This window comes from Mesorhizobium sp. P2_H9 (assembly GCF_056403215.1).
The window spans coordinates 342,192-398,364 of sequence record NZ_JBFUFX010000004.1; the positions used below are offsets into that span (position 1 = coordinate 342,192).

Below are 56,173 nucleotides of genomic sequence, written 5' to 3' on the forward strand. Positions count from 1 at the left end.
GGAACCTGTTTGCGCAAGATTTCGTCCGGATGTCCGGCGACCTCCCCGGCAAAGGGTCTGAAAAGTCTATCGGAGAATAAAGCCGCCGACGGCCAGGATCACGGCGAACAGGATGGTCGCCGAGAAGAAGCCGCCCGCAAAGAAGCCGAAAGCCATCGCCAGGAGCAGGGCGCCGCAAAACAACGAGCCGTATTTGGCGAGCGCGATGAAGCCCGCATAGGTGCGGTCGTGCTCGGCATAGTCCATCTTCGCGCCCAGTTCGACAGGACCGGTCGGCGTGTGATCAGCCATAGGAATTCCCCTTCGAAGACATCTTTGAGGCACATAGCGAAAAGCCGCGCCGAGGGCAATGGCGCTATTGCCGCATCGCCGGAGACAACAGCCTCAAATGAAAGTTGAAAGCCGCCAATGAGGCAGGCGCGCCGCGAGCCGTGGGGAGACGGACCTGGCCCGCGGCGCCTCAGCCGGCGAGGTGCGGGAACAACCCGAGCAAGCCGACGACGATGAGGTAAAGCGCGACGATGTAGTTGAGCAGCCGCGGCATCACCAGGATGAGCACGCCGGCGATGAGCGAAATCAGCGGGGTGAGCGCGAGCTGGGAAATGTGCATGTCAGGTTCCTTTTGACAAATCCGTCGAAGACGCGGAGCGTCAACGCGCCGCCGCCATCAGAACGCGGATCCGGCCCGAAAGCTCCAGGCATTTCGCAGAAATCGGCGCCTCAGGCGGCGTCGCGGTAATATTTCGCTGTTGGCAGGATGGACAGGGGCTGCAGACGGTTGATGGCCGGATTGGCAAACATCATCCTCTGCTCCAACGGCGTCGACCTGAAAAACGGGAAGCGTTCGAGTGTCAGGCGCAGGTTTTCGCCGCAGGGGATTTCGAACAAGGCGATCGGGGCAAGAACGCCCGGGAATACCTTTGCCTCGGTCCTCTGCTTGGCATTGAAGATGCGGGCATAAAAAGCGGAATGCTCGATCTTGACCGGCGTAAGCACCGCGGTCTGGCCAAAGTAGCTGGATGCGACCATGCCAAGCCTGAGTGTCAGGAACGGCAGCACGCCGGGTGCCGGTGCGCTGTCGGGGTCGGTTGCGAACCGGGTTCCATCGATGAAGGTCTCGCCGCTGGCAAGCCGCTCGGCCAATATTTCCGGATAGGCATCGACGGAGGGCGAATACGGGTGCTCGCGAGAGATGTAGTGGATGCGCAGCGTGCTGACCAAATGGCCATCGAAATAGACGCCGAACCGGTAGGAATTGGGCAGATTGTCCCAGCGGTCCTCGAACATCCCGCTGGCGATCGGGCCGGACATGCCCGAGCGAAAGTAGGATTGATAGCGAAGACGATAGATTGCCTCCAGATCCTCGCCCCCCGTAATGAGACGGTACTCGACATGCTCCAGCAGTTGCATCATCGAGCGATTCAGCACCGATCCGCCGCTCGTGCGAATCCCAGCAGAAGCATCCTGCGTTGCAATATCCATTATCTGTCCTCGAAATTCCGCCTGCTGATAGGCTATTCGAGTTGAAATGGGACACAAGCTGAAAGTTAGATACTGTTGATTTACCTTTCGTTAACCTTAACAGCCACGGAAGGTCCTTTCAGCGTGCAAAGGCAAAATCAGGTGGGGCAACATCCCGATTCTGAAATTCGCATGAGTTCGATATCAAGGTCGGAGCGAATTTAAATCTCGAAAGATACTGGAAATCTGTTTCAGGTGAACTTCGAGATCACGACACCAGCTGGCTGCCCCGTTTGGCGGGGAGACGCAGGTCCGCGGCGAATGGCCAGGTGACGGTCGACATCGTCTCGATGCCCGACGCACTGAGCGCGGCACCGAAGAGGAAGCCCTGGACAAGGTCCGGCTTCACCGAATGCACCAGGACCTTGAGCTGCTCGAAGGTCTCGACCCCTTCGACGGTGACAGTCAGGCCCAGCACCCGGGTGAGATCGACGATGCCCTTCAACAGGTCCAGCGAGCGCTGGTTCTGGGTTACGTCCATCAGGAACGAGCGGTCGATCTTGATCTTGTCGAGCGGCAGCTTGTGGAGATAGCTCAGGCTCGAATATCCGGTGCCGAAATCGTCGAGCGCAATGCGCACGCCAAGCTGTTTCAATTCCTCGATGTATTGGCGCGTCAGTGACTTGTCGTCGAGCAGCGCGGTCTCGGTGACTTCGATCTCCAGGCGGCCGGCAGCGAGCCCGGAGCTGACCAGCGCATCACGGACCTTCTGGATGACGTCGCGACTGCGGAAATCCCTGGCGGAGAGGTTGACCGAGACGCTGGTCTGGTCGGGCCATTTCGCGCATTCGGTGCATGCGGCCTGCAGGACGAAGGTGCTGATCTCGGAAATGATGCCCATTTCCTCGGCCAGCGGAATGAAGATGCTGGGCGAGATCGGCCCAAGATCGGGATGGTCCCAACGGCACAGCGCCTCGCAACTGGCGATGCGCATCGTGTTCATTGCCACGATCGGCTGATAGACGACACGCAGCGCCTTGGCTTCGACGGCGTTGCGCAGGTCGGCCTTCATCAGCTGACGGCTGCGGAAAGCCGCATCCATCGACGCCTCGAACAGCCGCCAGTTGTTCTTGCCGAGTTCCTTGGCCTTGTAGAGCGCCAGGTCGGCCTTGACGATCATCGCGTCGACATCGGTGTCCTCGACCTTGGACAGCACCGTGCCGGCGCTGGCCTGGATGCGCAGCCCATGGCCGGCGACATCGACTTCGCCCTGCAATTCGCCGAAAATCTGGTCGAGCAGGCCGGTCAGATGGCTTTCGTCCTCGACGCTATCGAAGAAGATCATGAATTCATCGCCGCCGAAACGGCTGACGGTGATGCTCGGCCCGGCGATGGCGGCCAGCCGCTCGGCGACGGCGTAGATCAGCCCGTCGCCGACAGGATGGCCAAGCGTGTCGTTGACGCTCTTGAAATCGTCAAGATCGAGCACGGCGAGCCCACACAGACGATCGCGGCCGCCGGACGCCATCGCCTCGCCGACCAGTTCGTGGAAATAGGCGCGGTTGGGCAGGCCGGTGAGGTTGTCGTAGCGCGCCATGAAGCGGATTTTCTCTTCAGACTCGACGCGAGCGGTGACATCCTCAAACGTGATAACGCCCAGATCCTGGCTGCCTTCGCGGGCCGAAAACTCGTAATGCTGGCCCGTGGAAAAGGAGACCAGAACCTTGCGGTCGCGGCCCTCGCGCAGCGCGCGCGTCAGCTGCGCCTCGACGTAACGGCAATCCTTCGGCGCCAGCATGCCGCCGGCAACACCGCGCATCAGCAGGCTGTGAATCGACCGCCCAAGCAGCGCGTCGGGCGATTTGAGCGCCATCAGATGCGCGGCTTCGGCGTTGGCGACAATGACCTTGCCGTCGGGGCCAAGCATGACCAGGCCATGCGACATGGTGTTGAGCGCGCGATCGAACCGGTGCGCGAGCTTCCTGGCCTGCTGGTGGCCGATGACCGCAGAGAAAAGCACGTTGCGGACGTGGTCAGCGCTGTTGATGGTGATGAACGTCATCGGGATGATCATCAAGCCGAGGACGACCGAGGGAGCATCCATGCGCAGCAAGAGTGCAAGTGCTGCCGGACCAATGAAGGTCACGGAGAAAATCCGCACCATGCGCGGCGATCCGTAGTTTCGGCCGACAACCGTAACCAGGGTCGCCAAAGTCAGCGACATCGCGGCCAGTTCGGCAAACGGATCGGGATAGACATAGATCGATATGAAGCACAGTGAGCCCAACCCTAGGCCCTGCAAGGAGCCCTTGAGGATATAGTTGCGCTCCCACTGCTGTGCCTCTTCGACCGTGGCTATGGTGCCGCCCGCCTTGCGGAAGCTGCGAATGCCGAAGTAACGGAAAAGGCTGACGGACAGCAGAACGAAAGAAAAGCCAATAAACAGTGGATTGTGCGTGCGCAGGTAGATCATGAATCCGAGGATCCAATAGCACGCGCCGCCAATCACCAGCATGTGCGCGTTGTCGAACAACGACCGCACAAACTGGATATAAACATCCGCTGGGATGTTTTCGGTCTTTGTTTTGCCCATACCGTCGGCCCAAAGCTGCGCCTTGTCATGCCACACTCGCCTTAAGAAAGGCTTAGAACAGCGGCTTGGGCTCGGTTGACCAGGGCGCGAAAGGCAAGACAGACCGGAAAATCAGGCTTCCGGCAATCCGTTGGTGCGTTGGCGCGGTCACTCCGCTGCGTGAAGTGCCGGCTCCGGCAAGGCCTGGCTCAGCCGGTTGAGAAGCCTGGCGCGCTCGCCCGCCGCCTTTTCGGCACTGGCTTGCCTGACATGGCCATAGCCGCGAATGAGCGCCGGCACCGAGGCGAGCGCGACCGCGGCCTCAATCTTGCCCGGCGCCAGTGCCGCGCCAACAAGCTCCAGATCGGCCTCATACTGGGCCAGAAGCTGCCGCTCCATGCGCCGCTCGGCGCTGTAGCCGAACAGGTCGAAAGCGGTGCCGCGCAGGCCCTTGATCGCGGCCAGCAGGCGAAATCCCTGCATCATCCACGGGCCAACGCTCGATTTCCGCGGTTTGCCGTCATTGCCGCGCCTGCCCATGATCGGCGGCGCGAGATGGAATTCGAGTTTTTCGTAGCTCTGGAACTGTTTTCCAAGCTCAGCGGCGAAGGAGCCATCCGTGTAAAGCCGCGCCACCTCGTATTCGTCCTTGATCGCCATCAGCTTGAACAGGTTTCTTGCCGCCGCCTCGGTGACCGCGGACGAGCCAGGCACGGCCCTGGCTTCGGCCTGGCGCAGCGCGGCCAATCTGTCGGCATAGCGCTTGCCATAGGCGGCGTTCTGATAGGCGGTCAGGAAGGCGACGCGGCGGGCAATGATGTCGTCCAGAGTCTCGGCAAGGGCGGCAGTCTGCGGGGTCTGGCCCGGCTGGGCGATGAGGCCGCGCACGAAATCCGGCTGGTGGGCAGCGCGGCGGCCCCAGCGGAACGCAGCGACATTCATCGCCACCGCTTCGCCGTTGAGCTCGATCGCCTTTTCGACCGCCTCTGCCGACAGCGGCAGCCCGCCATGCTGGAAGGCGAAGCCGAGCATGAACATGTTGGCGCCGAGCGAATTGCCGAACAGCGCGGTGGCGGTGCGGGTGGCGTCGAAGAAATGCGCCTTGTCGTCGCCGGCGGCAGTGCGGATCGCTTTTTTCAGCCGCTCGACCGGCAGCGAGAAATCGGCTGAACGGGTGAAATCGCCGGGCATGATCTCGGCGGTGTTGGCGAGAAAGATGGTGTGGCCTTCGCGCACCGCGGCCAGCACCTTCTTGGCGCCCGACACGACGAGGTCGCAGCCCAGCACCAGATCGGCCTTGCCCGCCGATACGCGGATGGCGTGGATATCGTCGGGCGTGCGGGCGATGCGGACATGGGTGAACACCGAACCGCCCTTCTGGGCGAGGCCGGCCATGTCGATCATGCCGCAGCCCTTGTCTTCGAGATGGGCCGCCATGCCGAGCACAGCACCTATGGTGACGACGCCGGTGCCGCCGACGCCGTCGATGATCGCCGCCCAGCCTTGCTCGCCGAGCGGGAATTCGGCGGGAACCGGTACGCCGTCGAGCGGATCGGTGCTGCCGGCGATGCCCTCGGCCTTCCTGATCTTGGCGCCATGGACAGTGACGAAGGACGGGCAGAAGCCGTTGACGCAGGAAAAATCCTTGTTGCAGCTCGACTGATCGATCTTGCGCTTGCGGCCGAATTCGGTCTCGACCGGCTGGATTGAGACGCAGTTGGACTGCACGCCGCAATCGCCGCAGCCTTCGCAGACGAGTTCGTTGATGAAGACGCGCTTGTCGGGATCGGGGAAGGTGCCGCGCTTGCGGCGGCGGCGCTTTTCGGCAGCGCAAGTCTGGTCGTAGAGCAGCACCGATATGCCTTTGACGTCACGCAACTGGCGCTGGACGAGGTCGAGGTCGTCGCGGTGATGGATGCTGGCGCCGGTGGGGAATTCGGCCTTCCCGGCATATTTATCCGGCTCGTCGGTGACGATGGCGATGCGCTCGACACCTTCGGCGCGCACCTGTCTGGCGATCATGTCGACGGTCAGGCCACCATCATGCGGCTGGCCGCCGGTCATGGCGACGGCGTCGTTGTAGAGGATCTTGTAGGTGATGTTGGCATCGGTCGAAAGCGCGAAGCGGATCGCCAGCGCGCCGGAGTGATTGTAGGTGCCGTCACCGAGATTCTGGAAGATGTGCTCTCGCTTGGAGAACGGCGCCTGGCCGACCCATTGTGCGCCCTCGCCGCCCATGGCGGTGAAGCCGACAGTGTTGCGGTCCATCCACAGCGCCATGAAGTGGCAGCCAATGCCGGCGGCGGCAAGCGAGCCGTCCGGCACCTTGGTCGACGAATTGTGCGGGCAGCCGGAGCAGAAGAAGGGCGTGCGCGTGGCGATGTCGGCTGTGTCGGCAAGCATTGCCTGGAACTGGCGCAGTTTTGCCACCCGCGCGGCGATCTCTTCCGACGGGCCAATCGTCCTCAGGATCCGTTCGCCGAGCGCGATGGCGATGTCGTTGGGGTCGAGCGCGCCCTTGGCCGGGAACAGCCAGTCGCCGCGCTCGTCCTTCTTGCCGACGATGGCCGGCTGGGTGGCGGTGCCATAAAGGCTTTCGCGCAACTGCACTTCGATCAGCGAGCGCTTTTCCTCGACGACGACGATGGTGTCGAGGCCGCGGGCAAAGTCAGTGATATGCTGCAGGTCGAGCGGCCACGGACAGCCTACCTTGAACAGCCGGATGCCGATGCGGTTGGCCGCCGCTTCGTCGACGCCGATGTCTTCCAGCGCCTGGCGAACATCGAGATAGCTCTTGCCCAGCGTGATGATGCCGAGCTTGGGGCTGCGGCCGCCCGAATAGACGATCCGGTTCAGGCCATTGGCGTGGATAAAGGCGGAAGCCGCGGCGCGCTTGTACTCATGCAGCCGCTCCTCCTGGCCGAGCATGTCGATCTCATGGCGGATGTTGAGGCCGCCGGGCGGCATGTCGAAGTCGGGCACGACAATGTTCAGCCGTTCGAGCGAGGCATCGACGGAAGCCGTCGATTCGACATTGTCCTTGACGCATTTGATCGCCGCCCAGGTGCCGGCAAAGCGCGACATGGCAAAGCCGTAGAGCCCGTAGTCGATGATCTCTTGGACCCCGGCCGGGTTGAGGATCGGCACCATGGTGTCGACGAACAGGAATTCGGTGGCATGCGCATTGGTCGAGGATTCAGCCATGTGGTCGTCGCCCATCAGGGCAAGGACGCCGCCATGTTTTGACGAGCCGGCAAGGTTGGCATGGCGGAACACGTCGCCGGAGCGGTCGACGCCCGGGCCCTTGCCGTACCAGACGGAAAACACGCCGTCATGGGTGCCTTCGCCCAGCAATTCGGTCTGCTGCGAACCCCAGCACGCCGTCGCGGCGAGCTCTTCGTTGAGGCCGGGCTGAAAGACGATCTCCGACTGGGCCAGCTGCTTCTTGGCCTTCCACAGCTGCATGTCGAGGCCGCCAAGCGGCGAGCCGCGATAGCCGGAGACGAAGCCGGCGGTGTTCAGGCCAGCGCGGCGATCGCGCTCGCGCTGCATCAAAAGCATGCGGATGACCGCCTGCGCGCCGGACAGGAAGATGCGCTCCTTGCCAAGATCGAACTTGTCGTCGAGCGCGACATCATGCAGCGTCATCAGGCATTTCCTCTGCGGAGGCCACGCCAAGGCGTGCAACCAACGTCGGAGTCGGACGCCACAGTGTTTCTCCCCTTGCCGGGGAGGTCAAATAAAATCGAAGATACCAGGCAATGCGCAACGAACGATCCGGTGCGCATCGGCCGGCGTATGAAAATTACGCGACAACAGGCTTCGCGGTGCAGGAAGTTCCGGCCGCGGCAGGCCAGAGCAATTCCAGGAAAAGTGTGAACGGTTTTCCTGGGGAAAGCGCGGAGCGCTTTCCCCAGGGAATTGCGCAAAAACAAAGAGATAGAGGCCGCGTCAGGCGGCCTTCGAACAATCCGGCTTGGGCTCGCCCGGCAGCTTGCCGTCGGCGTGGCCGACCATGTCCTTGTTGAGTTCGTAGACCGGCCCCACTACAAGCGGCCGATCGGGCAGGATCGACTGATCGAGCGAGGATGTCAGCGTCGTCTCGAAGCTCTGCAGCAAGGTGCCGCTGGCATCCTCGATGCGGATCGACACCGCATAGGGCTTGTCCTTGACCACGCAGGTGAGCGGCGGGCTGGTGAGCGTTATGTGCGCGAGTTTCGGCCATATCTTCTGGTTGACGATAATCGGATCGCCACCGGCCGGGTTCTGGAAGCTGACCACCGCGACCTGCCCCTCGCCCATCGGCCGCAGCGGATTGAGGGTGATGACATAGGTGGCGATGCCCAGGCGGTAGTTGAATTCGAACAGCTTGCCGGAGATGGCAAACAACTGATCCTCGCCGGAGTCGCGGCAGGCGCCAAGGGCGGCGGCCGCAAACAAGGCGGCAGCCAGAACCATCGAACGCGAATATTTTCTAGGCATCGGAGACCTCCCTGGCCGCCGTCCGGCGGCGATAATGTCGACTTGCCTTCTGACGGTTGCCGCACACCGCCATGTCGCACCAAAGCCGGCTGGAATTGCGGCTTCGGTCGACGAACAGCCAGCTGCAGTTGGGACAGATCCTGAGCCTTGCCACGGTGTCGTCGCGCAGCAGCGACAACGCCGAGACGGCAAGTGCCGCCTCGAAGGCGATCGGCGTCGCCGGATCGCCGAACGGCCGCCCAGGCGCGCCGATTTCGGTGCGGCTGCGCGCAAGACCGTCGGCGCAGGCCTCCAGGAAGCCGGGCAGATCGCCGGTGGCAACAACGCCTTTGGCCACCGCGCCGCGAAACAGCCGGTCGGTCGTCTCGCGAATCGACAGCACGACCGGTGCGATCTTGTCCGGCAACGGCGCTTCCAGCCGCCTGCCGCCAAGCTCGGCGGCACGAAAGCCGCTTGCGGCATCGGCAAAACGAGCGATTTCCGCCGGGTTGTCGAAACGGTCGAAGGTTTTCTGGGGGTCGTCACGCAGCACGACGGTGTTCGCCGTGTCGAGCGCAAGAATGCCGCCGGTGAAGCGGTGCGGGGTCCAGGATACCGTCATGGCACAAATCTAACCGATAAATCGCGTTTGACAAGTTAGATTCTACAATGCAAACCTTGGCTGGGTGCCTTTGTGGCGACCTTTTGTCGAGCATGTCGTCGTCCCAAAACCGCCTCGCACTTTTGGGCGACATGCTCTGAGGACTGTGCATGCTCTATTTCTTCCAGCAGGTTCTGAACGGGCTGCATTCGGGCGCGCTCTATGCGCTGCTCGCCTTCGGCTATGTGCTGACCAACGGCATCCTGCACCGCACCAACCTCGCCTATGGCGCGGTGTTCGCCTTTTGCGGGCAGACGATGATCCTGACCGCGGCTTTTGGCTACCAGACCCTGTGGCTGACGCTGTTCGCATCGGTCGCGCTCGGCGTCGTCTCGGCGTTGCTGTATGCGGCGCTGATCAGCCATGTCCTGTCGCGCAGCGTCTTCGAACCGCTGGCCGACCGTACGCCCAACGCCATCGTGGTGACGACGCTCGGCATCTTGCTGGTGCTGTCGGAAGCAAGCCGCATCGCCGCCGACACGCATGATCTGTGGCTGCCGCCAATGCTGGCCCAACCCATCATTTTCGCGCAAAGTCCCACATTCACGGCGACACTGACGCTCATCCAGGTGCTCGACTGCGCATTCGTGCTGGCAATCATTGCGTTCGCCGCCTGGGCATTCGCCCGGTCGAGCTTCGGCCGGCGCTGGCGCGCCGTATCCGACGATCCCAAAGCAGCCGCCATGTGCGGGGTCGACGTGCGCGCGGTGTTCCGCGGCGCGGTGCTCGCGGGCAGTTTCTGCGCGGCACTGGCCGGCATGCTGGCCGGTCTCTATTACGGCAATATCAGCTTCGGCACCGGTCTGGTGTACGGGCTGAAGATTCTGTTCGTGACCGCGGTCGGCGGCTACCTCTCGCCGCCGCGGGCCGCCCTTGGCGCCGCTTGCTTCGGCATGGGCGAATCGCTGTGGGCCGGCTATTTCCCGCTCGAATGGCGCGATGCCTGGATGTATCTGTTCCTCGTCGCCATGCTGTTGCTGATCGGCGCCGGCCGCGACCAGCAGAAGATCGTCTGAACCGTATCAGACTTTGGTTGCATGCCGCGCGGCCAGGCAGCAGGTTTGGCCTGACAACAGCGTTTACCCGCTCTCTCCATGTTGACCCGCCGAACCACGCACGGCATACCGTTGGGCCACAGCAGCGTGGCGGAAAAGCGGGGGGATCGGCACGCCTCTGACATAAGGGAGGAATGCATGGCAGGGCTTCTCGCTCTATCCAGAACGATCGACCGTATGAACGAGTTCATCGGCAAATGGGTGTCGTGGCTGATCCTGCTGGCAATTCTGGTCAGCGCCGCCAACGCAATCATCCGCAAAGTTTTTGACATCTCGTCGAACGCCTGGCTGGAGCTGCAGTGGTATCTGTTCGGCGCCGCCTTCATGCTGGCCGCCGCCTACACGCTGAAGCAGAACGACCATATCCGCATCGACATCGTCTACGGCATGTTCTCGCGTCGGGTGCAGCACTGGATCGACCTTCTCGGCCACCTCTTCTTCCTGATGCCGTTCGTGACGCTGATGGTGATCTATTTCGTTCCCTATGTGTCGCTGTCGTTCCGTAGCGGCGAGATGTCGAACAATTCCGGCGGGCTGATCATCTGGCCGGCCAAGGCCATCCTTTTGGTCGGCTTCTTCCTGCTGGCGCTGCAGGGCATTTCCGAGATCATCAAGAAGATCGCCATCATGCGTGGCGACATGGACGATCCAAACCCGTTCATATCCGCGCATGAGCAGGCCGAACTTGAGGCCAAGGCGCTCGCCGAAGAAGCCAAGGCACTCGCCGGGCAGGTGCGCTCATGATGGAGTTCATCGCCCAGAACATGGCGCCGATCATGTTCGCCTCGCTGATCATCTTCCTGCTGATCGGCTACCCCGTCGCCTTTTCGCTGGCCGCCAACGGCCTGATGTTCTTCTTCATCGGCGTACTCCTGTCGCCCTACTCGGGCGGATCGATCAACCTCGCCTGGCCGCTGCTGCATGCGCTGCCGGATAATTTCTACGGCAGCCGGGTGATGTCGAACGACACGCTGCTGGCCATTCCGTTCTTCACCTTCATGGGCATCGTGCTCGAACGCTCCGGCATGGCCGAGGACCTGCTCGACACGATCGGCCAGCTGTTCGGACCGATCCGCGGCGGCCTCGCCTATGCCGTGATCTTCGTCGGCGCGCTGCTGGCCGCGACCACCGGCGTCGTGGCGGCTTCCGTCATCGCCATGGGACTGATCTCATTGCCGATCATGCTGCGCTACGGTTATGACCGCAGTGTCGCTGCCGGTGTCATCGCGGCGTCGGGCACGCTCGCCCAGATCATCCCGCCATCGCTGGTGCTGATCGTGCTTGCCGACCAGCTCGGCCGCTCGGTCGGCGACATGTATGCGGGCGCGTTGATCCCCGGCCTGGTGCTGACCGGCCTCTATGCGCTGTACATCCTGATCATGTCGATCGTCCGGCCAAAGTCGATGCCGGCCTTGCCGCTGGAAGCCCGCACGCTGGGTCACGGTGTGCTTTCGCTGCTGGCGGCGCTGCTGGCGGCGGTGGTGATTTCTTATGCGGCGTATCGCTATCTGGTGCCGGCGCATGGCGACAATGCCGACATCCTCGGCGCCAGCGTCGGCGTGATCTTCATCTACATCGTGGCCATCGCCGACAAGCGCCTGAACATCAACATGATGTCCAGGCTGGCGCAGCAGGTGATCATCGTGCTGATCCCGCCGCTGGCGCTGATCTTCCTGGTGCTTGGCACCATCTTCCTCGGCATCGCCACGCCGACCGAAGGCGGCGCCATGGGCTCCGTCGGCGCGCTGATCATGGCCGCGGTAAAGGGGCGGCTGTCGCTGGATGTGATCAAACAGGCACTGACCTCGACGACGCGGCTGTCGTCCTTCGTGCTGTTCATCCTGATCGGCGCGCGGGTGTTTTCGCTCACCTTCTACGGCGTCAACGGCCACATCTGGGTCGAGCATCTGTTGATCTCGCTGCCGGGCGGTGAAGTCGGCTTCCTGATCGGGGTCAACATCCTGGTCTTCTTCCTCGCCTTCTTCCTCGACTTCTTCGAGCTTGCCTTCATCATCGTGCCGCTCTTGGCGCCGGCCGCCGACAAGCTCGGCATCGACCTGATCTGGTTCGGCGTGCTGCTGGGCGTCAACATGCAGACCTCTTTCATGCACCCGCCCTTCGGCTTCGCGCTGTTCTACCTGCGCTCGGTCGCTGCCCGCGTGCCCTATCTCGATCGCCTCACCGGCAAGCAGATCGCACCGGTCACCACCGGTCAGATCTATTGGGGGGCGGTGCCCTTCGTCTGCATCCAGGTCATCATGATCGGACTGACCATCGCCTTCCCGCAGATGGTGATGCGCTACAAGGGCGCGGCGGTCGATCCCGGCACGATCGAAATTCAGCTGCCGGACATGCCAGGTCTGTCGCCGCTCGGCACGGCGCCGGCGGATGGCGGCGCCCCGGCCAATGGCGGCGCTGCACCGGCAGCTCCGACCAACGACCTGTCGCAGCCACCGAACTTCGGCGATGCGCCGCCCGCCAAGCCGGCGGCGCCGGCAACCGACCTCTCCCAGCCGCCGAACTTCAACTGATGCGGATGGGTGAGCAGTCATGAAAGCGGTGCGTCTGGAGGCGATTGGCAGCATCGCGCTGCGCGAGGTCGACAAACCGTCTGCCGGCCCTGGCGATCTTCTGGTGCGGATCGAGGCCTGCGGTGTCTGCGGCACCGACCGGCATCTTCTCCATGGCGAATTCCCCTGCACGCCACCGGTCACGCTGGGACATGAATTCTCCGGCATCGTCGAGACGGTCGGAAGTTCGGTATCCGGCTTTGCCCTTGGCGACCGGGTCACCGGCAATCCCAACATCGCCTGCGGGCGATGCACGCATTGTCATGCCGGGCGGGTCAATCTGTGCAAGAATCTGCGCGCCATCGGCATCCATCGCGATGGCGGCTTTGCCGAGTATGTCGTCATGCCGCAGACGCAGGCCTTCATTCTGCCGAGCGATCTCAAGCCGACGCATGGCGCGTTCTGCGAGCCGCTTGGGTGCTGCCTGCATGGCGTCGACCTGGCTGAGATCAGGCCCGGCGCCTCGGTTGTCGTGCTTGGCGGCGGCGTGATCGGCCTGCTAACCGTGCAACTGGCCAGGCTGGCAGGGGCGACGACCATCATTCTGTCGACGCGCCAGGCCTCGCGGCGCGCCCTTGCCGAGGAATTGGGCGCGACGGCGACGGTGGACCCCAACGTTTCCGATGTGATCAACGCGATCGCCGGACCATCCGGACTGGTGCCGGGCGGTGTCGATGTGGTGTTCGAATGCGCCGGCGTCAGGGAGACCGTCGAGCAGTCGCTGCGGCTGGCCAGGGCCGGCGGCACAATCGTCATCGTCGGGGTAATGCCACAAGGCATGAAGGCGGAGTTCGAGCCTTTCGATCTGTTGTTTCGGGAATTGAAGGTTCAGGGCTCTTTCGTAAACCCGTTCACCCATCGCCGGGCGGCCGATCTCATCGCCTCGGGCGCGATCGAGATCGACAGGTTGATCTCCAGGCAGGTGACGCTGGAAGAGGCGGTAGCGGTGATCGCCAATCCGGCTGCGCCCGGCGAAGTCAAGGTGCTGGTGGTGCCGAGCCTGAGCTGACGCTTGCCGGCGGTTCGCTGATCGGCTATTCAACCGGCGCCGAAAAAGACATGACCGGTTCGGTAGTCCGGTTTCTTCCGTTTTTGAACGGAGGCCTGTTCGCCGCTTGATTTGCGGGAGAACCCGCGGCCGGCAAGCGAGGCGAAGCCCGCGAGCCGGTTGGGTCATGTCTGGATTTCCTGATGTCACAGCCCCGCCGGTTTCACGGTCTGCAGCCACGCCTGTCCGCATCTCAAACCGGAACAGGAACGACCATGAGACTGAACCACGCAAATCTCGTTACATCAGAAGTTGCCGCCCTTGCCGGCTTCTTCACCAGCCATTTCGGCTTCGAACTTGTCGCCATGCGCGGCAAGGATGCCTTCGCGGTTCTACAGGGGACCGACGGCTTTGCCCTCAACCTGATGAAACCCGGCAAGGGAGAGGCAGCATCCTATCCCGACGGGTTTCATGTCGGCTTCTTCGTCGGCAAAGCAGATGGCGTGCACACCAAGCATGCCGAACTTGCCGATGCCGGCCTGCAGCCTGGCGAGGTCCAGGAGCTGACGCGCGGCGGCATCAAGTCGACGACCTTTTATTGTCATGCGCCGGGCGGCCTCCTCATTGAGGTCAGCGCTTCCTAAAGCGCGTCGCCTTGAAGCGGATACAGGCAACGCGCTTTAAATCTTTGTTTTGATGCATGTCGTTGTCCCAAAACCGCTGCGCACTTTTGGGCGACATGCATTAAGCCTGACAAAAAAAGACCCCGGGCCGACAAGCCCGGGGTCGTTTTCAGCAAAGCCCAAAACCTACAGCTTGCCGTTGCGCTGCTGGACCATCATGAAGGTGTCGTAATTGTATTCGGCCACCTGCGCCCACAGATAGTGCTCCTTGCGGAAGCCCTTGATCGAGTCCCAGATCTTCTTGAAGGGTGCATTCGTGGCTTCCATTTCGGCATAGACCTCGTTGGCCTTTTCGAAGCAGGCAGCCATGATCTCCTGGGTGAACGGGCGCAATTTCGCGCCGCCGGCCACCAGCCGCTTCACCGCCGCCGGATTGAGGAAGTCGTATTTCTGCAGCATGTTGGCGTCGGTCGCCTGGGCGGCGGTGCGCACCAAGGACTTGTAGGCCGGCGAGAGCTCTTCGTATTTCGCCTTGTTGAACATCAGATGCACGGTCGGGCCACCTTCCCACCAGCCGGGATAGTAGTAATAGGGCGCGACCTTGTAGAAGCCGAGCTTCTCGTCGTCATAGGGGCCAACCCATTCGGCGGCATCGATGGTGCCTTTTTCCAGCGCCGGATAGATGTCGCCACCGGCGATCTGCTGCGGCACGACGCCGAGCTTCGAGACAACTTTGCCGGCAAAGCCGCCGATGCGCATCTTGAGACCGGAGAGGTCGGCGACCGTGTTGATCTCCTTGCGGAACCAGCCGCCCATCTGCACGCCGGTGTTGCCACCGGGCAGGCCGAAGAGCCCCTGCGTGGCGAGAAACTCGTTGAACAGGTCGATGCCACCGCCGTGATAGTGCCAGGCATTCATGCCGCGCGCGTTGAGCGAGAACGGCACCGCCGCGCCCAGCGCCCATGTCGGGTCCTTGCCCCAGTAATAATATGCCACCGTGTGGCAGGCCTCGACGGTGCCGGCCGTGGTCGCGTCCGCGGCCTGCAGGCCGGGCACGAGCTCGCCCGCGGCAAAGACCTGGACCTGGAAGTTGCCGTCGGTCGCATCCGACAGCATCTTGGAGAAGACCTCGGCGCCGCCATAGATTGTGTCGAGCGATTTCGGGAACGACGACGCAAGGCGCCACGTCACTTTGGGATTGGATTGAGCGATGGCTGGCGCGGCGAGCGTCGCGGCCGCCGCCGCTGCCCCCACGCCGGTTGTGCCGGCCTTGCGGATGAATGAACGACGATCCATGAAGTTCCTCCCGTTTGGATCAAACAGACCGGCATTCGGGCAAATCCTCGATAGCCCAGCTCGGCCTGGGGCGAAACAATACACGGGCAAGAGGTCGAGTCCAGCACGGCGTCCGGATTTGACGGCAACGTTTCGGGAATAATCGCAGCGCACACGCAGAGCCTGCAACTATAGTCTAATGCACGATTTCGTGGCCCATGCGACAGCGCGAAACTTGTCATGGAAAAGCGCCTTCAGATCGCCTATTTTGCAGGCAGAAGTGTTGTTCGCACCAAATGGAACCCGGATCTAAAATGCATCAGCCGCTCGTCGCCATATCGACCGACGTCCGCCAGTTCGACAATTACACATGGCATGCCGCGCCGCAGCAATATCTCGAGGCAGCGCTGTCAGGCGCCGGCGTGTTCCCGCTCTTGGTGCCATCCTTCGGCGACCGGCTCGATTTCGATGAACTGCTGTCGTCGGTCGACGGCGTCATGGTCACCGGTTCGAAATCCAATGTGCATCCATCGCTCTATGGCGGTGATGCCAGCGATGCCAACGGCCCCTACGATCCCGCCCGCGATGCCACGACGCTGCCGCTGATTCGCAGGGCGATCGAGCGCGGTGTACCGCTGCTCGCCATCTGCCGTGGCATCCAGGAACTGAACGTGGCGCTGGGCGGCACGCTGGGCACCGAGATCCAGGAGCGCGAGGGCTCGCACGACCATCGCGCGCCGGTGAGCGACAATCAGGACGAACGCTTCGCCATCCACCAGACCATTTCGATCAAGCCCGGGAGCTGCCTCGCCGGCGTCTTCGGCGCCACTGACATCAAGGTCAATTCGTTGCACCGCCAGGCGATCGACCGGCTCGGCCCGAAGCTGCAGGTCGAGGCGGTGGCGACGGACGGCACGATCGAAGCGGTCTCTGTGAGGGACGCCCGCGCCTTCGCCGTCGGCGTCCAGTGGCACCCCGAATACTGGGTCAAGTCGGACAGCGTCTCGACAAAGATATTCCGTGCCTTCGGCGACGCGGTCCGCTTGCACGCGGCGGCGAAATCCGGCGCGCGCGCAGCCGCCGAATAGGTCGGCCTTCCGAAATCAATTGTCCGTGGCAGCCAGCGACAGCAGCGGCAAAGCCGGCGCGTAGGATTCATAGCCATCGGCGTCGGCGACGCCGAAGGTGACGATCGGATCGACGCCATTGACGCTGAAGGCAACCGTGCCGTCATTCTGTTCGCGCCAGAATTTCGCATGCTCGATGCCCGGCAGCAGACGGCGGCAATTCGAGGCGACCGTCAACAAGGACAAGCCGCCCGAAACTTCGGCGCCACGCGAGATGGCGCAAGCCGCTTCGTCGCCATTGGCGACCAGCCTGTAGTTGCTGGTCGGCCTTGCTTCATTGGCGGCACTTTCACTGCTGCCGCCATGAAACAGCTGAACGCCGGCGAACAAGGCCGCGGCCGCAATCAATGCCGGAATCCTCATCTTTCACTCCACGCCCCCCGGCGCAGGATACAGAATGATTTCAAAGCGTTAAGCCGACGTTAATAAATGTGGCAGACCGCCGCTCAGCCTCGTGCCTTGACCTGAGCCGTCTCCGGCACCGGCGTCACCGGCCGGCGCTCGCTGAACCAGGACACCAGATTGTCGACGCACAGATCGGCCATGGCGCGGCGCGTGTGGTGCGAGGCCGAACCGACATGCGGCAGCAGCGAGGTGTTGGGCGCTTCGAGCAACGCCTTGGGCACGTTCGGTTCGTCGGCAAAGACATCGAGCCCGGCGGCGGCAATGGTGCCGTTGGCAAGGGCGACGGCAAGGGCTGCCTCGTCCACGGTGCTGCCACGGCCGATGTTGACGAAGACGCCGTCGGCGCCGAGCGCCGACAGGATTTCGGCATTGACCGCCTTTTCCGTCGAAGCGCCGCCGGGCGCCACGGAAATCAGCGTGTCGACCGCTTCGGCGAGGCCCTTCAACGTCGGGTGGTAGGCGTAGGCCAAGCCTTCGACCTGGCGCCGGTTGTGATAGGCGACCGGTAAGCCAAAGGCTTCCAGCCGCCGGGCAATGGCTTGCCCGATGCGGCCCATGCCGAAGATGCCGACCTTGCGACCACGCAAGGTCAACCGGCTCAGCGGATAGTTGCCGTTGCGCACCCAGCTGCCATCGCGCAGCCAGGTTTCGGCGCGCGGCAGGTCGCGAATGGTGTTGATCAGCAGTCCGATCGCGGTGTCGGCAACCTCCTCGGTCAGCACATCGGGCGTGTTGGTGACCATGATGTTTTTCGCGGCCGCATGACCGACATCGACCGAATCATAGCCGACACCGAACGAGGCGATGAGTTCGAGATTGGGCAATGCATCCATCATCGCGGCATCGATGCCAGCGAAGGAGGCGATGCCGCGCACCTTGCTGCGCATCTCGTCGGTGACCAGCGCCGGATCGGCGCGCTCGATCCTGATCCGATTGAAGGTGCGGTCTATGCGCTCAACGGCATGGTCGTTGAAATGCCCCGGCACCAGGATGGCGACGGTCTGCAATTGGTCGGCCTTTGTCATGCACGCTCCACCGGCTTGCCGGTTGACTGACGCACATGCAGTTCCGGCTTGATGAGTTCCTGCGACGGCCGCACCGTCTGCCCGTTGAGCTTGTCGAGCAGCGCACTGGCGGCGCGACGGCCGACCTCACGCTGGCCGTTCCAGACCGTGGTCAGTGCGGGCGTTGCGATCGCAGCCTCCTCGAGATCGTCATAGCCGGTGACGGAGATATCGACACCCGGCACCAGGCCAGCGCGGGCGATGCCATTCATCAGGCCGATGGCGACGAGATCATTCCAGCAGCAGGCCGCGGTCGGTTTGTCTTTCAGCGCCAAAAACTGTCCAGCCGCCTCGAAACCGGCCTGCTTGGTGCGCGGGCCGGCAATGCGCCAGGACGGCCTGACTTCGAGCCCTGCCGCCTCCATGGCGTTGACATAGCCCTGGTAGCGGTCGCGGCCGGTCGAGGTCTGATCGGTGCCGCCGATCATGGCGATGCGCTTGTGGCCGAGCGAGATCAGGTGATTGGTGGCAAGCCCGGTGCCATAGGAATCGTCGCCGCGAAACACCGGCACGTCCGCGCCTTCGACCGTGCGCGCGATCAACACCGCCGGCAAGCCGTTTTCCTCGGCCATGACGATGTCGGAAGCCGGCGTGCCGATGGCCGGCGACATGATGACGCCGTCGGCGCCGAGCTGCAGAAGCGTGTCGATGAAGGTGCGCTGCTTTTCGAGCTGGTCGTAGTGGTTGGACAGGATGAAGGTCTGCCGGCTGCGGTCGAGCTCGCTTTCGATCGAACGCAGGATCTCGGCAAAGAACGGGTTCATGATGTCGTGGACGACGACGCCAACGATGCCCGAGCGCGAGGTGCGCAGGCTGGCGGCACGGCGGTTGTAGATATAGCCGATGGCCCGCGCATGCTCCTTGATGCGATCGCGCGTGGTGCCGGCGACCAGCGGGCTGTCGCGCAGCGCTAGCGAGACGGTGGCCGTGGACACGCCAAGCGCGTCCGCGATCGTCGAAAGCTTGATTTTTTGTGCCAGCGCCTTGCGCTCCCCGAACGACCTGAATTTCAGACCTAAACTGTTTAAAGGCGGCGTTATGCCATCGATCGGGGGCAAATCAAAGTTTTTTTGCCAGCGCTTCCATCTCGACGTCGAGCGCGGCGCGATTGCGCACGCGCAGCCGATGCTCGCGATGGACGATGTAAAGACCGCTGGCGACGATGATTGCAGCGCCCAGAAGCGTCCAGCGGTCGGGGAACTGGTTGAAGAAGAACCAGCCGGAAACGATCATCCACACCATTTGCGAATAGGGATAAGGCGCGAGCGCGGTGGTGGTGGCGATGCGATAGGCCTGCACCAGCAGCCAATGGCCGATGGCGCCAAACACGCCAAGCATCAAAAGGACGACCCAGTGCCAGCCGTCCTGCGGCAGCGACAGCGAAAACGGCAGCAGCGGCAACAGCAACACGGCGGGCGCCAGCGCCGAAAACAGGATGAGGCTCTCGGAGGTTTCGCTCGCCGACATGCGGCGCGTCATGATGACGTAAAAGCAGTTCGACAGCATCGAACAGAGCGCGAAGAGGTGGCCGATGCCGAAAACGCCGACGCCGGGCCGGGTGATGATGAGGACCCCGACAAAGCCGGTCAGGATGGCCAGCCAGCGCCGCCAGCCAGCCCATTCGCCCAGAAGCGGACCGGCAAGGGCGGTGATCACCATCGGCGCGAAGAAGAAGATCGAGGTGGTTTCGGCCAGCTGCAGTGTCCGCAGCGCCAGCACGTTGAATATGGTGGAGCCGAACAGGAACAGGCCGCGCAGTATATGCGCCGGCAGATTGTTGGCGCGAAAGCGCGACGGATCGCGCCAGCCGCGCAGAAAGACCCCGACGATCAGCACATGCACAGTGAAGCGCGCCCAAGCGACGATCAGCGCCGAGACGCCGGCGAGCACAAGATATTTGCTGCTGGTGTCGAGAAAGGTGAAACACACATAGACCGAAAGCATGCAGACGATCGCCGCCAGGGGCGTCGCGCTTTCGTCTTGTTTTTGGGGAGCACTCAAAATCGGGCCGAATGGAAGGTAAGGCGGAAACCCACCTTTGCGGCAATTGCCGCCAGCCGGCAAGTCAAAAGCGGCTGGTCCAACAAGACGCGCCGACAGGCCCGAGAGGGATCAGGCATGCATGCGGGCGCCTTTGGTGATCTTGTCGACAAGTTTCTTGTCGGCACGCAGCGCGATTCCGACCACCTTGGCGTCTTCGGGCGTGAATTGCGCAAAGACGGCGCGGTTGGCGACGTCGTGGCCCGTCGAAAACATTTCGTCGACGTAGAGCGAGGTTGTTACACCGCGCTCCAGAGCCCGCCGATGGATCGCGCTTAGTGTCGGGCGATCGGCTGAAAGGACGATGATCGGTTGGATCGACAGCGGGTTGTAGATGTTGCCGGCGCGGTCGCGGTAGGGCTCGCCGATGATATCGGGACACTGCGCGACGATGCCGCTGGTCAGGAAGGCAGTGACGTTGAGCTTCTGCCAGACCGGCAGATCGTCGTGCAGCACGATTGCGAACTTCGTATCGAACATGAGAGACTTGACCCATTCGAGTTGTGAAATGAGGCGATGCCGCACGATCTAGACAGGCAGGCCCTGCAAGGTCTTGGACGTTTGTGCGTGGGTGCGCGCGAAAGCTGCATCGTCGCGGCCCCTGGTCATGCCGGCATGGAACGTATCGAGGCGCGGTTCCACGGCAACGCCTTCGATCTCCATCGCCACGACACCTATGCGATCGGCGTGACACTGCATGGCGTGCAGAGTTTTCGCTATCGCGGCACGACCCATCACAGCCTGCCTGGCCAGATCATCGTGCTGCATCCCGACGAACTGCACGATGGCGGCGCCGGCACCGAAGACGGCCTGCGCTACCGGATACTCTATCTGGAGCCGTCGCTCATTCTGGACTGCCTCGGCGGCGCTTCGCTGCCGTTCGTGAGGGATGCCGTGGTGAGCGACCGCGATTTCTGCGCGACGTTGCTTTCGGCGCTGGGGCCGCTGGACCAGGAACTGGACGAGCTGTTCGTCACCGATTTCATCGCGCAGTTGACGCAAAGCCTGGCACGGCATGCCGGCCAGCCGGCAAAGCCGATCTTGAGAACGGCATGGCGTGCCGCCAACCTGGCGCGCGACTATCTCGAGGAAAATGCGGAGCGAAGCGTGCGCTCGGAAGAGCTGGAATCAATCACCGGGCTCGACCGCTACGCGCTGTCGCGGCATTTCCGCGCCGCCTTCTCGACCAGCCCGCACCGCTTTCTGCTGATGCGCCGGCTGCAACGGGCGCGCCGGATGATCGAGGCCAACGAGCCACTGGCGCAGATCGCCATTGCGGCCGGCTTCAGCGACCAGAGCCATTTCAACAGGCATTTCAAGAAGGCGTTCGGCGTTACGCCGGGACGTTGGTCGGCACTGATCCACGGGCCGGCGAACGCGGCCGCCTGATAATCAACCGAGATCAGTCGTCGATGTCGGCGTCCTCGTCGATGAGCACCATTTCCTCGTTGGAAAGGTTCGCCTCGATGCGGGCCAGCAGCTTGAACAGCGCCTTCTGGTCCTTCTTGTCGAGGCCTTTCAGCGCCTGCTTTTCGGTCTTCTTCACCGATTTCTCGATGGCATGGATGATGTCGCGGCCGGTCTCGGTGAGGAAGATATGGGCCTGTCGGGCATCGGCCGAGGAGGCACGCTTTTCCAGAAAACCCTGCGCCTGCAGCCGGTTGATGGTCTTGGTGATGGTCGGCGGGCGCACGCCGAGGCGGCCGGCGAGATTGCCGGGCGTCTGGCCGTCCTCGCGGTCGAGCGCCAGCATGATCTGGTCCTGCCCGGCATAGAAACCGTGCGCCAGCAGCCGTGCGGCGAGCGCCGTACGCGCCAGCCGCGCCGCCGAATGCAGCCGGCTCATTGTCGCAGTCTTGTCCGCCTTGGCCATGGTCATCCCTCTTCGGCCGAACCGGTGCGGGCAGCATAGACCCAGCCGCCGGGTTGGCAATCGACGATCAAAAAGATTCCGGCTTTGCAAAACAGCTTTGCCGGCAAGCATTGCGGTGTCCGCCGTGGTCAATGCCAGATGTTTATTTCAGTTAGATGACAAACGACTTTTCGGCGCGAGGACTCTTTCAACGGAGTGCCAAATGCACGGAACGAGGCGCTCAACCGGCCTTCACCGCGATGACCAAAAGCGCCTGATAGGCGTCCGCCACTTCGCGCAATGCAGCCTGCGACAGCGGCCCGGCCTGCCGCGCAATGCCGTCGCCTGCGTTAGACGTGTCGCGCTTGCCGGGACGGTCATTGTAGGGGGCGACCGTGGTGAAGATCTGCTCGCTGAGACTGTCAGGAAAGAACAGCTGGCCGGTCATCACCGAATTGTCGTTTGGGAAGACCTTGAAATGAATGTGGGTGGTGCGGCCGTGATACCAGCCGGGATAAATGGTGGCGAAGGAAACGATGCCGCTGTCATCCGTCTTCTGCCAGCCGCGCAGAAAGCTCTGGCCGGAGGTGTCGACATCCTGGCCATCACCTTGCCCGGGATAGCCGGAATAGGCGCCTTGCGCATCACAATGCCAGATGTCGACACGCGCGCCGGCAAGCGGCCGACAGCTGGCGTCGACGATTTGCAGCCGGACATTGAGGCTGACACCCTTCTTGCCTTCGGTAACATCGGTGCGTTCTAGCTTCGGGTCGAAGTAGAACGGCCCCTCGGTCACCTCGGGCGTGATCGCGCAGACCCCGGCACCGCCGTCGAACAGAGCGAGCCCGGCATAGGGCGAAGCCTGCGCCACCCTGGCCGCAGCCGGCAGAAAGACCCCGCCACCGGCAGTGACGGCGATGAGGCCGAGCGCCCGGCGCCGGCTTAGCGGGAAGGAGGATGGCCTGGCGGTCATTGGGCACCTCTTCAACTCAGTTCGAGCAGCCTCCCGCACCCGTATCTAAGCGGCATGGCCAGACGGTGCCAATGGAAATTCGGCAATGTCGGCAGGCTCATTGGCCCATTGGTTTGCCACGTGCAAAACCGGCAGGAGCATCCTATATGGAGCCAACAATCCTTTTCGGCCCGGATTTGTCGCGGCCCAGTCACTTCGAGGCATGACATGAGCGATGCACAGACGCAGATTCCCGTAACCGTTCTCACCGGCTATCTCGGCGCTGGCAAGACGACGCTGCTCAATCGCATCCTGTCGGAAAACCACGGCAAGCGCTACGCCGTCATCGTCAATGAATTCGGCGAGATCGGCATCGATAACGAGCTGATCGTGGAATCCGACGAGGAAATCTACGAGATGAACAATGGCTGCGTCTGTTGCACGGTGCGCGGCGACCTGATCCGTGTGGTCGAAGGCCTGATGCGCCGTCCCGGCCGCTTCGACGCCATCCTCGTCGAGACCACCGGGCTCGCCGATCCGGTGCCGGTGGCGCAGACCTTCTTCATGGACGACGACGTGCGATCCAAGACCAGGCTCGACGCGGTGGTGGCATTGGTCGACGCCAAGCACCTGCCGCTGCGTTTGAAGGATTCGCGCGAAGCCGAAGACCAGATCGCCTTTGCCGACGTCATCGTGCTCAACAAGACCGATCTGGTGACACCGGAAGAGCTCACCAAGGTCGAGGCGACGATCCGCGCCATCAACCCGGCGGCGAGGATCCATCGCACCACCCGCGCCGGCGTTGCATTGTCCGAAGTGCTTGACCGCGGCGCCTTCGACCTTTCCAGGGCGCTGGAGAACGATCCGCATTTCCTCGAAGGGCATGACGAGCACGATCACGACCACCATGATCATGACCATGACCACGATCATCACCACCATGATCATGACGGACACGACCATCATCATCACGATCATGCCCATCCTTCCGACATTCATGACGTGACGGTGCAGTCGGTGTCGCTGCGCGGCGGCGAGATGGACCCGAAGAAGTTCTTCCCCTGGATCGAGAAGATCACCCAGATGGAAGGCCCCAACATCCTGCGGCTGAAGGGTATCATCGCGCTCAAGGGCGACGATGAGCGCTACGTCATCCAGGGCGTCCATATGATCATCGAGGGCGACCATCAGCGCGCCTGGAAAGACGGCGAGAAGCACGAGAGCCGGCTGGTGTTCATAGGCCGCGAGCTCGATGGCGAGCGACTGAAGAAGAGCTTTGACGCCTGCCAGACGGCTTGACCGCAATCGATGCCGCGCCTGCTCGACCTCGCCGAGGATTTTCTGATCATCGGCGACGTCATCCGGCTCTCCGACAATTATGATCTCGGACCAGGCTCCGGCCCAGTCGATCTGCTGATCTTCGATCCCCGTGAAGACGAGGCCGGGCTCGGTCTCATAGTGACATCCGGCTACAAGGCGGGTCTGGTCTTTGCGGTGCTACCCGAGGAAAGCCGGTTCGAGAAAAAACCCGGACTTTCAAAAGACTGGCTCATCGAAAACTGGGACAAATGGTTCGTCTTCACCTATCAAGGCGGCCCGGTTCCAATAGAGGGAACCGTCATCCTGCGCTGGAATGAACGAATGACTGTTGAAATCGACCATGCCGACCGTCGCCCCGCTTGATCTCGAAGGACACTGTATCGCCGCCGTCTTCCTCGGCGACGTGCCGCATTTTGCGCTGGCTGACGGCGCCGTGCATAGGCTCGACCATGGCCACAAGACGGTACAAGCCAATGACGGGCTGCTCGCCGCTTTCCATGACGCGGCCAACGACCGGCTGATAACCGGCGGCGAGGATGGCAAGATCTTTTCAGTCACCACCGGCGGCAGCGCTGTCGAACTGGCGACTGCAGGCAAAAAGTGGATCACCAGCGTCGCCGCCGGGCCGCAGGGCGCCATCGCCTATTCCTCGGGCAAGACGGCTTTCGTGCGCTTTGCCGACGGCAAGACCAGGGAGTTCTTGCATCCGCGCTCGGTCGAGGGGTTGGCATTTTCGCCGAAGGGCATGCGTTTTGGCGTCGCCCGATACAATGGCGCGACGCTGCATTTCCCGGCTGCCGAGGGCAAGCCGATCGAGCTCGAATGGGCCGGCGCCCATACCGGCATCAGCTTTTCACCGGATGGGGCATTCGTCGTCACCACCATGCAGGAAAATGCACTGCATGGCTGGAAACTCGCCGACGGCAAGCACATGCGCATGACCGGCTATCCCGGCAAGGTGAAAAGCCTGTCGTGGAGCGCCAAGGGCAAATGGCTGGCGAGTTCCGGCGCGCCGGCGGCGATCGTCTGGCCGTTTTCGGGCAAGGACGGGCCGATGGGCAAGGCGCCGCTGGAACTCGGCACGCGCGGCAACGCCATGGTGACCGCTGTCGCCTGCCATCCGAGCCAGGATGTCGTCGCCGTCGGCTATGACGACGGCATGGTGATGGCGGTGCGTTTTGCCGACGCCAAGGAGGTGCTTTTGCGCCGGCCGGGCAAGGGCGCCATCACCTCGATGATGTGGGACAAGGAAGAGCGCCGCGTCGCCTTCGGCAGCGCTGCCGGCGACTGCGGCGTCGTCGATATTTCGGCATAAGCGTAACTTATTCGGCCCCGCAGGATACTTTGCCGGTGACTTCAACCGGCTTGCCGTCCTGGTCCGTATCCGCCGCGGCGTCGTAGATGGCGAGCGTATACTGCCCGTCATAGACGCCTTCGTCACTGGTCTTGGTCAGGATCGTCAGTTCGACTGAGTTGATGCGTTGCGCGACCTCGTGCTCGTGGTAGATGTTCAGCCGCAATTCCTTGTCGTCGAGCCAGTACTGGGTCAGGTTGGAATCCTCGAACACGGTCTTGCGCAGATCGTCGCCGACCGGCCTGCCCAGAATTTCGAGATCGCCGCGAAAGTTGAAGGTCGGCCCGCCCATGCCCCTGGTGACGCCGGCCTCGACCGTGAATATCGCCGCTGCATCCTCGACGGAACACCAGATGCCGCCGGACGCGAAAGCCGTGCCAGCCGACAGAAACAACGTCGCTACGCAGATGATCGTCCGCATTCTTCTCCCCCCAAAGCCCCCAAGCTCGGCCACATTGATGCCAGTCCGAGCCTCGAGGTCAAGCGCCACCAGCGTCTACCGCGGCCGCTGAACCAATGCAGAGCAGCCAGTCGGCCAATTGCGGTTGCGGACCGCTGACGTCTACAGTGCCGGGCGAGAGGGTCCTTCATGCATTTATTCGACCATTCAACGGCCTCCATTGGCGGCATCGGGCCCGCCCGCATCGCCGCATTGCGCGAGGCGGAAGCCGCCATCTTCCGCAAGGCACGGCCGAAATCGCAAGCCAAGGCCGGCAACGGTCTGCCCGGCTTCTTCGGCGGCGTGCCGATGCACTGGATGAACGACTGGCCGACGCCGTTTCCGATCCTGGTCGACAGCGCCAGGGGCGCCACCATCACCGACATCGACGGTATAAGGCTCGACGATTTCTGCCTTGGCGACACCGGCTCGATGTTCGGCCATTCGCCGCCGCCGGTGGCGCGGGCCATCCGCCGCCAGGCCGGGCGCGGCCTGACCTATATGCTGCCTTCCGAAGATGCGCTGGCCATCGGCCCGTTGTTGCGGCAGCGTTTCGGCCTGCCCTTCTGGCAGATCGCGACGACGGCGACCGACGCCAACCGTTTCGCGCTGCGGGTCGCCCGCGCCGTCACCTCCAGGGAGAAAATCCTGGTGTTCAATGGCTGCTATCACGGCTCGGTCGATGAGACGATGGTGCGGCTGGTCGACGGTAAAGCTGTCAACCGGCCGGGACTGGCTGGCGAGTTTCGCGACCTGACGCGGGCAACCAAGGTGATCGAGTTCAACGATGTCTCGGCGCTGGAGGCCGCACTGAGGGAGAAGGACGTGGCCTGCGTCATCACCGAGCCGGTGCTGACCAATTCCTGCATGGTGCTGCCCGATCCCGGTTTTCACGATGCGCTGCGCAGACTGACGCGCGCGGCCGGCACACTTCTTTTGATCGACGAGACGCATACGATCTCGACCGGCCCCGGCGGCTACACCAGAACATACGGACTGGAACCGGACATTTTCGTGCTGGGCAAGCCGATCGCCGGCGGTGTCCCGGCCAGCGTGTGGGGCATGAGCGACGACATCGCAACACGCTATGCCGCCTACAACAGGACCAAGCAGCCGGGCTATTCCGGCATGGGTACGACGCTGTCGGCCAACCCGCTGCAATTCGCGGCGATGCGCGCCACGCTCGAGGAGGTGATGACGCAAGAGAATTATGACCGGATGGACCATCTGGCGCGGCGGCTCGACGCCGGGCTGACCGGTGTCATCGACCGCTACCGCTTGCCCTGGCATGTTTCCCGCGTCGGCGCCCGCGTCGAGTTCATCTGCGCCCCAGGCCCGCTCAGGAATGGCGGCGAGGCGGAAGCCGCGCACGCGCCCGAACTCGAAGCCGCGATCCATGTCGCGCTGGTCAATCAGGGCGTGTTGATCGCGCCCTTCCACAACATGATGCTGATCTCGCCGGCAACCACCGGCGCCCAGGTCAACCGGTTGATCACCGCTTTCGCAGCGGTTGCGGCAAGGCTTGCGGCATGAGACAAGCGCGCATGCCAACCCCAACAGCCACAGCGACCTCGCCTTCGGGCTCGACGCCCGGTGAAGCCAAAGCTTTCCTCGCCGCGCATCCCGAAATCGAGGCTTTCGACATCGTGCTGACCGACGCCAATGGCGTCGGCCGCGGCAAGATAGTGCGCCGGCACGAATTGATGAGCATTTTCGAGGGCGGCCGCCATATGCCGATCTCGATCCTCGGCCTCGACATCACCGGCGAGGATGTGCACGAGACCGGCTTGATCTGGACCACCGGCGACGGTGATCTCAGGGCATGGCCGATCCCCGGCACGCTGGTGCCGCTGTTTGGTACGCAGCCGCCGCGCGGCCAGCTGCTGATGGCGATGTACATGCTCGACGGCCGGCCGATGTCTTCCGACCCGCGGCTGGCGCTGGCCCGCCAGGTGGACATATTGGCGGCCAAGGGCCTCTATCCCGCCGGCGCTTTCGAGCTCGAATTCTTTCTCCTTGCCAACGAACGTGATGCCGATGGCAAGGTGAAGCCGGCGGACGCCGTGCTCGACGGCCGCATCTCGGGCAAGACCGAAGTCTATTCCGTCGACCATCTGCACGGCATGGAACCGCTGTTTTCCGACATCTATGCCGCCGCCAAGGCGCAAGGCATTCCGGCGGAAACCGTCATTTCCGAATATGCGCCCGGCCAGTACGAGCTGACGCTGAACTACCGCAAGGACGTGATGCGGGCGGCCGACGACCTTGTCATGCTGAAGCGGCTGGTGCGGGCGCAAGCGCGCCGCCATGGCGTCACCGCTTGCTTCATGGCCAAGCCGATCGAGAAGTATGCGGGATCAGGCATGCATTTCCATGTTTCGCTGCAGGACAAGGCCGGCAGGAACGTTTTTGCCGAAGCCGGCGGCGAAAGCTGGTCTTTGCCGCTGCTGCAGGGACTTGGCGGCCTGATCCAGACCATGGCCGAATCCATGCTGGTGTTTGCGCCGCATGCCAATTCGTGGCGGCGCTTCGTTTCGCAGTCCTACGCGCCGGTGGCGCCGACCTGGGGCGTCAACAACCGTTCGGTGGCGCTGCGCGTGCCCGCGGGCGACGCCAAGAACCGGCGCATCGAGCACCGGCCGTCGGGCGTCGACGCCAACCCCTATCTGATCGCGGCGACGGTGCTGGCCGCCATCGTCAAAGGTCTCGATGAGGGGCTCGACCCCGGGCCGGAAACCACCGGCAATGGCTACGAATCGGCAATCACGCGCACGACGATGCCGGTGGACTGGCGTGCCGCGATCGAGGCGGCAAGGGCGTCGACCTTCCTCAAAGGCGCGCTCGGCGAAGACCTGCACCGGACGTTCGTGGCGATCAAGCAATCCGAATATCTGCGCGTCGCGCGCACCGTCAGCGAGCTGGACTACCACCTCTATCTGCACGAGGTGTGAGAGCTGCGCGACTTCAGCGGATCAGGATCGCCCGGAGATCGTTCACATTCGTGCCCGTAGGGCCGGGCACGAAAAGATCGCCGACGGCATTGAACGCCGTCCAGGCATTGTTGCCGGCGAGCATGGCCTTGGCGTCCACATCCGCAGCGCGCATCCGCGATACGGTCGAGCCATCGGCGAAGGCGCCGGCATTGTCTTCCGAACCATCGACGCCGTCAGTGTCGGCGGCCAAGGCGTGGATGCCTTCAACGCCATTGATGCCTATAGCGAAGGCAAGCAGGAATTCCGAGTTGCGGCCGCCCTTGCCCTTGGCGCGAAGCGTCACCGTGGTCTCGCCGCCCGACAAGATCAGCACCGGCTTTTGAAATGGCCGGTTGCGCGTCGCCACTTCGCGCGCGATGGCTGCATGGACGCCGCCAACCTCGCGCGCTTCGCCCTCGATGGAATCGGAGAGGATGACCGCTTCAACGCCCTGGCGCCTGGCTTCCGCCGCTGCCGCTTCCAACGAAACGCCGGCCGAAGCGATCAGATGCACTTCGTTGCGGCCGAAGACTGGATCGTTCGGGCTTGGCGCATCGGCGGCCGGCGAGTTGATATGCGCCATGACGGCGTCCGGCAATTTCATGCCATAGGCAGCGATCGAGGCCAGCGCGACCTCGCGGCTACCAGTGTCGGGAACGGTCGGGCCGGAAGCAACCAGCGCCGGATTGTCGCCGGGAATATCGGAGACGACCAGCGAGACCACCCTGGCCGGATACGCAGCCGCAGCTAGCCTCCCGCCCTTGATGGTCGAGAGATGCTTGCGGATAGTGTTCATCGCCGCGATCGGCGCGCCGGAGGCGAGCAGCGCCTCGTTGACGGCAATCTCGTCGGCCAGCGTCAGGCCGCCGGCAGGCGACGGCAGCAGCGCCGAGCCGCCGCCGGAAATCAGCGCCACGACCAGGTCGTCCGCAGTCAGCCCTTGCACCTTGGCGAGCAGCCGCCGCGACGCTTCGAGACCGGCGGCATCCGGCACGGGGTGTGCTGCCTCGATGATCTCAATACGCTCGCATTTCGCGCCATAGCCGTAGCGGGTGACGACCAGCCCTTCGATCGGCCCGTCCCACACCTTCTCGAATGCCGCCGCCATCTGCGCCGAGCCCTTGCCGGCACCGATGACGATGGTGCGACCCCTGGGCTTTGCCGGCAAATGATCCCGGATCGTCCGCTCGGGATCGGCGGCGGCGACGGCGGCATTGAAAATCGAAATGAGGAAGGGCTTGGGCTCGGTCATTTGGCTTCCGGCGGCAGTGCCAGTTCGGCAGAGTCAAGGCGCAGGTAGTTGCAAATCGCATCGACGACGACACCATGGTCGTCACGCTCCGGCAGGCCGGAGACCGTGATCGCGCCGATGACGCCGGCGCCCTTGACATTTATGGGAAAACCGCCACCGGCCAGCACATAGTCTGATATATCCAGTCCCTCGCCGACCTTGAAGGTGCGGTCCGAGCGTTGCTGCTCCAGCACCATGCGATAGGTGCTTTTGAGAAACCGCTTCACCACGTTGATCTTGCGTCGCGCCCAGTCGGGATTGGAGGCGTTCGATCCCGGCATCGCCGCATAGAACAGCGGCCGGTCGAAGGTCCTGATATCGACGATGATGGGGAAGTTCTCAGTCAGCGCGCGGTCGCGGATGGCCGAGCCGATCTCGAAGGCGACAGCCTCGTTAAAGGCGGGGAAGACGAGTGTCTCTTCCTGTTTCTGGATCAGAGCGATGTCGTCCGCAGCGGCCATTTTCTTTCTCCGAAAATCGTCACACGTCGTTTGTACGACAAGCTCCGCCCGGTCAAGCTCCCGTCGCGGCGGCCATCTTGCCCCGCCAGGGTCGACCCCACTCCATCGAGTTGCGGTCCTCTCCCCTGGGCGGCGGGTCTTACCCCGCAATCATGTCGCCCTTGGCAGCCCGTCCGGCGACATAGACCTCGCGCACGGCGCGGTCGTCGCCCAGCGTCTGCAGCAGGAACAGCTCCTGCGCCAGCGTCTCCACCGTCTCCATCCTGAGCCGCATGGCCGGCGTGGCGCGGGCGTCGAGCACGACGATGTCGGCATCGGTGCCCGGGTCCAGCGTGCCGACCTTTTCCGCCACCGACAGCGCCTCGGCATTGCCGCGGGTGAGCTGCCAGAAGGACTGGAAGGGATTCAACTTCTCGCCGTTCAGCGCGATGACCTTGTAGCCTTCGTCCATGGTTCGCAGCATCGAATAGTTGGTGCCACCGCCGACATCAGTGGCGGCCGCGATCCGGAGAGCTTTGTCACGCCTGCGGTAGCGCTGATAATCGAACAGACCTGAGCCGAGGAACAGGTTCGAGGTCGGGCAGAACACCGCCACCGAACCCGTATCCGAGAGAGCATCCGCCTCGCGCTCCGACAGATGGATGCAATGGCCGAACAGGCTCTTTTTGCCCAACAGCCCATAGTGTTCGTAGACATCGGTGTAGTCGCGCGACCACGGATAGAGGCTTTGGGTGAAAGCGATCTCGGCGTGGTTTTCCGACAGATGCGTCTGCATGTGCAGGTCGGGGTGTTCGCGGCAGAGCGTGCCGGCCATGTCCAGCTGCTCCGGCGATGAGGTGATGGCGAAGCGCGGCGTGATGGCGTAGTGCTGCCGCCCCTTGCCGTGCCATTGCGCGATCAGCGCCTTCGAGTCGTCATAGCCCGACTGCGGCGTGTCGAGCACGCCGTCGGGCGCATTGCGGTCCATCATCACCTTGCCGGCGATGTTGAGCATGCCGCGGTCATGCGACTCGGCAAAGAACGCTTCGGCGGACGCCTTGTGCACCGAGCAATAGGCGGCGACCGTCGTGGTGCCATGCCGCACCATCTCGTCGAGGAACAGCCTGGCAATGCGGCGGCCATGCTGGGCGTTGGCGAACTTCGTCTCTTCCGGAAAAGTGTAGGTGTTCAGCCAATCGAGCAGTTCGGCGCCGTAGGACGCAATGACTTGCATCTGAGGGAAATGCACATGGGCGTCGATGAAGCCGGGCAGCAGCAGATGTGGCCGATGGTCGATCCGTTTGGCGCTCTCGCCGGCCTGTTTCTCGACTTGTGCGTAGGCCCCGGCGGCAACGATCCTGCCGTCGCTGATCAGCAGGCCGCCATCCTCCTCGTAGCGCCAGGCGGCATGGTCGTCGATGCTTTCGGGCCAGCGCAGGAAGGACAGCGTGCGGCCGCGCAGAAGTGTTGATGTCATGCTTATTTCCCGGCCTCTTCGAACCATGCCACCAGCAATGCCCGCTCCTTGTCGGTAATCTGGCTGACATTGGCGGGCGGCATGGCGTGGCTGCGGCCGGCCTGCAAATAGATCTCGCGAGCGTGCTCGGCGATGGCCGCGTCGCTATCCAGCATCACGCCCTTGGGTGCGTGGTAGATGCCCTCATAGCCCGGCTCCTGCGCATGGCACATGGAGCAGCGGCCGAGCACGGTGTCGCGCACGGCTGGGAAATGCGCCGAGGCGATGTAGACCTCGGCCGCGGTGGACGCTTTGGGTTCGCCGGTTAGTATTTTCGGCGCCGTGGACAGCCAGATGATGATCACGAACAGCACGGCGGCCGCCATCCAGGTCCAGTGCGGGTTGCCGGCACGCTTATGCACTGTGTTGAAATAATGCCGGATCAGCACGCCGATGATGAACACCAGCGAGGCGATGACCCAGTTGAACTCGGTCGCAAACGCCAGCGGATAGTGGTTCGACAGCATCAGGAACAGAACGGGCAGCGTCAGGTAGTTGTTGTGCAGCGAGCGCTGCTTGGCGATCTTGCCGTATTTCGGGTCGGGCTTGCGCCCGGCGATCAGGTCGGCGACGACGATCTTCTGGTTGGGGATGATGACCATGAAGACGTTGGCCGACATGATCGTGGCGGTGATGGCGCCAAGATGCAGGAAGGCGGCGCGACCGGTGAACAGATGCGTCAGCCCCCAGGCGATGAACACCAGCACGCCGTAAAGCACCAGCATCAGGCCGGTGTCGCTTTTGCCCAGCGGCGAACGGCACAGCAGATCGTAGACCACCCAGCCGACGCCGATCGTGGCCATCGACAACAGAATGCCTGTCGGCACCGACATCTGAAGCACATTGGGATCGATCAGGAACAGGTCGGCGCCGGCATAATAGACCACGCACAGCATGGCGAAACCCGACAGCCAGGTGGCGTAGGATTCCCATTTGAACCAGGTCAGGTGCTCGGGCATTTCGGCCGGCGCCACCAGATATTTCTGGATGTGGTAGAAGCCGCCGCCATGCACCTGCCATTCCTCGCCGAAAGCTCCGACCGGCATGCCCGGACGCTGGCGGAGCCCGAGATCGAGCGCGACGAAATAGAAGGAGGAACCGATCCAGGCGATGCCGGTGACGACATGCAGCCAGCGCACGGCGAAACTCAGCCATTCCCAGAAAATCGCGAAATCCATCATTGAAGTCGTCCCTGCCGATCGGGTGACTTTACGGACTGGAGCGCAAACGGAAAGGGGCGAGGTGCACGATGACTTTCAAAAAAAAATGGAAAATACTAGGTTGATCGCTGCAAACCGGCGAAGGTGCTCCGCATGGCCTATCTCGACAACATCGCCGTCTTCGTCCGCGTCGTCGAACTCGGAAATCTGTCGGCGGCGGGCCGCGACATGCGCATTTCGCCGGCTGTTGCCTCCAACCGCATCAAGGAACTGGAAAAACACCTGGGTGTCAGGCTGTTCAACCGCACGACGCGGCAATTGATGCCGACCGAGCACGGCACGGTGTTTTATTCCGGCGCCAAGCAGGTGCTGGAAGCGATCACCGAGGCGGAAGCCGCGGTCTCAGCGCTTTCCGGCCAGCCGCGCGGCACGATCAAGGTGACGGCGCCGCTTGGGCTCGGCCGCCGGCTGGTGGCATCGGGCATTCCCGATTTCCACGACAAATACCCCGACATCGAGGTGCGGCTGCGGCTCTCGGACCACAATGTCGATATCATGAAGGAAGGCATCGACGTTGCCTTCCGGCTCGGCATCATCGAGGATTCCAGCCTCAGGATGCGCGGCATCATGGAATGTGAGCGGGTGCTGGTGGCGGCACCGAAATATCTTGAGGCACGCGGCGAGCCCACCGAGCCTCAGGAACTGATCGGCAAGAAGCATGACTGCCTGATGCTGCGCTATTCCGGCGCGCGCGAATATGTGTGGACGCTACAGACGCCGAGCGGCCCGCAGAAATTCGAAGTGCATGGGCCCTACGATACCGACGATGGCGACGTGCTGACCGGCTGGGCGCTCTCGGGCCGCGGCATCATCAACAAGCCGCGCTTCGAGGTCGAGCCGTTCATCCGCGACCAGCGGCTGAAGGTGATCCTCGCCAACACGCCGCCGACACCGGTGCAGTTCGCCGCCGTCTACCCGCACAAGAAGCTGCAGGACCCGAAAGTGCGGCTGCTGCTCGACTTCATGGCCGAGCGCTGCCAGCGGCTGATCAAGGATTTGCTGGCCGGCAAGTGAGCGACAGTTGGCCCAGCGCCGGCGGTTGCCATCGAGGCATGTGGCGAACATAGTTCCCGCTTGCCTTACCGCAGGAACCATTCATGACCGACGGCACCATGATGCATCTTGCCGTTTCGCCGATGCTTGACGCTTCGCTGCAAAGCGTACCGGATTTCCGCAGCCTTGCCAGCTTCGCGCAGAAGGCCGAAGCCGCCGGGCTGGACATGGTGCTGCTCGCCGACTCAGCACCGGCCGCCGACGCGGATACGCCCAACCGGCAGATGCCGTTCGAAGCGACCACCTTGCTCGCTGCGCTGGCGACGGTGACGAGCCGGATCGGCCTTGTTGCCGAGGCTTCCACCGTCACCCACCAGCCCTACAATCTGGCGCGCCGTTTCGCTTCCCTCGACATCATCAGCCATGGCCGCGCCGGCTGGCACGCAACCATGGCGCAGGCGGCACGCGAGGCGGCCAATTTCAGCCGGCCGGAAGGGTTTTCCGACGACGATTTTCGTCGCCGTGCCGAAGAGTACGTCGGCATCGTTCAAGGCTTGTGGCAGGGCTGGGATGCGGATGCGCTGCTGTTCGACAAAAGCAGCGGCCGCTTTCACGACCCGGAAAAGATGCATCTGCTCGACCACAAGGGCGAGTTCTTTTCCGTGCGCGGACCGCTGAACGTCGCGCGCTCGCCGCAGGATATGCCAGTACTGGTCCTGTCCGGCCTGTCGGGGCACGACTTCGATCTTGCCGCCCGCACTGCCGATTTGGTCCTGCTGGATGAGGCTCAGGACGGCAAGGCACGCTACGACGACCTCAAGCGCCGCGTCGCCGCATGCGGGCGCGATCCTGATGCCTTGAGGACGCTTGTGAACGTCAGCGCCAATGGACCGGATATCAGTCCCGATAAGTTGGAAGAGCTGTTCCGCGCGAAAAGCTGCGACGGGTTCAACGTCGCGATGCCGCCCTCGGCGCTGGACGGTTTCGTCGAGCCGGTGCTGGCGGAATTGCGTCGTCGTGGCCTCGTTCGCCAGGATTACCGCGGGACGACATTGCGCGGGCATTTCGGACTTGCCGGAGGCGACCAATGACCCGCCAGATGAAACTCGGCGCCTTTCTGTGGGCGACAGGCCACCATATTGCCGCCTGGCGCCACCCCAAGGCGCATGTCACGGCGGGTATCGACATCGATCACTACATCCAGCTGGCGCGAACGGCGGAGGCGGCGAAGTTCGACATGATCTTTTGCGAGGACGCTGCTGGCCTGCGCGAGGCCAATGTCGGCATCGCCAGCCAGACCTCGCGCTCGATCGGCTTTGAGCCGATCAGCCTGCTTTCGGCGCTGGCGATCCAGACCAGCCGCATCGGCCTCGTCTCCACGGCGTCGACGAGCTACAACGAACCTTACGGGCTGGCACGGACCTTCCTGTCGCTCGATCATCTGAGCGGAGGTCGCGCCGGCTGGAACCTGGTGACGTCAGCCAGTCCCATCGAAGCTGCCAATTTCGGCTCCACGGGTCTCAGGCCGCATGCCGACCGCTACGAGCGCGCGCGTGAATTCGCCGAAGTCGTCACCGGCCTTTGGCACGGCAAGCTCGACGGCGGTCACGACGGCCAGAGCTTTTCGGTGCGCGATCCGCTCGACCTGCCGCGCTCGCCGCAAGGCGCGCCGGTGATGGTTCAGGCCGGCGCATCGGACGTCGGCCGCGACCTTGCCGCCCGCAGCGCCGATGTCGTGTTCACGGCGGCGCAGACTTTCGAGGAAGCCAAGGCCTTTTACGACGATCTGAAGGGGCGCATGGCGGCCTATGGGCGCGAGCCTGACGACATCAAGATCATGCCGGGCGTGGCGCCCGTCGTGGCGGAAACGGAAGCCGAAGCCCGCGAGAAATACGAGGAGTTGCAGGAGCTGATCCCCGACGACGTCGGCGTAGCGCTGCTGTCCAGTTATCTCAGCATCTCCGATCTCTGGCGCTATCCGATCGACGGGCCGCTGCCGGAATTGCCGGAGAGCGAGGGGATGAAAAGCCGGCAAGCGCTGGTCATCGAACAATCGCGCCGCGACGGCCTTTCCATCCGCCAGCTTGCCCGTCATTTCGCCGGCGCGCGCGGTCATTGGCGCATCGTCGGTACAGCGGCGCGGGTCGCCGACGAGCTGCAGGCGCGGTTCGAGGGTGGTGCGGCCGACGGCTTCAACGTCATGCCATCTTATTTTCCCGGCGAGCTCGATGCCTTTGCCATGCTCGTCGTGCCAGAGCTGCAGCGGCGCGGCCTGTTCCGCAAGGAGTATGAAGGCCACACGCTGCGCGACCATCTCGGCTTGAAACGGCCGGCGTGAGATTGCGTTGAGAGGCCACCTACGTTTTGTGCATCATCCGGGCGGTTCCCGAGACCCTGATCGAACTGCCCGGCGTGGACGGAATATCGGCATGCAGGCGCGAACGCATGCCCATGTCCTCGCCCTGGACGATATCGATCGCACCGCTATGCGGCCAACCGAGGTCGCGCAGATAGCCGGCGAATGCGGCCGTCGATGCCCCTGTCGCCGGATCCTCGTAGACGCCGCCTGAGGCGAACGGATTTCGCGTGTGGAACAGGCGCGGCGTTTCGGCGTAGGCGAGCAGAATGGTGACCAGTCCTTCGCGCCGCATCAGGGTCTGTCCGGCTTTCAATTCATAGGCCATGGCGGCAAGCGCCTGGCGCGACTTCAACGCCAGTACAAGATGGTCGGCACCGCCATGGATCAGCGCCGGTGGAATGGCCGGATCGAGATCGCTGGAGGAATAGCCGAAAAGCGCCAGCGCCTCCGCGACCGGCTTCTGCGGAGCAGGCTTGCTGCGCGTCGGCGGCGACTGCAACGCAGCGGCGATATTCGCACCATCGCGAAAACCCTCGACGGTGATCGAGGCCTGGTTGAGGATCAGCGCGAAGACGCCATCACCAAACTGCCGAACCAGCGCTGCACCCAAGGCGATCGTCGCATGGCCGCAAAACGGAACTTCGGATTCCGGCGAGAAATAGCGGACCCGCCAGTTGTCGCCGTCGGGTGCGGCAAAGGCGGTTTCGGAGAATCCGACTTCAGCCGCGACGCTCTGCATTTTGGCAGCATCGGGCAAGACATCGGCAATCAACACCCCGGCAGGATTGCCGCCGGTATCGCCATCGGAAAAGGCCGCGATCCTCAATACGTCCATTTGTCTCTGCCTCATGCTGCAAAGGAGGCAGGAAACACCTTCTCAGCTCATTTGAGAACCTGGGATAGCGAGGAGCAGCTGTGACTTTTGCTCACAGCCCGCAAACCGCCTCAGCTGGCCATCGCCTTGTCGCGAGACGCCGGGTACGGAGCGACTGATGCAGCCGTGTGGGCGACCAGGGCCGTCATGATCTCGGCGGCGGCAAGCGCAGCAATCACCTGCGGCCGCTTGTCCTTGACCGTATCGCCGCCGATCGGCGAGACGAGCCGGGCAAACTCGGCCTCGCTGCCGTCGGCCGACTTCAGGAACCAGTTCCTGAATGTCGCCTTCTTGGTCTTCGAGCCGATCATGCCGACATAGGCAGCATCGTCGCGTTTCAGTGCTTCGGCGACAATCAGGAAATCCAGCGCGTGGTCGTGGGTGAGGATGGCGAAGGCGGTTCCGGCAGGGGCTTTGCGCACCATCGCTTCGGGCATCGGCGTCAGGCTGGTTTCGACGGCTTCCGGCATGCCTTCCAGCGCCTCGGCCCGTGTCTCGATAACCACGACATGCACCGGCAGCAAGGCCACCGCCGCGGCCAACGCCTGGCCGACATGGCCGCCGCCGAAGATGTAGACATGCGGCAGATGCTCCTCTTCGGCTTCCGCCCCCGCGACCAACTCTTGCGCCAGCGTCGCATCGACCAATCGGATCAGCACCTCGACCCTGCCGCCGCAGCACTGGCCGATTTCCGGCCCGAGCGGCACGTCGAGCGTGGCGCAGACTTCGTCAACCTCGATGCGGGCTTCTTTACCCACCATCTGCCGGGCCTTGTCGATCGCCATATATTCGAGTTGGCCGCCGCCGATCGTGCCTGATATCGCCGCGCCCGAGACGAGCATGAAGGCGCCCTTCTCGCGCGGCGTCGAACCTTTTGTGCCGGCCACTTCGACCAAAGCAACGCGGCCTTGACCGGCAAGGAAGTCTTTCAGGCTTTGCACTTTCGAGTTCATGTTTCGCATTCCCGTGCGGGAAACATAGGCTTTTTCGGCCGGATTTGCACCCGTTGCCAACCCTGGGCCGGACTCAGGCCTTGGCCTTCAGCCGCTCGATCGCCATCAGCACGCGTTCCGGCGTTGCCGGGGCGTCGAGGCGCGGACAGATCTTGTGGTCGGCGACGCTTGCCACCGCATCCGATAGCGCATGCAGCACCGACATGCCGAGCGGGAACGGCGGCTCGCCGACCGCCTTGGAGCGGTGGATCGTCGGCTCGCCGGCTTCCGGCCAGTCGGCCAGCGTCACATTGAATATCTTTGGCCGGTCGGAGGCGAGCGGGATCTTGTAGGTCGACGGCGCATGGGTGCGCAGCCGGCCCTTGGCATCCCACCAAAGTTCCTCAGTCGTCAGCCAGCCCATGCCCTGGATGAAGCCGCCCTCGACCTGGCCAAGATCGATGGCGCGGTTCAGCGAACGGCCGGTCTCGTGCAGGATGTCGGTGCGCTCGACCATGTATTCGCCGGTCAGCGTGTCGACCGAAACCTCCGAACACGAAGCGCCATAGGCGAAGTAGTAGAACGGACGGCCCTCGCCCTTGTCGCGGTTCCAGTGGATTTTCGGCGTCTTGTAGAAACCTGCCGCCGACAGCTGGATGCGGGCCATATAGGCCTGCTTGACCAAATCGGCAAAAGGGATCTCCTGGTTGCCGATGCGCACCCGATTGGGCAGGAACAGCACCTGGTCGCGCGGCACCTGGTACTTTTCGGCGGCGAAATTGGTCAACCGGTCCTTGATCTGCCGCGCGCCGTTCTGCGCCGCCATGCCGTTGAGGTCGGTGCCGGACGACGCTGCCGTGGCTGAAGTGTTCGGCACCTTGCCGGTGGTCGTCGCGGTGATCTTCACCTGGTCGAGGTCGATCTGGAACTCTTCGGCCACCACTTGCGCCACCTTGACGTAGAGGCCTTGCCCCATCTCGGTGCCGCCATGGTTCAGATGCACCGAACCRTCGGTGTAGACATGCACCAGCGCGCCGGCCTGGTTGTAGTGGGTGGCGGTGAACGAGATACCGAACTTTACCGGCGTCAGCGCCAGTCCACGCTTAATGAAGCGGCTGTTGGCGTTGAACGCCTGGATGACCCGGCGGCGCCTTGCATAATCCGCGCTCGCCTCCAGCTCGGCGACGATGCGCTGGATGATGTTGTCCTCGACCGTCTGGTGGTAGGGCGTGATGTTGCGATCGCTGGTGCCGTAAAAGTTCTTTTTGCGGATTTCGAGCGGATCCTTGCCGACGGCAAAGGCGACCTCGTCGATGACGCGTTCTGCGCCGACCATGCCTTGCGGGCCGCCGAAGCCGCGGAAGGCGGTGTTCGACACGGTGTTGGTGTAGAGCGGCGCCGACTGCGCATGCACAGCCGGCCAGAAATAGGTGTTGTCGCAATGGAACAGCGCGCGGTCGGTGACCGGGCCGGACAAGTCCGACGAGAAGCCGCAACGCGCCGCGAACATGAAGTCGACGCCGAGAATATTGCCATCATCATCGAAGCCGACTTCGTAGTTGACCAGGAAGTCATGGCGCTTGCCGGTGGCGATCATGTCGTCGTCGCGGTCGGGCCTGATCTTTACCGCGCGATGGTGTTTTTTCGCGGCGATGGCGGCCAAAGCGGCAAACTGGTTGCCTTGCGTTTCCTTGCCGCCAAAGCCGCCGCCCATGCGGCGGATTTCGACCGTGATGGCGTTGCTCGGCACACCCAGTGCATGGCTGACCATGTGCTGCACTTCGCTCGGATGCTGGGTCGAGGAATAGATGGTGACGTCGTGGTCCTCGCCGGGAACGGCCATGGCGATATGGCCTTCGAGGTAGAAATGCTCCTGGCCGCCGATGCGCATTTTTCCCTTCAGCCGGCGGGGTGCTGATTTGATCGCGGCCGCGGCATCGCCGCGCTGCAGCGTCAGCGGCGGGGTGACGAGCTTGTCCTTTTTCGGGTTGAGCGCACCGATGTCGGTGACGAACGGCAATTCCTTGTATTCGACCTTGGCCAGCCGCGTGGCGCGGCGCGCCTGCTCGCGGGTCTCGGCAATGACGCAGAAGATCGGCTGGCCATGGAATTGCACCTTGCCGTCGGCGAGCACCGGCTCGTCGTGACGGCCGGTCGGCGAAATGTCGTTCTCGCCAGGTATATCCTTGGCCGTCAACACATCGACGACGCCGGGTGCTGAGCGTACCGCCGACAGGTCCATTTTCGTGATGGTGGCATGGGTGGCCGTGCAAAGGCCGAGGCAGCCATGCAGCGTGCCGGCCGGCTCCGGCATGTCGTCGATATAGATCGCGGTGCCGCTGACATGCTTGTGCGCGGAATCATGGCGCTGGTCGGTGGCGACACCGCCGGCGATCTTTTGCGCCTTCAAATTGGGGGTGGCGTGCTTGTTCATCAGGCCGCCTCGTGCCGTGAAACCTGGAATGGCGCCTTGGTACCGCTGGTCTCGGCAAAGAAGCGCAGCAAAAGGTTCTTTGCCGCGAGCGCCCGATATTCGGCGCTCGCCCGCATGTCGGTCAACGGCGTGAAATCATTGGCGTATTCGGCCATGGCCGCCTCGACCGTGGCCTCCGTCCAGGGCTTACCGAGCAGAGCCTTCTCGACACCGAGGGCCCGTTTCGGCGTCGCCGCCATGCCGCCATAAGCGATGCAAATGTCAGCCACCGTACCGTCTTTTGCCAGATCCAGGAAAAAGGCGCCGAGGGCTGCGGTGATGTCCTCGTCGCGGCGCTTGGTGATCTTGTAGACGGCAAACTTTGTCCGCTTGGCCGGCACAGGGACATGCACGGCCTCGACGAATTCGCCGGCATGCCGGTCCTGCTTGCCATAGGCGATGAAGAAGTCCTCCAGCGCGATCGTGCGCCGTTTCTTGCCGCGGCGCAGCGTCAGTTGCGCGCCGAGTGCGATCAGCGGCGGCGGCGTGTCGCCGATCGGCGAGCCGTTGGCGATGTTGCCGCCGATCGTGCCCATGTTGCGCACCTGCTCGCCGCCGATGCGGTCGAACAGCGGCCCGAGCGCCGGGATGCGTTTCGACAGCGTCGCAAACGCATCGCTGTAGGTGACGCCGGCGCCGATCGAGATCACGCCCTTGTCCTCGGAAATAGTACAGAGACCGTCAAGATTGCCGATGAACACCACCGGCGAGATGTCGCGCATATGCTTGGTCACCCATAGGCCGACATCGGTCGAACCGGCAACGATGGTGGCACCCGGCTGCTTGTCGAGCACGGCAGCGAAATCATCGGCATCGGCCGGCACGACCAATCGCGCCTTGCCGGTGCCGATCTCGACGCGCGACCCGTCTTTCATCGCCGCAAGTTTTGCGGTGATCGCCTTGCGCTCCGCCGCCAGCGGGTCCTTTGCCGCCTTGCCGTAGCTGGAAACCGCGCGCGCGGCGCGCATGATCGCCTCATAGCCGGTGCAGCGGCAGAGATTGCCTTGCAGCGCTTTTTCGATTGCCGCATCCGATGGCTCCGGCGACCGCATCCACAGGCCATAGAGCGACATGACGAAGCCCGGCGTGCAGAAGCCGCATTGCGAGCCGTGGAAATCGACCATCGCCTGCTGCACCGGATGCAACTGGCCTGCTTCACCACGCAGATGCTCGACCGTCACGACATGGGTGCCGTCGAGCGAGCCGAGGAAGCGGATGCAGGCGTTGACGCTTTCATAGACCAGTCTGCCGGCGGAGAGCCTGCCGACCAGCACGGTGCAGGCGCCGCAATCGCCTTCGGCACAGCCTTCCTTGGTGCCGCGCAGCGAACGGTTCAGCCGCAGCCAGTCGAGCAAGATTTCATCGGGCGCGACCGTGGTCAGCGCGATGTTCTCGCCATTGAGGATGAAGCGGATCTCGTTGCGGGTCTTGACCTTAGCCATGCGTCAGCTCCCCCTATAGGTCGAATAGCCGTAGGGCGAGACGAGCAGCGGCACGTGATAGTGCACCGGCTCGGCCATGCCGAAGCGGATCGGCACATTGTCGAGGAAGGCCGGTTCCGGCAGTTTGGTTCCTTGCTGCCGCAGATAGTCGCCGGCGGCAAAGACCAGTTCATATTCGCCGGTGCGGAATTCCGCGCCGGCCAGCAGCGGCGCATCGCAGCGGCCGTCGGCGTTGGTCACGACCGTCTTCAGATGCGTCCGCGCCTGGCCATCGAGGTGAAAAAGCGCAATCGACAGGCCCGCCGCCGGCCTGCCGGTCGCGGTGTCGAGGACGTGGGTCGTCAGACGCCCGCCATCGGCTTTCGACGTTTCTGCCACTGGCCGCCTCCCATTCCCGGTTGCTGTTGAATTGTGCGCCAATTAAAGGCGATGCATAAGTCCCGGTCGAGCGGAGCAGGACAAAAACACTTTCAAAAATTTTCGGGGGAATGCGCAGGCAACCCTTTCGACTATCCTCACGACAACATCCGGCAGGAGTGACGATGCGTTACATCAGAGACATGCGCGGCTACGGCGCCAATCCGCCGGATCCGAAATGGCCCGGCGGGGCGCATGTCGCGGTGCAGTTCGTCGTCAACTACGAGGAAGGAGGCGAGAACTGCGTCCTGCATGGCGACAAGGCTTCTGAAGCCTTCCTGTCCGAGATTGTCGGCGCCGCCCCCTGGCTCGGCCAGCGTCACTGGAACATGGAATCGATCTACGAATACGGCGCCCGCGCCGGTTTCTGGCGGTTGCTGCGCCTGTTCACCGAGGCGCAGGTGCCGATCACCTGCTACGGCGTCGCCTCAGCCCTTGCCCGTTCGCCCGACCAGGTCGCGGCGATGCAGGAGGCCGGCTGGGAAATCGCCTCGCACGGGCTGAAATGGATCGACTACCGCGATCATGCGGTGGAAGACGAGCGCCGCGACATGGAAGAGGCGATCAAGCTGCACTACGAAGTGACAGGCGCACGGCCGACCGGCTGGTACACCGGCCGCACATCGATCAACACCGTGCGGCTGGCGGCGGAAGAAGGCGGCTTCGACTATGTGTCGGACACCTATGACGACGAACTGCCCTACTGGCTCGAACATGACGGACCGGATGGCAAGCAGAAGCCGCAGCTGATCATCCCCTATACGCTCGACGCCAACGACATGCGTTTTGCCACGCCGCAAGGCTTCAATTCGGGCGACCAGTTCTTTGCCTATCTGAAGGATAGTTTCGACACGCTCTATGCCGAGGGGAAGGCAGGGCGGCCGCGCATGATGAACATCGGCCTGCACTGCCGCCTTGTCGGCCGGCCGGGCCGGGTGGCGGCGCTGAAGCGCTTCGTCGATTACGTCAAATCGCACGACAAGGTCTGGCTGGCGCGGCGCGTCGACATCGCAAAACACTGGCAAGCGACGCATCCGTTCCGGCTGCCGGCCCTGCGCCCGTCGAAGATGGAGTTCGAGGCCTTCGTCCACGCCTTCGGCGGCGTCTTCGAGCATTCGCCATGGATCGCCGAGCGCGCCTACGAACTGGAACTCGGCCCGGCACATGACAGTGCTGGCGGCCTCCACAATGCGCTCTGCCGCATCTTTCGCGCCGCCAGCGAGGCCGAGCGGCTCGCCGTGCTCAACGCCCATCCCGATCTTGCCGGCAAGCTGGCAAAGGCCAGGCGGCTGACGGCGGAGTCGACGAAAGAACAGGCATCCGCCGGGCTCGATGCGCTGACCGACAAGGAGCGCGAGCTTTTCTCCAAGCTCAACGCCGCTTATGTCACCACCTTCGGCTTCCCGTTCATCATCGCGGTGAAGGGGAAAGCCAAGGAGGAGATCCTGGCGGAATTCGAGGCGCGTATCGGCAACAACCGCGCCACCGAATTGGAAACCGCCTGCAAACAGGTCGAGCGCATCGCACTGCTTCGGCTCAAGGACATGCTTCCGCAATAGGTTTGAACTCAATGGACACGATCAAGATGGCGGATACGATCAAGATGGCTGACCGAACCTATTATGCGCCGCAGGGCGGCCACCCCGGCCAGAGCGAGTTGCTGACCGGCCGCGCCGTTTTCACCGAGGCCTATGCCATCATCCCCAGGGGGGTGATGCAGGACATCGTCACCAGCGCCTTGCCGTTCTGGGACAAGACCCGCGTCTGGATATTGTCGCGCCCGCTGTCGGGTTTTGCCGAGACCTTTTCGCAATACATCGTCGAGATCGCGCCCGGTGGTGGCAGCGACCGGCCTGAACCCGATGAAGGTGCCGAGGGCGGCCTGTTCGTGGTCGAAGGCGAGCTGAGCGTGTTCGTCGGCGGCAAGACGCATGTGATGCGGCCCGGCGGCTTTGCCTTCCTGCCGCCGGCCAGCGGATGGACGGTCCGCAACCAAAGCAAGGCTGCTGTCCGCTTCCACTGGATCCGCAAGGCTTACGAGGCCGTCGAGGGTATCGATGTGCCGCCAGCCTTCTTCGCCAACGAACAGGAGATCGCGCCGACGCCAATGGCTGGCACCGAAGGCCGGTGGGCAACGACGCGCTTCGTCGATCCGGCCGACATGCGCCACGACATGCACATCACCGTGGTGACGCTGGAGCCGGGCGCGGTCATCCCCTTCGCCGAGACGCATGTCATGGAGCACGGCCTCTATGTGCTCGAAGGCAAGGGCGTCTACCGGCTCAACCAGGACTGGGTCGAGGTCGAGGCCGGCGACTATATGTGGCTGCGCGCCTTCTGCCCGCAGGCCTGCTATGCCGGCGGACCGGCCAAATTCCGCTATCTGCTCTACAAGGACGTCAACCGCCACGCCAAGCTTGGCGGCGCCGGCGTCGCCAGGCGGGCGCCGTGACCCGGATCGTTGCGCGGCCGCTGACCCGCGAGAGCTTTGCCGAGTTCGGTGACGTGATCGACATGGGCGGCGACAATCACTACCCGATCAATGGCGGCCGGGCCGAGCGCTACCACGAACTCGCTACCGCCGAAGCCGCCGGGCCAAATGCACGCGTGCTGATTTCGATGGTGCGCGGCACGCCCTACGAAATGCCGCTGAAGCTCGCCATGGTCGAGCGCCACCCTTTCGGCAGCCAGGCCTTCATCCCGCTGTCGCCGCGCCCGTTCCTGGTCGTGGTCTGCCATGACGGTGCCGAAGGTCCCGGCGAGCCTCATGCCTTCATCACCGCGCCAGGCCAAGGCATCAACTACCCACGCAATCTGTGGCACGGCGTGCTGACGCCGATCGGCGTGGCGCAGGACTTCCTGATCGTCGACCGCGGCGGCGACGGCTCAAACCTCGAAGAGTGCCATTTCTCGCACGCCTACGAGATCCATCTCCCCGACGGAAAGTAACAATGACCGACATTTCGCTGATCGACCGGCTGCTCGACGTGATCGAGCACGACATCGTGCCGAAGACCGCGCAAGGCGTCGCCCATGGCAATAAGCTGTTCGGCGCCGCGATCCTGCGCAAGGACGACCGTTCGCTGGTGCTGGCCGAAACCAACAACGAGATGGAAAACCCGCTCTGGCACGGCGAGGTGCATTGCCTGAAGCGCTTCTATGAAATGCCCAGGGCCGACCGCGTGGATACGAAAGACGCCATCTTCATTGCCACGCACGAACCTTGTTCGCTTTGCCTGTCGGCGATCACCTGGACCGGTTTCGACAATTTCTACTATCTGTTCAGTCACGAGGATTCGCGCGACTCTTTCGCCATTCCGCACGATCTGAAGATCCTGAAAGAGGTCTTCACGCTCGACCCCGGCGGCTACAATGCCGAGAACGCCTACTGGAAGAGCTTTTCGATTCGCAGGCTGGTGCGAACGCTGCCCGAGGCGGAACGCCGGCGGCTGGAAGCCCGGATCGGCGCAATCTCCGCCCGCTACGACGAGCTCTCCGGCGTTTATCAGGAGAGCAAGGCAGAGAACGACATTCCACTGAACTGACGCGGATTGACCAGCCGAATTCGTTGGCTGGCCCATGACGCGATCCGGTGGCCTCCATCATGTGGCGACCTTGGAGTGCGTCCGCATGAAAACCATCACCGAATTTCCGCGCAAGGTCGTCGAGTTCCCGGATATGGGGATCGTCATGCCCGACGGCTGCCGGCTGTCGGCGCGGGTGTGGATGCCGGAAGATGCCGATGGCGATCCGGTGCCGGCGATCCTCGAACATTTGCCTTACCGCAAGCGCGACGGCACCATCTTTCGCGATCAGCTGACGCATCCCTATTTTGCCGGCCACGGCTATGCCTCGATCCGCGTCGACATGCGCGGCAATGGCGATTCCGAAGGGCTGATGGACGACGAATATTCCGAGCAGGAATTGCAGGATGCCTGCGACGTCATCGCCTGGGCGGCGGCGCAACCATGGTGCAATGGCAGCGTCGGCATGATGGGCATTTCCTGGGGCGGCTTCAACTGCCTGCAGGTGGCCGCGATGCAGCCGCCGGCGCTGAAGGCGGTGATCAGCATCTGTTCGACGGTCGACCGCTATGCCGACGACATCCACTACAAGGGCGGCTGCCTGCTAACCGAGAATTTCGGCTGGGCCTCGACCATGCTGTCCTATTCGTCGCGGCCGCCGGATCCGCTGATCGCGGGCGACAACAGGTGGCGCGATTTGTGGATGACACGGCTGGAAAATCAACAGTTCCTGCTGCCGCTATGGCTCAGCCATCAGCACCGCGATTCCTATTGGAAGCGCGGTTCGATCTGCGAGGATTTTTCGGCAGTCAAGGCGGCGGTGCTGTCGATCGGCGGCTGGCATGACGGCTATCGCAACACGATCTCGCATCTCGCCGCCAACATCGAAGCGCCGGTCAAGGGCATTGTCGGCCCGTGGATCCACAAATACCCGCACTACGCAGCACCCAAGCCCGCCATAGGCTTCCTGCAGGAGGCCTTGCGCTGGTGGGACCGCTGGCTGAAGGGCGTCGATACCGGCGTCGAGGCCGACCCGGCCTACCGCGCCTATGTGATGGACAGCGTCCGCCCCGCGCGCTGGCATCCGGAACGGCCGGGCCGCTGGGTCGCCGAACAGGAATGGCCGTCGCCAAACATCAAGACGCAAACGATCGAGTTGATCCCCGAGGGCAGCAAGCCGGTCATCGTCGCTTCGCCGCAGAGCTGCGGCCTCGCCGGCGGCGAGTATTTTCCCTTCACCTTCGGCCCGGAACTGCCCGGCGACCAGCGCCCCGACGATGCGCTGTCGGTGTGTTTCGACCGGCCGGCGCTGACCGAGGCGATCGACATCGTCGGCGCCCCGGAAGTCCTGGTCGGGCTCTCTTCGGACCGGCGCCAGGCGAACATCGCGGTCCGGCTGTGCGACGTGCACCCGGACGGGGCCTCRGAACTGATCTCCTACGGCGTGCTCAACCTGACGCACCGCAACTCGCATGAATTCCCCGAGGTACTGATTCCAGGCGAAACGGTGTTGGCGCGGGTCATACTCGACCAGTGCGCCTACCGCGTGCCGGCCGGCCATCGCCTGCGCATTGCCGTTTCGAACGCCTACTGGCCGATGATCTGGCCATCGCCGGAGCCCGTCCGGCTGGACCTGTCGGCCGCGACGCTCATGCTGCCGCTGCGCCTGCTGGCGAAAGGCGACGAAGTAACCTTCCCTTCGCCAGAGGCCGCCTCGCCCTGGGCAACGAAGCTGGTGCGTGCCGCCAATTCCGAGCGTCACGTCGACCGCAACGAGAAGACCGGGGTGGTCTCGCTTTCCATCGTCGACGATTTTGGCGCAGTGCGCGATCTTGAGCATGACTTGGTAAATGGCAGCATCGCCCGGGAGACCTGGACGATCCATCCTGACAATCCGCTGGCAGCCTCGGGCAAAACCTGGTGGACGCAGACATTGTCGCGAAATGGATGGTCGGTACGCACCGAAGCCTTTACCGAAATGCGCTCCGACGCACAAAGCTTCACGGTTAGCGCCAGAATCGAAGCCTACGAGGGTGAAATCCTGGTTTTCGAACGCGATTTCGAAGAGACGATCCCGCGCGCCCTGCTCTGAGCGCCCATGCGGTGGTTCGAGGTTGGTCCAATCGCGACGTGCGATTTACGCCACGGCATGTCGCATTCGGTCTTGCTTACGGCTTTCCCTTACGGTCATTATCCCCCGATAATAATCAACAAAAAACGACCACAAGGTCGAACCAACAGAGTGAGGAACTCAATATGTCAAACGAACTGGAATTCCTTAGCCGGCGCGTCGCTTCCGGCAAACTGAGCCGTCGCGATTTTCTCGGCCGGGCCGCAGCACTCGGCGTCACCGCGCCCTTCGCCAACTCGCTGCTTTCGAGCGCGGCGCGCGCGGCAGGTCCGGTCAAGGGCGGCACGCTGAAGGCCGGTCTGGTCGGCGGCGAGTCCACCAACAGCCTCGACCCGGCGCTGATGATGACCCAGGTGCCGTTCGCCTTCGGCAAGATGTGGGGCGAGATGATCGTCGAGCTTTCGCCGGAAGGCAAGCTTGAGAACCGTATCGCCGAGGAGATCGGCGCGTCGGACGACGCCAAGACCTGGACGCTGAAGATCCGTGACGGCGTCGAATTCCACAATGGCAAGACGGTGACCGCCGAGGACGTGGCCGCCACGCTCGAGCGCCATTCCGACGAGAAGTCGAAATCCGGCGCGCTCGGCTACATGAAGGGCATCGCGACCATCAAGGCCAGCGGCAAGGAAGTCGTGCTGACGCTGAAGGAGCCAAATGCCGACCTGCCCTATCTGCTCAGCGACTACCATCTGATCGTCCAGCCGAATGGTGGCAAGGACGGAGCCGACGCCGGCATCTCGGCCGGCCCCTACAAGGTCAAGACCAACGAGCCCGGCGTGCGCCATGGCGGCGAGCGTTTCGCTAACTACTGGCAGGGCGACAAGATGGGCCATGCCGACCAGATCGAGATCATCGTCATCAACGACGCCACGGCGCGCACGGCAGCCCTGCAGGGCGGCCAGGTCAACATGATCAACCGCGTCGAGCCGAAGATCGTCGACCTGATCAAGCGCCTGCCAGGCGTCACCATCCGCAACCACGCCGGCCCCGGCCACTACGTTTTCATCATGCACTGCGACACGGCGCCCTTCGACAACGCCGATCTGCGCATGGCGTTGAAGCTGGCGATCGACCGCGAAGAGATGCTGGACAAGATCCTGCGCGGCTACGGCTCGCTCGGCAACGACTTCCCGATCAACGCTTCCTACCCGCTGTTCACCGAGATCGAACAGCGCAAATACGATCCCGACAAGGCCAAGTTCCACTTCAAAAAGTCGGGCCATGACGGCGCCGTGCTGCTACGCACATCGGATGTCGCCTTCCCGGGCGCCGTCGACGCCGCACAACTCTACCAGCAGAGCGCGGCCAAGGCCGGCATCACGCTCGAGATCAAGCGCGAGCCCGGCGACGGCTACTGGTCGGAAGTCTGGAACAAGCAGCCCTTCTGCGCTTCCTACTGGGGCGGACGCTCGACACAGGACCAGATGTACTCCACCGCCTATCTGTCGACGGCCGACTGGAACGACACGCGTTTCATCCGTCCGGATTTCGACAAGATGGTGCTGGCGGCCCGCGCCGAGCTCGACGAGGCCAAGCGTAAGGCGATGTACCACGACATGGCTGTCATTGTCCGCGACGAAGGCGGCCTGATCCTGCCGATGTTCAACCAGTTCATCGACGCGACGGGCGCCAAGGTTGGCGGCTGGGTTGACGATCCACATCAGGAGCTGATGAACGGCTACGCACTGGCGAAGTGCTGGCTCGAAGCCTGAGCCTGGCCTTGCGGATATGTCTTCACCCATCCTGAAACTAATTGCCCAGCGCATTGCGCTGGGCATCGTTCTCCTGTTGGCCGTTTCGGTCCTGATCTTCGCCGGCACCCAGATTCTGCCCGGCGACGTCGCGCAAGCCATTCTCGGACAATCGGCGACGCCGGAGTCGCTCGCCAATCTGCGCGAGCAGCTCGGGCTCAACGACCCGGCCTATATCAGGTATTTCCGCTGGCTCGGCGGCGTCGTGACGGGCGATCTCGGCACCGCCATGTCGAGCGGCCAGGATATTGCAACGTCGATCAAGGGACGGTTGTGGAACACGCTGTTCCTCGCCTTCTGGGCGGCGGTCGTGGCGGTGCCGCTGGCGATCATTCTCGGCCTGATTGCGGTGCGCTACCGCAATGGCTGGGTCGACAAGCTGATCTCCGGACTGGCGCTCGCCTCGACATCGTTTCCCGAATTCTTCATCGGCTATGTGCTCGTCTATTTCTTCGCCGTGAAATGGCAGATTTTTCCTGGCATTTCGACCGTCTATGACGACATGCCCTTCGGCGAGCGCATGCAGGCGATCGCGCTGCCGGCAACGGCGCTGACGCTGGTGGTGCTCGCCCACATGATGCGCATGACGCGCGCGGCGATCCTCAATGTCATGCAGTCGGCCTATGTCGAGACGGCGGAGCTGAAAGGCCTGTCGGCGTTCAATGTCATTCGCAAGCATGCCTTTCCCAACGCCATCGCGCCGATCATCAACGTCGTCATGCTCAACCTCGCCTACCTGATCGTCGGCGTCGTCGTGGTCGAAGTGATCTTCGTCTATCCGGGCATGGGGCAGTATCTGGTCGACCACGTCACCAAGCGCGACGTGCCTGTCGTGCAGGCGGTCGGCCTGATCTTCGCCGCCGTCTACATCAGCCTGAACATCATTGCGGACATAGCGGCAATCGTCGCCAATCCGCGTCTCAGACATCCGAAATAGGGGGCGGGCATGCTCGATATCAAACGCATCCCGATCCCCGCGCTGATCGGCATCGTGCTGACGACACTGTTCGTTCTGGCGGCGATCTTCGCGCCCTTCATCGCGCCACACGGCAATGGCGAGATCATCGGCGACGTCTGGGAACCGATGTCATCAGCACATTGGCTGGGCACCGACAATCTCGGCCGTGACCTGCTGTCGCGCATGATCTACGGCGCCCGCATCACGCTGTTCATCGCCGTGCTGGCCACCGCGCTATCGTTCTCGCTCGGCGCCATTCTCGGCTTCTCGGCGGCGGTGTTCGGCGGCTGGTACGACACGCTGCTGTCGCGGCTTGTCGATCTGCTGATGTCGATCCCGACGCTGATCATGGGCCTCGTCGTGCTTTCGGTGTTGCCGACCAACCTGGTGACGCTGATCCTGGTGATGGGCATTCTCGACTCGACCCGCGTCTATCGCCTGTCGCGCGCGGTCGCCGTCGACATCAACGTCATGGACTATGTCGAAGCCGCCAAATTGCGCGGCGAAGGCAGCGGCTGGATCATCTTCCGCGAGATACTGCCCAATGCGCTGTCGCCGCTGGTTTCGGAACTCGGCCTGCGCTTCATCTATGCCGTGCTGTTCCTGTCGACGCTGTCCTTCCTCGGCCTTGGCGTACAGCCGCCGGACGCCGACTGGGGCGGCATGGTCAAGGAAAACAAGGACGGTATTGTCTTCGGCATTGGCGCTGCCCTCATTCCGGCAGCGGCGATCGCGATGCTGGCGATTTCCGTCAATCTGGTCGCCGACTGGGTGCTCAACCGCACGACAAGCCTGAAGGGAGGACGCGGGTGATGGCTGACCAGCAGAAGAAATCCGTGCTGCTCGACATCCGCAACCTTCGCATCGAGGCGACGGTGTTCCCGCCCGGCGAGCCGCCGAAGAACATCGTGCTCGTCCATGACGTGTCGCTGACGCTCGAAAAGGGCAAGGTGCTTGGCCTGATCGGCGAGTCCGGCGCCGGCAAGTCGACCATCGGCCTGTCGTCGATGGGCTATGGCCGCGGCGGCGTGCGCATCACTGGCGGCGAGGTCATCCTCAACGGCCGAGACATCCTCAAGGGCGGCAAGGAGGGTTTTCGCAAGCTGCGCGGCCGCGAGGTCTGCTATGTCGCGCAATCGGCGGCGGCCGCCTTCAACCCGGCGCACAAGCTGATGGACCAGGTGGTGGAAGCCACGCTGCTGCACGGCACGGCGACACGGGCCGAGGCCGAAAAACGCGCCGTCGCGCTGTTTAAGAAGCTCAGCCTGCCAAACCCCGAAACCATCGGCGAACGCTTCCCGCACCAGGTCTCCGGCGGCCAGCTGCAGCGCGTGATGACGGCGATGGCGCTGTGCTCGGAACCCGACCTGATCGTCTTCGACGAGCCGACCACGGCGCTCGACGTGACGACGCAGATCGACGTGCTGGCGGCAATCAAGGACGCCATCCGCGATACCCATGTCGCGGCGCTCTACATCACCCACGACCTTGCCGTCGTTGCCCAGGTCTCGGACGAGATCATGGTGCTGCGCCATGGCCGGCTGGTCGAATGGGGCGGCACTCGCCAGATCATCAAGGAGCCGCGCCAGGAATACACCAACGCGCTGGTCTCGGTGCACGAGATCGAGCACCACGAGCAGAAGCCCGGCACGACGCCGTTCCTGTCGGTCAAGAACGTTACCGCTGCCTATGGCCGCAGCCACATCAAAGTGCTGAAGAACGTCTCCGTTGACATCTATCCGGGCCAGACGCTGGCCGTGGTCGGCGAGTCCGGCTCCGGCAAGTCGACTCTGGCGCGCGCCATCACCGGGCTTTTGCCACCCGAAGAGGGAACCGTCACCTTCGACGGGCGGCCGCTGGCCAACCGGCTTGCCGACCGGCCGAAGGAGGATCTGCAGCAGTTGCAGATGATCTACCAGATGGCCGACGTGGCGATGAACCCGCGCCAGACGGTCGGCACCATCATCGGCCGGCCGCTCGAATTCTATTTCGGCATACGCGGGCGCGAGCGCGACAAACGCGTCGCCGAACTGCTCGACAAGATCGAGATGGGCAAGGGCTTTTCCGACCGCTACCCGGCCGAGCTTTCCGGCGGCCAGAAGCAGCGCGTCTGCATCGCCCGCTCGCTCGCCGCCAAGCCGAAACTGATCATCTGTGACGAGGTGACCTCGGCACTCGACCCGCTGGTGGCCAACGGCATCCTCAAGCTGCTGCTGGAACTGCAGAAGGAAGAAAACGTCGCCTATCTGTTCATCACCCATGACCTGGCGACCGTGAAATCGATCGCCGATTCGATCGCGGTGATGTATCGCGGCGAGGTGGTGCGCTACGGGCCGAAGAGCAAGGTGCTGTCGCCACCCTTCGACGCCTACACCGATCTCCTGCTCTCCTCCGTTCCCGAAATGGAAATCGGCTGGCTGGAAAAGGCGATCAAGGGACGGCGCATGGCCAGCGCGGGAAACTAGCGGTTTCGCGGCACCAGCCGCGAAGACTTGCCTTCAACGACAAAGCCTTCCGGAGCAGCCCTTGGCGCTCGAGACAAAACTGTTGCTGATCATCCTCGACGGCGTGCCCTACCGCAATTGGCGCCGGCTGATGGGCAATCTCGAGGGCTGGGTGCTCTCGGGCGAAGCGCAGGTCTGGAAGATGCGCTCGGTGCTGCCGTCGACTTCTGCCTGCTGCTACGCCTCGATCCACACCGGGGTGTCGCCGCAAGTGCACGGCATCCTGTCCAACGAGAACCGTTTTCGCGTTACCCAGCCGGACATCTTCTCCGAGGTCAGCAGGGCTGGCGGCAAGACAGGCGCCGTCACCCATTCCTACTGGTCCGAATTCTTCCGTGCCTATCCGTTCGACCCGGTCGACGACATGGAGTTCGACGAACCCGGCGGGCCGATCGCACATGGCCGCTTCCACACCATGACTGGCTACAATCTCAGGAACCAGATGACGCCGAGCGACGTCGACCTGTTCGCGACGCTGACCATGCTGACCAAACGCCACGGCATCGACTACGGCATCCTGCACAGCTGTACGCTCGACTCGATGGGCCACCGCTTTGGCCACGACTGCCATGAGATGGACCATGCCGTCTATGCCATGGACGGCATGCTGGCCGCCTTCCTGCCGCGCTGGCGGGAAGCCGGCTACGAAGTGATTGTCACCGCCGATCACGGCCAGACCGACCGCGGTCATCATGGCGGCCACGACGACGAGATGCAGGATTTCGCGCTGTATTATTTCGGACCCGGCAAGGGACCGGAGGCCGACACTATGATCGACCAGCTGCAGCTGGCGCCGACGGTGCTGAAGCGGCTTGGTGTGCCGGTGCCGGCGACGATGAAGGCAAAGCCTTTCTTGAGCTGAGCGGCTCTTCCCTTCTCCCCTTGTGGCAGAAGGTGGATTGTCGCGAAACGACAACACGGATGAGGGGTGCTGGAAGAAACTCGGCGCGAAAATATTGAGGGATTTTAAGCGCTTAATTCTTCGGCGTAGCGATCCGTCCAGCACCCCTCATCCGTCTCGGCGCTGCGCGCCGATCCACCTTCTCCCACAAGCGGAGAAGGAAAGAGGGGCTCTGGCAACCTCCCCGCTCTTCGGTTAGCCTCCCGAAAATTCCTTGGCGGAAGGATGAACCTTTTTGGATCGATCGGCGACAGAGCAGACAGGAGCCAGGCGGCTCGACCGGCCATGACGGCAGCGACGGAGACCGATCGCGCGCTTGTCGACCGGGTCGCGAAGGGCGACCGTGCCGCCGTTCGGCTCCTGTTCATGCGCCACCACGCGCGGGTCTACCGCTTCGTGGCGCGCCAGACGGGATCGGAATTGATGGCTGACGATATCGCTAACGAGGTTTTTCTCGAGCTCTGGCGCCAGGCCCCTGGCTTCGAGGGACGCTCGGAAGTCTCGACCTGGCTGCTCGGCATCGCCCGCTTCAAGGCGCTGTCCTTGCTGCGCAAGAAAAAGGAAGACTGGATCGACGACGATGACGCGGCGCAGGTTCCCGACAGCGCCGACACGCCGGAAGTCGCCACCATGAAGGAAGACAAGGGCGCCGCCCTACGGCGCTTTGTCGATGCCTTGCCGGAAGAACATCGCGTGGTCATCGACCTTGCCTATTACCACGGGCAGTCGGTGACCGAGATCGGCGAGGTGCTCAGCATTCCGGTGGCCACGGTCAAGACCAGGATGTTCTACGCCCGCAAGAAACTCGGCGAAGCCCTCAAGGCCGCCGGTTACGACAGGGGGTGGCCATGAGCGCCGCTGAAAAGATGTCACGTCGCGACGAAATGGAAACGCTGCTGCCGTTCTATCTGAACGGATCGCTGGAAGGTTCGGAACTCGAGGCCATCGAGGAATGGCTGGCGAACGACCCGGCGGCGCTTGCCGCATTGGGCGAGGCCGAAGCCGAGTTCTCCGGCACCACGGCGGCCAACGAGATGATTCGCCCGCCGGCAGATGCGCTCAGCCGCTTTGCCAGGGCGCTCGAGGCCGAGGCCGGTCCGGCGCGTGCGGCACAAGCTTCGTCCTGGCTGGCGCAGGTCTGGGGTCGCTTCATGGCGGTGCCGGTCGGCGTCGCCTGGGCCGCAGCCGCGGTGCTGCTTGCCCTGATCATGGTGCAGTCTTTCGTGCAGCCCGGCGGCAAGGGTGGCGATTTCGAG

52 protein-coding genes (1 of these 52 running past the window's edge) are annotated in these 56,173 nt (G+C 63.3%); 27 read left to right on the forward strand and 25 right to left on the reverse strand.

What is annotated here, in order from left to right:
* Positions 1-66 precede the first annotated feature (66 nt).
* The 7 genes from AC1DXN_RS09870 to AC1DXN_RS09900 all read right to left on the reverse strand — a co-directional run bounded on the left by AC1DXN_RS09870 (position 67) and on the right by AC1DXN_RS09900 (position 9,116).
* Positions 67-291 (reverse strand): aa3-type cytochrome c oxidase subunit IV, encoded by a 225-nt coding sequence (locus AC1DXN_RS09870; RefSeq protein WP_477241056.1) that lies wholly within the window; start codon positions 289-291, stop codon positions 67-69.
* Between the two features lie 169 nt (positions 292-460).
* Positions 461-610, reverse strand: a complete 150-nt coding sequence (locus AC1DXN_RS09875; protein ID WP_080680904.1) for a DUF3096 domain-containing protein — start codon at positions 608-610, stop codon at positions 461-463.
* Between the two features lie 110 nt (positions 611-720).
* Positions 721-1,413 carry an N-acyl amino acid synthase FeeM domain-containing protein gene (locus AC1DXN_RS09880; RefSeq protein WP_477421530.1) on the reverse strand — a complete coding sequence of 231 codons (693 nt, stop codon included), beginning with the start codon at positions 1,411-1,413 and terminating at the stop codon, positions 721-723.
* A 316-nt stretch (positions 1,414-1,729) separates the two neighbouring features.
* Positions 1,730-4,054, reverse strand: coding sequence for a putative bifunctional diguanylate cyclase/phosphodiesterase (locus tag AC1DXN_RS09885; protein WP_477275805.1), 2,325 nt, complete (start codon positions 4,052-4,054; stop codon positions 1,730-1,732).
* Positions 4,055-4,201: 147 nt separating this feature from the next.
* Positions 4,202-7,681, reverse strand: coding sequence for an indolepyruvate ferredoxin oxidoreductase family protein (locus AC1DXN_RS09890; RefSeq protein ID WP_477275807.1), 3,480 nt, complete (start codon positions 7,679-7,681; stop codon positions 4,202-4,204).
* A 303-nt stretch (positions 7,682-7,984) separates the two neighbouring features.
* The gene (locus tag AC1DXN_RS09895) at positions 7,985-8,515 is read right to left on the reverse strand and encodes a hypothetical protein (protein ID WP_477241048.1); all 531 of its coding nucleotides are present in this window, start codon (positions 8,513-8,515) and stop codon (positions 7,985-7,987) included.
* Positions 8,508-9,116, reverse strand: a complete 609-nt coding sequence (locus tag AC1DXN_RS09900) for a CGNR zinc finger domain-containing protein (RefSeq protein WP_477241046.1) — start codon at positions 9,114-9,116, stop codon at positions 8,508-8,510. Before AC1DXN_RS09900 ends, AC1DXN_RS09895 begins: the two co-directional genes overlap by 8 nt.
* Before the next feature lie 149 nt (positions 9,117-9,265).
* Here AC1DXN_RS09900 and AC1DXN_RS09905 point away from each other — a divergent pair, with 149 nt between their 5' ends.
* The 5 genes from AC1DXN_RS09905 (at position 9,266) to AC1DXN_RS09925 (ending at position 14,412) form a co-directional block, all read left to right on the forward strand.
* Entirely contained in the window at positions 9,266-10,171 is a 906-nt protein-coding gene (locus AC1DXN_RS09905; protein WP_477241044.1) for a branched-chain amino acid ABC transporter permease, read from the forward strand.
* A gap of 177 nt (positions 10,172-10,348) precedes the next feature.
* Complete coding sequence (locus AC1DXN_RS09910) at positions 10,349-10,954, forward strand: TRAP transporter small permease subunit (RefSeq protein ID WP_477241042.1); 606 nt, start codon at positions 10,349-10,351, stop codon at positions 10,952-10,954.
* Positions 10,951-12,741 carry a TRAP transporter large permease gene (locus AC1DXN_RS09915; protein WP_477275809.1) on the forward strand — a complete coding sequence of 597 codons (1,791 nt, stop codon included), beginning with the start codon at positions 10,951-10,953 and terminating at the stop codon, positions 12,739-12,741. The genes AC1DXN_RS09910 and AC1DXN_RS09915 overlap by 4 nt, the downstream gene beginning before the upstream one ends.
* A 19-nt stretch (positions 12,742-12,760) precedes the next feature.
* Positions 12,761-13,789, forward strand: a complete 1,029-nt coding sequence (locus AC1DXN_RS09920; protein ID WP_477275811.1) for a zinc-dependent alcohol dehydrogenase family protein — start codon at positions 12,761-12,763, stop codon at positions 13,787-13,789.
* 254 nt (positions 13,790-14,043) lie between these two features.
* Positions 14,044-14,412 (forward strand): VOC family protein, encoded by a 369-nt coding sequence (locus AC1DXN_RS09925; RefSeq protein ID WP_477275813.1) that lies wholly within the window; start codon positions 14,044-14,046, stop codon positions 14,410-14,412.
* Between the two features lie 165 nt (positions 14,413-14,577).
* Here the strand turns inward: AC1DXN_RS09925 and AC1DXN_RS09930 are convergent, their stop codons facing one another.
* Complete coding sequence (locus AC1DXN_RS09930) at positions 14,578-15,687, reverse strand: TRAP transporter substrate-binding protein (protein WP_477275815.1); 1,110 nt, start codon at positions 15,685-15,687, stop codon at positions 14,578-14,580.
* A gap of 293 nt (positions 15,688-15,980) precedes the next feature.
* Between AC1DXN_RS09930 and AC1DXN_RS09935 the strand changes: the two genes are divergently transcribed.
* Positions 15,981-16,754: a gamma-glutamyl-gamma-aminobutyrate hydrolase family protein gene (locus AC1DXN_RS09935; protein WP_477275817.1), complete on the forward strand. Its 774-nt coding sequence runs from the start codon at positions 15,981-15,983 to the stop codon at positions 16,752-16,754.
* 15 nt (positions 16,755-16,769) lie between these two features.
* On the opposite strand, the gene AC1DXN_RS09940 is transcribed toward AC1DXN_RS09935, so the two are convergent.
* The 5 genes from AC1DXN_RS09940 to AC1DXN_RS09960 all read right to left on the reverse strand — a co-directional run bounded on the left by AC1DXN_RS09940 (position 16,770) and on the right by AC1DXN_RS09960 (position 20,782).
* Positions 16,770-17,156: a hypothetical protein gene (locus tag AC1DXN_RS09940; protein ID WP_477275819.1), complete on the reverse strand. Its 387-nt coding sequence runs from the start codon at positions 17,154-17,156 to the stop codon at positions 16,770-16,772.
* Between the two features lie 83 nt (positions 17,157-17,239).
* Positions 17,240-18,223 (reverse strand): 2-hydroxyacid dehydrogenase, encoded by a 984-nt coding sequence (locus AC1DXN_RS09945; protein ID WP_477275821.1) that lies wholly within the window; start codon positions 18,221-18,223, stop codon positions 17,240-17,242.
* Positions 18,220-19,242: a LacI family DNA-binding transcriptional regulator gene (locus AC1DXN_RS09950; RefSeq protein ID WP_477241856.1), complete on the reverse strand. Its 1,023-nt coding sequence runs from the start codon at positions 19,240-19,242 to the stop codon at positions 18,220-18,222. Before AC1DXN_RS09950 ends, AC1DXN_RS09945 begins: the two co-directional genes overlap by 4 nt.
* 79 nt (positions 19,243-19,321) lie before the next feature.
* Positions 19,322-20,206, reverse strand: coding sequence for a DMT family transporter (locus tag AC1DXN_RS09955; protein WP_477275823.1), 885 nt, complete (start codon positions 20,204-20,206; stop codon positions 19,322-19,324).
* 168 nt (positions 20,207-20,374) lie between these two features.
* Complete coding sequence (locus tag AC1DXN_RS09960; RefSeq protein WP_477275825.1) at positions 20,375-20,782, reverse strand: DUF2000 family protein; 408 nt, start codon at positions 20,780-20,782, stop codon at positions 20,375-20,377.
* Positions 20,783-20,818: 36 nt separating this feature from the next.
* Between AC1DXN_RS09960 and AC1DXN_RS09965 the strand changes: the two genes are divergently transcribed.
* The gene (locus tag AC1DXN_RS09965; RefSeq protein WP_477275827.1) at positions 20,819-21,691 is read left to right on the forward strand and encodes an AraC family transcriptional regulator; all 873 of its coding nucleotides are present in this window, start codon (positions 20,819-20,821) and stop codon (positions 21,689-21,691) included.
* A gap of 13 nt (positions 21,692-21,704) precedes the next feature.
* On the opposite strand, the gene AC1DXN_RS09970 is transcribed toward AC1DXN_RS09965, so the two are convergent.
* Positions 21,705-22,175 carry a MarR family winged helix-turn-helix transcriptional regulator gene (locus AC1DXN_RS09970; protein ID WP_477241020.1) on the reverse strand — a complete coding sequence of 157 codons (471 nt, stop codon included), beginning with the start codon at positions 22,173-22,175 and terminating at the stop codon, positions 21,705-21,707.
* A 220-nt stretch (positions 22,176-22,395) separates the two neighbouring features.
* Complete coding sequence (locus tag AC1DXN_RS09975) at positions 22,396-23,127, reverse strand: intradiol ring-cleavage dioxygenase (protein ID WP_477275829.1); 732 nt, start codon at positions 23,125-23,127, stop codon at positions 22,396-22,398.
* 207 nt (positions 23,128-23,334) lie between these two features.
* Between AC1DXN_RS09975 and AC1DXN_RS09980 the strand changes: the two genes are divergently transcribed.
* From AC1DXN_RS09980 to AC1DXN_RS09990, 3 genes are read left to right on the forward strand one after another with little or no spacing between them, the layout of a single operon-like run.
* Complete coding sequence (locus AC1DXN_RS09980; RefSeq protein WP_477275831.1) at positions 23,335-24,405, forward strand: CobW family GTP-binding protein; 1,071 nt, start codon at positions 23,335-23,337, stop codon at positions 24,403-24,405.
* A 9-nt stretch (positions 24,406-24,414) separates the two neighbouring features.
* A complete protein-coding gene (gene imm45, locus AC1DXN_RS09985; protein WP_477275833.1) occupies positions 24,415-24,789 on the forward strand; it encodes an Imm45 family immunity protein in 375 nt (124 codons plus the stop codon).
* Positions 24,767-25,741: a WD40 repeat domain-containing protein gene (locus AC1DXN_RS09990; RefSeq protein ID WP_477275835.1), complete on the forward strand. Its 975-nt coding sequence runs from the start codon at positions 24,767-24,769 to the stop codon at positions 25,739-25,741. Before imm45 ends, AC1DXN_RS09990 begins: the two co-directional genes overlap by 23 nt.
* A gap of 7 nt (positions 25,742-25,748) precedes the next feature.
* Here AC1DXN_RS09990 and AC1DXN_RS09995 read toward each other — a convergent pair whose 3' ends face one another.
* Positions 25,749-26,201, reverse strand: a complete 453-nt coding sequence (locus AC1DXN_RS09995; protein ID WP_477275837.1) for a hypothetical protein — start codon at positions 26,199-26,201, stop codon at positions 25,749-25,751.
* A 168-nt stretch (positions 26,202-26,369) separates the two neighbouring features.
* On the opposite strand from AC1DXN_RS09995, the gene AC1DXN_RS10000 reads away from it, so the two are divergent.
* Together AC1DXN_RS10000 and AC1DXN_RS10005 are read left to right on the forward strand one after the other, a co-directional pair.
* Positions 26,370-27,752, forward strand: coding sequence for an aspartate aminotransferase family protein (locus tag AC1DXN_RS10000; RefSeq protein WP_477275839.1), 1,383 nt, complete (start codon positions 26,370-26,372; stop codon positions 27,750-27,752).
* Positions 27,749-29,170: a glutamine synthetase family protein gene (locus AC1DXN_RS10005; RefSeq protein ID WP_477275842.1), complete on the forward strand. Its 1,422-nt coding sequence runs from the start codon at positions 27,749-27,751 to the stop codon at positions 29,168-29,170. Before AC1DXN_RS10000 ends, AC1DXN_RS10005 begins: the two co-directional genes overlap by 4 nt.
* Before the next feature lie 13 nt (positions 29,171-29,183).
* Here AC1DXN_RS10005 and AC1DXN_RS10010 read toward each other — a convergent pair whose 3' ends face one another.
* The 4 genes from AC1DXN_RS10010 to AC1DXN_RS10025 form a co-directional block, all read right to left on the reverse strand.
* Positions 29,184-30,443 (reverse strand): glycerate kinase type-2 family protein, encoded by a 1,260-nt coding sequence (locus AC1DXN_RS10010; RefSeq protein WP_477275844.1) that lies wholly within the window; start codon positions 30,441-30,443, stop codon positions 29,184-29,186.
* Positions 30,440-30,943 carry a heme-degrading domain-containing protein gene (locus AC1DXN_RS10015; protein WP_477275846.1) on the reverse strand — a complete coding sequence of 168 codons (504 nt, stop codon included), beginning with the start codon at positions 30,941-30,943 and terminating at the stop codon, positions 30,440-30,442. Before AC1DXN_RS10015 ends, AC1DXN_RS10010 begins: the two co-directional genes overlap by 4 nt.
* 139 nt (positions 30,944-31,082) lie before the next feature.
* A complete protein-coding gene (gene guaD / locus AC1DXN_RS10020) occupies positions 31,083-32,399 on the reverse strand; it encodes a guanine deaminase (RefSeq protein WP_477275848.1) in 1,317 nt (438 codons plus the stop codon).
* Positions 32,400-32,401: 2 nt separating this feature from the next.
* The gene (locus AC1DXN_RS10025) at positions 32,402-33,619 is read right to left on the reverse strand and encodes a urate hydroxylase PuuD (RefSeq protein ID WP_477275850.1); all 1,218 of its coding nucleotides are present in this window, start codon (positions 33,617-33,619) and stop codon (positions 32,402-32,404) included.
* 132 nt (positions 33,620-33,751) lie between these two features.
* Between AC1DXN_RS10025 and AC1DXN_RS10030 the strand changes: the two genes are divergently transcribed.
* The 3 genes from AC1DXN_RS10030 to AC1DXN_RS10040 all read left to right on the forward strand — a co-directional run bounded on the left by AC1DXN_RS10030 (position 33,752) and on the right by AC1DXN_RS10040 (position 36,989).
* The gene (locus AC1DXN_RS10030) at positions 33,752-34,672 is read left to right on the forward strand and encodes a LysR family transcriptional regulator (RefSeq protein ID WP_477275851.1); all 921 of its coding nucleotides are present in this window, start codon (positions 33,752-33,754) and stop codon (positions 34,670-34,672) included.
* 83 nt (positions 34,673-34,755) lie between these two features.
* A complete protein-coding gene (locus tag AC1DXN_RS10035; protein ID WP_477275852.1) occupies positions 34,756-35,742 on the forward strand; it encodes an LLM class flavin-dependent oxidoreductase in 987 nt (328 codons plus the stop codon).
* On the forward strand, positions 35,739-36,989 hold the full coding sequence (locus AC1DXN_RS10040; protein WP_477275854.1) for an LLM class flavin-dependent oxidoreductase: 1,251 nt from the start codon (positions 35,739-35,741) through the stop codon (positions 36,987-36,989). Before AC1DXN_RS10035 ends, AC1DXN_RS10040 begins: the two co-directional genes overlap by 4 nt.
* Before the next feature lie 19 nt (positions 36,990-37,008).
* Here AC1DXN_RS10040 and AC1DXN_RS10045 read toward each other — a convergent pair whose 3' ends face one another.
* The 5 genes from AC1DXN_RS10045 to uraH all read right to left on the reverse strand — a co-directional run bounded on the left by AC1DXN_RS10045 (position 37,009) and on the right by uraH (position 43,109).
* A complete protein-coding gene (locus AC1DXN_RS10045) occupies positions 37,009-37,845 on the reverse strand; it encodes a PhzF family phenazine biosynthesis protein (protein ID WP_477275856.1) in 837 nt (278 codons plus the stop codon).
* A 110-nt stretch (positions 37,846-37,955) separates the two neighbouring features.
* Positions 37,956-38,837, reverse strand: coding sequence for a xanthine dehydrogenase accessory protein XdhC (gene xdhC / locus AC1DXN_RS10050; RefSeq protein WP_477275858.1), 882 nt, complete (start codon positions 38,835-38,837; stop codon positions 37,956-37,958).
* Positions 38,838-38,910: 73 nt separating this feature from the next.
* Positions 38,911-41,250: a xanthine dehydrogenase molybdopterin binding subunit gene (gene xdhB / locus AC1DXN_RS10055; protein WP_477275860.1), complete on the reverse strand. Its 2,340-nt coding sequence runs from the start codon at positions 41,248-41,250 to the stop codon at positions 38,911-38,913.
* Positions 41,250-42,731, reverse strand: coding sequence for a xanthine dehydrogenase small subunit (gene xdhA / locus AC1DXN_RS10060; RefSeq protein WP_477275862.1), 1,482 nt, complete (start codon positions 42,729-42,731; stop codon positions 41,250-41,252). Before xdhA ends, xdhB begins: the two co-directional genes overlap by 1 nt.
* Positions 42,732-42,734: 3 nt before the next feature.
* Positions 42,735-43,109: a hydroxyisourate hydrolase gene (gene uraH, locus AC1DXN_RS10065; RefSeq protein WP_477275864.1), complete on the reverse strand. Its 375-nt coding sequence runs from the start codon at positions 43,107-43,109 to the stop codon at positions 42,735-42,737.
* Between the two features lie 164 nt (positions 43,110-43,273).
* Here uraH and puuE point away from each other — a divergent pair, with 164 nt between their 5' ends.
* From puuE to AC1DXN_RS10125, 12 genes are all read left to right on the forward strand, one after another.
* Positions 43,274-44,707, forward strand: coding sequence for an allantoinase PuuE (gene puuE, locus AC1DXN_RS10070; protein WP_477275866.1), 1,434 nt, complete (start codon positions 43,274-43,276; stop codon positions 44,705-44,707).
* A gap of 44 nt (positions 44,708-44,751) precedes the next feature.
* Complete coding sequence (locus AC1DXN_RS10075) at positions 44,752-45,600, forward strand: bifunctional allantoicase/(S)-ureidoglycine aminohydrolase (RefSeq protein ID WP_477275961.1); 849 nt, start codon at positions 44,752-44,754, stop codon at positions 45,598-45,600.
* Positions 45,597-46,097 carry an ureidoglycolate lyase gene (locus tag AC1DXN_RS10080; RefSeq protein WP_477275868.1) on the forward strand — a complete coding sequence of 167 codons (501 nt, stop codon included), beginning with the start codon at positions 45,597-45,599 and terminating at the stop codon, positions 46,095-46,097. The genes AC1DXN_RS10075 and AC1DXN_RS10080 overlap by 4 nt, the downstream gene beginning before the upstream one ends.
* 2 nt (positions 46,098-46,099) lie before the next feature.
* Entirely contained in the window at positions 46,100-46,693 is a 594-nt protein-coding gene (locus AC1DXN_RS10085) for a nucleoside deaminase (RefSeq protein ID WP_477275870.1), read from the forward strand.
* Between the two features lie 85 nt (positions 46,694-46,778).
* Positions 46,779-48,764, forward strand: coding sequence for a CocE/NonD family hydrolase (locus AC1DXN_RS10090; protein WP_477275872.1), 1,986 nt, complete (start codon positions 46,779-46,781; stop codon positions 48,762-48,764).
* A gap of 164 nt (positions 48,765-48,928) precedes the next feature.
* Entirely contained in the window at positions 48,929-50,515 is a 1,587-nt protein-coding gene (locus AC1DXN_RS10095) for an ABC transporter substrate-binding protein (protein WP_477275874.1), read from the forward strand.
* 16 nt (positions 50,516-50,531) lie between these two features.
* Positions 50,532-51,491, forward strand: coding sequence for an ABC transporter permease (locus tag AC1DXN_RS10100; protein WP_477275876.1), 960 nt, complete (start codon positions 50,532-50,534; stop codon positions 51,489-51,491).
* A gap of 9 nt (positions 51,492-51,500) precedes the next feature.
* The gene (locus AC1DXN_RS10105) at positions 51,501-52,325 is read left to right on the forward strand and encodes an ABC transporter permease (RefSeq protein WP_477240966.1); all 825 of its coding nucleotides are present in this window, start codon (positions 51,501-51,503) and stop codon (positions 52,323-52,325) included.
* Positions 52,325-53,977, forward strand: a complete 1,653-nt coding sequence (locus tag AC1DXN_RS10110) for an ABC transporter ATP-binding protein (RefSeq protein WP_477275878.1) — start codon at positions 52,325-52,327, stop codon at positions 53,975-53,977. Before AC1DXN_RS10105 ends, AC1DXN_RS10110 begins: the two co-directional genes overlap by 1 nt.
* A 61-nt stretch (positions 53,978-54,038) precedes the next feature.
* Positions 54,039-54,878, forward strand: a complete 840-nt coding sequence (locus AC1DXN_RS10115; RefSeq protein ID WP_477275880.1) for an alkaline phosphatase family protein — start codon at positions 54,039-54,041, stop codon at positions 54,876-54,878.
* 324 nt (positions 54,879-55,202) lie between these two features.
* The gene (locus tag AC1DXN_RS10120; protein WP_477275882.1) at positions 55,203-55,769 is read left to right on the forward strand and encodes a sigma-70 family RNA polymerase sigma factor; all 567 of its coding nucleotides are present in this window, start codon (positions 55,203-55,205) and stop codon (positions 55,767-55,769) included.
* Positions 55,766-56,173: the 5' portion of an anti-sigma factor gene (locus AC1DXN_RS10125; RefSeq protein ID WP_477275884.1), read on the forward strand. The gene runs 261 nt beyond the window's last position; 408 of the gene's 669 nt are visible here — the first part of the coding sequence; it begins with the start codon at positions 55,766-55,768; the stop codon falls past the right edge of the window. The genes AC1DXN_RS10120 and AC1DXN_RS10125 overlap by 4 nt, the downstream gene beginning before the upstream one ends.

What these genes read in the sequence shown, in the direction of transcription:
- AC1DXN_RS10010 (WP_477275844.1), bottom strand. Translation starts at nt 30,443, where the DNA reads ATGACCGAGCCCAAGCCCTTCCTCATTTCGATTTTCAATGCCGCCGTC.
- AC1DXN_RS09905 (WP_477241044.1), top strand. Translation starts at nt 9,266, where the DNA reads ATGCTCTATTTCTTCCAGCAGGTTCTGAACGGGCTGCATTCGGGCGCG.
- AC1DXN_RS10005 (WP_477275842.1), top strand. Translation starts at nt 27,749, where the DNA reads ATGAGACAAGCGCGCATGCCAACCCCAACAGCCACAGCGACCTCGCCT.
- AC1DXN_RS10110 (WP_477275878.1), top strand. Translation starts at nt 52,325, where the DNA reads ATGGCTGACCAGCAGAAGAAATCCGTGCTGCTCGACATCCGCAACCTT.
- AC1DXN_RS10120 (WP_477275882.1), top strand. Translation starts at nt 55,203, where the DNA reads ATGACGGCAGCGACGGAGACCGATCGCGCGCTTGTCGACCGGGTCGCG.
- AC1DXN_RS09875 (WP_080680904.1), bottom strand. Translation starts at nt 610, where the DNA reads ATGCACATTTCCCAGCTCGCGCTCACCCCGCTGATTTCGCTCATCGCC.
- AC1DXN_RS10035 (WP_477275852.1), top strand. Translation starts at nt 34,756, where the DNA reads ATGACCGACGGCACCATGATGCATCTTGCCGTTTCGCCGATGCTTGAC.
- guaD (WP_477275848.1), bottom strand. Translation starts at nt 32,399, where the DNA reads ATGACATCAACACTTCTGCGCGGCCGCACGCTGTCCTTCCTGCGCTGG.
- xdhA (WP_477275862.1), bottom strand. Translation starts at nt 42,731, where the DNA reads ATGGCTAAGGTCAAGACCCGCAACGAGATCCGCTTCATCCTCAATGGC.
- AC1DXN_RS10030 (WP_477275851.1), top strand. Translation starts at nt 33,752, where the DNA reads ATGGCCTATCTCGACAACATCGCCGTCTTCGTCCGCGTCGTCGAACTC.
- AC1DXN_RS09920 (WP_477275811.1), top strand. Translation starts at nt 12,761, where the DNA reads ATGAAAGCGGTGCGTCTGGAGGCGATTGGCAGCATCGCGCTGCGCGAG.
- AC1DXN_RS09885 (WP_477275805.1), bottom strand. Translation starts at nt 4,054, where the DNA reads ATGGGCAAAACAAAGACCGAAAACATCCCAGCGGATGTTTATATCCAG.
- AC1DXN_RS09995 (WP_477275837.1), bottom strand. Translation starts at nt 26,201, where the DNA reads ATGCGGACGATCATCTGCGTAGCGACGTTGTTTCTGTCGGCTGGCACG.
- AC1DXN_RS09980 (WP_477275831.1), top strand. Translation starts at nt 23,335, where the DNA reads ATGAGCGATGCACAGACGCAGATTCCCGTAACCGTTCTCACCGGCTAT.
- AC1DXN_RS09970 (WP_477241020.1), bottom strand. Translation starts at nt 22,175, where the DNA reads ATGGCCAAGGCGGACAAGACTGCGACAATGAGCCGGCTGCATTCGGCG.
- imm45 (WP_477275833.1), top strand. Translation starts at nt 24,415, where the DNA reads ATGCCGCGCCTGCTCGACCTCGCCGAGGATTTTCTGATCATCGGCGAC.
- AC1DXN_RS09955 (WP_477275823.1), bottom strand. Translation starts at nt 20,206, where the DNA reads ATGCTTTCGGTCTATGTGTGTTTCACCTTTCTCGACACCAGCAGCAAA.
- AC1DXN_RS09925 (WP_477275813.1), top strand. Translation starts at nt 14,044, where the DNA reads ATGAGACTGAACCACGCAAATCTCGTTACATCAGAAGTTGCCGCCCTT.
- AC1DXN_RS10075 (WP_477275961.1), top strand. Translation starts at nt 44,752, where the DNA reads ATGGCTGACCGAACCTATTATGCGCCGCAGGGCGGCCACCCCGGCCAG.
- AC1DXN_RS09975 (WP_477275829.1), bottom strand. Translation starts at nt 23,127, where the DNA reads ATGACCGCCAGGCCATCCTCCTTCCCGCTAAGCCGGCGCCGGGCGCTC.
- AC1DXN_RS10085 (WP_477275870.1), top strand. Translation starts at nt 46,100, where the DNA reads ATGACCGACATTTCGCTGATCGACCGGCTGCTCGACGTGATCGAGCAC.
- AC1DXN_RS09900 (WP_477241046.1), bottom strand. Translation starts at nt 9,116, where the DNA reads ATGACGGTATCCTGGACCCCGCACCGCTTCACCGGCGGCATTCTTGCG.
- xdhC (WP_477275858.1), bottom strand. Translation starts at nt 38,837, where the DNA reads ATGAACTCGAAAGTGCAAAGCCTGAAAGACTTCCTTGCCGGTCAAGGC.
- AC1DXN_RS09965 (WP_477275827.1), top strand. Translation starts at nt 20,819, where the DNA reads ATGCCGCACGATCTAGACAGGCAGGCCCTGCAAGGTCTTGGACGTTTG.
- AC1DXN_RS10045 (WP_477275856.1), bottom strand. Translation starts at nt 37,845, where the DNA reads ATGGACGTATTGAGGATCGCGGCCTTTTCCGATGGCGATACCGGCGGC.
- AC1DXN_RS09990 (WP_477275835.1), top strand. Translation starts at nt 24,767, where the DNA reads ATGCCGACCGTCGCCCCGCTTGATCTCGAAGGACACTGTATCGCCGCC.
- AC1DXN_RS09930 (WP_477275815.1), bottom strand. Translation starts at nt 15,687, where the DNA reads ATGGATCGTCGTTCATTCATCCGCAAGGCCGGCACAACCGGCGTGGGG.
- AC1DXN_RS10095 (WP_477275874.1), top strand. Translation starts at nt 48,929, where the DNA reads ATGTCAAACGAACTGGAATTCCTTAGCCGGCGCGTCGCTTCCGGCAAA.
- AC1DXN_RS09960 (WP_477275825.1), bottom strand. Translation starts at nt 20,782, where the DNA reads ATGTTCGATACGAAGTTCGCAATCGTGCTGCACGACGATCTGCCGGTC.
- AC1DXN_RS10040 (WP_477275854.1), top strand. Translation starts at nt 35,739, where the DNA reads ATGACCCGCCAGATGAAACTCGGCGCCTTTCTGTGGGCGACAGGCCAC.
- AC1DXN_RS10000 (WP_477275839.1), top strand. Translation starts at nt 26,370, where the DNA reads ATGCATTTATTCGACCATTCAACGGCCTCCATTGGCGGCATCGGGCCC.
- AC1DXN_RS10105 (WP_477240966.1), top strand. Translation starts at nt 51,501, where the DNA reads ATGCTCGATATCAAACGCATCCCGATCCCCGCGCTGATCGGCATCGTG.
- AC1DXN_RS09940 (WP_477275819.1), bottom strand. Translation starts at nt 17,156, where the DNA reads ATGAGGATTCCGGCATTGATTGCGGCCGCGGCCTTGTTCGCCGGCGTT.
- AC1DXN_RS09895 (WP_477241048.1), bottom strand. Translation starts at nt 8,515, where the DNA reads ATGCCTAGAAAATATTCGCGTTCGATGGTTCTGGCTGCCGCCTTGTTT.
- AC1DXN_RS09945 (WP_477275821.1), bottom strand. Translation starts at nt 18,223, where the DNA reads ATGACAAAGGCCGACCAATTGCAGACCGTCGCCATCCTGGTGCCGGGG.
- AC1DXN_RS09870 (WP_477241056.1), bottom strand. Translation starts at nt 291, where the DNA reads ATGGCTGATCACACGCCGACCGGTCCTGTCGAACTGGGCGCGAAGATG.
- puuE (WP_477275866.1), top strand. Translation starts at nt 43,274, where the DNA reads ATGCGTTACATCAGAGACATGCGCGGCTACGGCGCCAATCCGCCGGAT.
- AC1DXN_RS10100 (WP_477275876.1), top strand. Translation starts at nt 50,532, where the DNA reads ATGTCTTCACCCATCCTGAAACTAATTGCCCAGCGCATTGCGCTGGGC.
- AC1DXN_RS09910 (WP_477241042.1), top strand. Translation starts at nt 10,349, where the DNA reads ATGGCAGGGCTTCTCGCTCTATCCAGAACGATCGACCGTATGAACGAG.
- AC1DXN_RS09915 (WP_477275809.1), top strand. Translation starts at nt 10,951, where the DNA reads ATGATGGAGTTCATCGCCCAGAACATGGCGCCGATCATGTTCGCCTCG.
- AC1DXN_RS10025 (WP_477275850.1), bottom strand. Translation starts at nt 33,619, where the DNA reads ATGATGGATTTCGCGATTTTCTGGGAATGGCTGAGTTTCGCCGTGCGC.
- AC1DXN_RS09935 (WP_477275817.1), top strand. Translation starts at nt 15,981, where the DNA reads ATGCATCAGCCGCTCGTCGCCATATCGACCGACGTCCGCCAGTTCGAC.
- AC1DXN_RS09890 (WP_477275807.1), bottom strand. Translation starts at nt 7,681, where the DNA reads ATGACGCTGCATGATGTCGCGCTCGACGACAAGTTCGATCTTGGCAAG.
- AC1DXN_RS09880 (WP_477421530.1), bottom strand. Translation starts at nt 1,413, where the DNA reads ATGATGCAACTGCTGGAGCATGTCGAGTACCGTCTCATTACGGGGGGC.
- AC1DXN_RS10015 (WP_477275846.1), bottom strand. Translation starts at nt 30,943, where the DNA reads ATGGCCGCTGCGGACGACATCGCTCTGATCCAGAAACAGGAAGAGACA.